Source organism: Catenuloplanes japonicus, from assembly GCF_000717135.1.
In the GTDB taxonomy this organism is placed as follows: domain Bacteria; phylum Actinomycetota; class Actinomycetes; order Mycobacteriales; family Micromonosporaceae; genus Catenuloplanes; species Catenuloplanes japonicus.
In genome coordinates, this window is record NZ_JNXY01000020.1 from 1 (window position 1) to 55,639 (window position 55,639).

Annotated in this window: 55 protein-coding genes and 5 tRNA genes (1 of these 60 cut by a window edge); 33 read left to right on the plus strand and 27 right to left on the minus strand. The window is 72.3% G+C overall.

The annotated features are described in order from the left end of the window. Window positions 1-93 precede the first annotated feature (93 nt). From OP04_RS25820 to OP04_RS25835, 4 genes are read left to right on the plus strand one after another with little or no spacing between them, the layout of a single operon-like run. Window positions 94-507, plus strand: a complete 414-nt coding sequence (locus OP04_RS25820; RefSeq protein WP_033342446.1) for a hypothetical protein — start codon at window positions 94-96, stop codon at window positions 505-507. Beyond that, on the plus strand, window positions 504-1,025 hold the full coding sequence (locus OP04_RS25825; protein ID WP_033342447.1) for a hypothetical protein: 522 nt from the start codon (window positions 504-506) through the stop codon (window positions 1,023-1,025). The genes OP04_RS25820 and OP04_RS25825 overlap by 4 nt, the downstream gene beginning before the upstream one ends. 25 nt (window positions 1,026-1,050) lie before the next feature. Then, the gene (locus OP04_RS25830) at window positions 1,051-1,629 is read left to right on the plus strand and encodes a hypothetical protein (protein ID WP_157240336.1); all 579 of its coding nucleotides are present in this window, start codon (window positions 1,051-1,053) and stop codon (window positions 1,627-1,629) included. A gap of 7 nt (window positions 1,630-1,636) precedes the next feature. Beyond that, the gene (locus tag OP04_RS25835) at window positions 1,637-2,170 is read left to right on the plus strand and encodes a GNAT family N-acetyltransferase (RefSeq protein WP_033342449.1); all 534 of its coding nucleotides are present in this window, start codon (window positions 1,637-1,639) and stop codon (window positions 2,168-2,170) included. Between the two features lie 4 nt (window positions 2,171-2,174). Here OP04_RS25835 and rhaI read toward each other — a convergent pair whose 3' ends face one another. The 6 genes from rhaI to OP04_RS25865 all read right to left on the minus strand — a co-directional run bounded on the left by rhaI (window position 2,175) and on the right by OP04_RS25865 (window position 8,526). Then, on the minus strand, window positions 2,175-3,341 hold the full coding sequence (gene rhaI, locus OP04_RS25840; protein WP_033342450.1) for an L-rhamnose isomerase: 1,167 nt from the start codon (window positions 3,339-3,341) through the stop codon (window positions 2,175-2,177). Between the two features lies 1 nt (window position 3,342). Beyond that, window positions 3,343-3,684, minus strand: a complete 342-nt coding sequence (locus OP04_RS25845; protein ID WP_033342451.1) for an L-rhamnose mutarotase — start codon at window positions 3,682-3,684, stop codon at window positions 3,343-3,345. A gap of 19 nt (window positions 3,685-3,703) precedes the next feature. Beyond that, on the minus strand, window positions 3,704-4,774 hold the full coding sequence (rhaS, locus tag OP04_RS25850) for a rhamnose ABC transporter substrate-binding protein (RefSeq protein WP_033342452.1): 1,071 nt from the start codon (window positions 4,772-4,774) through the stop codon (window positions 3,704-3,706). Window positions 4,775-4,832: 58 nt separating this feature from the next. After that, window positions 4,833-5,828: an ABC transporter permease gene (locus tag OP04_RS25855; RefSeq protein WP_033342453.1), complete on the minus strand. Its 996-nt coding sequence runs from the start codon at window positions 5,826-5,828 to the stop codon at window positions 4,833-4,835. Then, complete coding sequence (locus OP04_RS25860; RefSeq protein ID WP_051799005.1) at window positions 5,821-6,852, minus strand: ABC transporter permease; 1,032 nt, start codon at window positions 6,850-6,852, stop codon at window positions 5,821-5,823. The genes OP04_RS25855 and OP04_RS25860 overlap by 8 nt, the downstream gene beginning before the upstream one ends. A 150-nt stretch (window positions 6,853-7,002) precedes the next feature. Then, entirely contained in the window at window positions 7,003-8,526 is a 1,524-nt protein-coding gene (locus tag OP04_RS25865; RefSeq protein WP_033342454.1) for a sugar ABC transporter ATP-binding protein, read from the minus strand. A 184-nt stretch (window positions 8,527-8,710) separates the two neighbouring features. On the opposite strand from OP04_RS25865, the gene OP04_RS25870 reads away from it, so the two are divergent. The 5 genes from OP04_RS25870 to OP04_RS25890 all read left to right on the plus strand — a co-directional run bounded on the left by OP04_RS25870 (window position 8,711) and on the right by OP04_RS25890 (window position 14,937). Then, window positions 8,711-9,766: a LacI family DNA-binding transcriptional regulator gene (locus tag OP04_RS25870; protein WP_198153979.1), complete on the plus strand. Its 1,056-nt coding sequence runs from the start codon at window positions 8,711-8,713 to the stop codon at window positions 9,764-9,766. A gap of 268 nt (window positions 9,767-10,034) precedes the next feature. Next, on the plus strand, window positions 10,035-12,065 hold the full coding sequence (locus OP04_RS25875; protein ID WP_033342455.1) for a bifunctional rhamnulose-1-phosphate aldolase/short-chain dehydrogenase: 2,031 nt from the start codon (window positions 10,035-10,037) through the stop codon (window positions 12,063-12,065). Then, complete coding sequence (locus OP04_RS25880; protein WP_051799007.1) at window positions 12,062-13,510, plus strand: rhamnulokinase; 1,449 nt, start codon at window positions 12,062-12,064, stop codon at window positions 13,508-13,510. The genes OP04_RS25875 and OP04_RS25880 overlap by 4 nt, the downstream gene beginning before the upstream one ends. Window positions 13,511-13,842: 332 nt before the next feature. Beyond that, entirely contained in the window at window positions 13,843-14,589 is a 747-nt protein-coding gene (locus tag OP04_RS25885) for an SAM-dependent methyltransferase (protein WP_033342456.1), read from the plus strand. A gap of 126 nt (window positions 14,590-14,715) precedes the next feature. Then, on the plus strand, window positions 14,716-14,937 hold the full coding sequence (locus tag OP04_RS25890; RefSeq protein ID WP_033342457.1) for a hypothetical protein: 222 nt from the start codon (window positions 14,716-14,718) through the stop codon (window positions 14,935-14,937). A 67-nt stretch (window positions 14,938-15,004) separates the two neighbouring features. Here the strand turns inward: OP04_RS25890 and OP04_RS25895 are convergent, their stop codons facing one another. Further along, window positions 15,005-15,499, minus strand: coding sequence for a hypothetical protein (locus tag OP04_RS25895; protein ID WP_157240340.1), 495 nt, complete (start codon window positions 15,497-15,499; stop codon window positions 15,005-15,007). A gap of 79 nt (window positions 15,500-15,578) precedes the next feature. Beyond that, window positions 15,579-16,118, minus strand: coding sequence for a histidine phosphatase family protein (locus OP04_RS25900; RefSeq protein ID WP_033342578.1), 540 nt, complete (start codon window positions 16,116-16,118; stop codon window positions 15,579-15,581). Window positions 16,119-16,283: 165 nt separating this feature from the next. Here OP04_RS25900 and OP04_RS25905 point away from each other — a divergent pair, with 165 nt between their 5' ends. The 8 genes from OP04_RS25905 (at window position 16,284) to OP04_RS25940 (ending at window position 20,312) form a co-directional block, all read left to right on the plus strand. Next, window positions 16,284-18,416 (plus strand): ATP-binding protein, encoded by a 2,133-nt coding sequence (locus OP04_RS25905; protein WP_157240342.1) that lies wholly within the window; start codon window positions 16,284-16,286, stop codon window positions 18,414-18,416. A 267-nt stretch (window positions 18,417-18,683) separates the two neighbouring features. Next, window positions 18,684-18,757: transfer RNA gene (locus tag OP04_RS25910), tRNA-Leu, on the plus strand. A gap of 18 nt (window positions 18,758-18,775) precedes the next feature. Next, window positions 18,776-18,850 (plus strand) — tRNA-Leu (locus OP04_RS25915). Window positions 18,851-18,854: 4 nt separating this feature from the next. Next, window positions 18,855-18,927, plus strand: a tRNA-Ala gene (locus OP04_RS25920). A gap of 42 nt (window positions 18,928-18,969) precedes the next feature. Continuing rightward, window positions 18,970-19,053 (plus strand) — tRNA-Tyr (locus OP04_RS25925). A 1-nt stretch (window position 19,054) separates the two neighbouring features. Then, window positions 19,055-19,128 (plus strand) — tRNA-Cys (locus OP04_RS25930). Window positions 19,129-19,164: 36 nt separating this feature from the next. Continuing rightward, on the plus strand, window positions 19,165-19,686 hold the full coding sequence (locus OP04_RS25935; protein ID WP_033342460.1) for a YcxB family protein: 522 nt from the start codon (window positions 19,165-19,167) through the stop codon (window positions 19,684-19,686). A gap of 59 nt (window positions 19,687-19,745) precedes the next feature. Continuing rightward, entirely contained in the window at window positions 19,746-20,312 is a 567-nt protein-coding gene (locus OP04_RS25940; protein ID WP_033342461.1) for a hypothetical protein, read from the plus strand. Between the two features lie 5 nt (window positions 20,313-20,317). Here the strand turns inward: OP04_RS25940 and pflA are convergent, their stop codons facing one another. The 4 genes from pflA to OP04_RS25960 all read right to left on the minus strand — a co-directional run bounded on the left by pflA (window position 20,318) and on the right by OP04_RS25960 (window position 24,698). Further along, window positions 20,318-21,052, minus strand: coding sequence for a pyruvate formate-lyase-activating protein (gene pflA, locus OP04_RS25945; protein ID WP_157240344.1), 735 nt, complete (start codon window positions 21,050-21,052; stop codon window positions 20,318-20,320). After that, complete coding sequence (pflB, locus tag OP04_RS25950) at window positions 21,049-23,325, minus strand: formate C-acetyltransferase (protein WP_051799009.1); 2,277 nt, start codon at window positions 23,323-23,325, stop codon at window positions 21,049-21,051. Before pflB ends, pflA begins: the two co-directional genes overlap by 4 nt. A gap of 666 nt (window positions 23,326-23,991) precedes the next feature. Then, the gene (locus OP04_RS25955) at window positions 23,992-24,384 is read right to left on the minus strand and encodes an ACT domain-containing protein (protein WP_033342581.1); all 393 of its coding nucleotides are present in this window, start codon (window positions 24,382-24,384) and stop codon (window positions 23,992-23,994) included. Further along, the gene (locus OP04_RS25960; RefSeq protein WP_051799011.1) at window positions 24,384-24,698 is read right to left on the minus strand and encodes an antibiotic biosynthesis monooxygenase family protein; all 315 of its coding nucleotides are present in this window, start codon (window positions 24,696-24,698) and stop codon (window positions 24,384-24,386) included. Before OP04_RS25960 ends, OP04_RS25955 begins: the two co-directional genes overlap by 1 nt. Window positions 24,699-24,740: 42 nt before the next feature. Between OP04_RS25960 and OP04_RS25965 the strand changes: the two genes are divergently transcribed. From OP04_RS25965 to OP04_RS25975, 3 genes are read left to right on the plus strand one after another with little or no spacing between them, the layout of a single operon-like run. Beyond that, the gene (locus OP04_RS25965) at window positions 24,741-25,412 is read left to right on the plus strand and encodes an ArsR/SmtB family transcription factor (protein WP_033342462.1); all 672 of its coding nucleotides are present in this window, start codon (window positions 24,741-24,743) and stop codon (window positions 25,410-25,412) included. Window positions 25,413-25,463: 51 nt separating this feature from the next. Then, on the plus strand, window positions 25,464-26,696 hold the full coding sequence (locus OP04_RS25970; RefSeq protein ID WP_033342463.1) for a sensor histidine kinase: 1,233 nt from the start codon (window positions 25,464-25,466) through the stop codon (window positions 26,694-26,696). Then, window positions 26,681-27,358, plus strand: coding sequence for a response regulator transcription factor (locus tag OP04_RS25975; RefSeq protein WP_051799013.1), 678 nt, complete (start codon window positions 26,681-26,683; stop codon window positions 27,356-27,358). Before OP04_RS25970 ends, OP04_RS25975 begins: the two co-directional genes overlap by 16 nt. Window positions 27,359-27,553: 195 nt before the next feature. On the opposite strand, the gene OP04_RS25980 is transcribed toward OP04_RS25975, so the two are convergent. Next, a complete protein-coding gene (locus OP04_RS25980; protein ID WP_033342464.1) occupies window positions 27,554-28,210 on the minus strand; it encodes an HAD family hydrolase in 657 nt (218 codons plus the stop codon). 53 nt (window positions 28,211-28,263) lie between these two features. Here OP04_RS25980 and argG point away from each other — a divergent pair, with 53 nt between their 5' ends. The 4 genes from argG (at window position 28,264) to OP04_RS26000 (ending at window position 33,094) form a co-directional block, all read left to right on the plus strand. Further along, the gene (gene argG, locus OP04_RS25985; RefSeq protein ID WP_033342465.1) at window positions 28,264-29,703 is read left to right on the plus strand and encodes an argininosuccinate synthase; all 1,440 of its coding nucleotides are present in this window, start codon (window positions 28,264-28,266) and stop codon (window positions 29,701-29,703) included. A gap of 99 nt (window positions 29,704-29,802) precedes the next feature. Then, the gene (locus tag OP04_RS25990; protein ID WP_033342466.1) at window positions 29,803-30,318 is read left to right on the plus strand and encodes a SigE family RNA polymerase sigma factor; all 516 of its coding nucleotides are present in this window, start codon (window positions 29,803-29,805) and stop codon (window positions 30,316-30,318) included. Next, window positions 30,315-31,697, plus strand: coding sequence for a hypothetical protein (locus OP04_RS25995; RefSeq protein ID WP_033342467.1), 1,383 nt, complete (start codon window positions 30,315-30,317; stop codon window positions 31,695-31,697). The genes OP04_RS25990 and OP04_RS25995 overlap by 4 nt, the downstream gene beginning before the upstream one ends. 77 nt (window positions 31,698-31,774) lie before the next feature. After that, the gene (locus tag OP04_RS26000) at window positions 31,775-33,094 is read left to right on the plus strand and encodes an MFS transporter (protein WP_051799016.1); all 1,320 of its coding nucleotides are present in this window, start codon (window positions 31,775-31,777) and stop codon (window positions 33,092-33,094) included. A 171-nt stretch (window positions 33,095-33,265) separates the two neighbouring features. On the opposite strand, the gene OP04_RS26005 is transcribed toward OP04_RS26000, so the two are convergent. The 7 genes from OP04_RS26005 to OP04_RS54805 form a co-directional block, all read right to left on the minus strand. Beyond that, entirely contained in the window at window positions 33,266-35,029 is a 1,764-nt protein-coding gene (locus tag OP04_RS26005; protein WP_033342468.1) for a carbohydrate-binding domain-containing protein, read from the minus strand. Window positions 35,030-35,088: 59 nt separating this feature from the next. After that, entirely contained in the window at window positions 35,089-35,826 is a 738-nt protein-coding gene (locus OP04_RS26010) for a polyphosphate polymerase domain-containing protein (protein ID WP_033342469.1), read from the minus strand. After that, window positions 35,823-36,389 carry a DUF4956 domain-containing protein gene (locus OP04_RS26015; protein WP_033342470.1) on the minus strand — a complete coding sequence of 189 codons (567 nt, stop codon included), beginning with the start codon at window positions 36,387-36,389 and terminating at the stop codon, window positions 35,823-35,825. The genes OP04_RS26010 and OP04_RS26015 overlap by 4 nt, the downstream gene beginning before the upstream one ends. 160 nt (window positions 36,390-36,549) lie before the next feature. Then, window positions 36,550-37,083: a hypothetical protein gene (locus OP04_RS26020; RefSeq protein WP_033342471.1), complete on the minus strand. Its 534-nt coding sequence runs from the start codon at window positions 37,081-37,083 to the stop codon at window positions 36,550-36,552. Next, complete coding sequence (locus OP04_RS26025) at window positions 37,076-37,546, minus strand: hypothetical protein (protein WP_033342472.1); 471 nt, start codon at window positions 37,544-37,546, stop codon at window positions 37,076-37,078. Before OP04_RS26025 ends, OP04_RS26020 begins: the two co-directional genes overlap by 8 nt. A gap of 25 nt (window positions 37,547-37,571) precedes the next feature. Then, on the minus strand, window positions 37,572-38,333 hold the full coding sequence (locus OP04_RS26030) for a metallophosphoesterase (RefSeq protein ID WP_033342473.1): 762 nt from the start codon (window positions 38,331-38,333) through the stop codon (window positions 37,572-37,574). A gap of 261 nt (window positions 38,334-38,594) precedes the next feature. Beyond that, window positions 38,595-39,317 (minus strand): YwqG family protein, encoded by a 723-nt coding sequence (locus tag OP04_RS54805; protein ID WP_051799018.1) that lies wholly within the window; start codon window positions 39,315-39,317, stop codon window positions 38,595-38,597. Window positions 39,318-39,398: 81 nt separating this feature from the next. Here OP04_RS54805 and OP04_RS54810 point away from each other — a divergent pair, with 81 nt between their 5' ends. From OP04_RS54810 to OP04_RS26055, 4 genes are all read left to right on the plus strand, one after another. Beyond that, window positions 39,399-40,346, plus strand: coding sequence for a PfkB family carbohydrate kinase (locus tag OP04_RS54810; RefSeq protein WP_051799021.1), 948 nt, complete (start codon window positions 39,399-39,401; stop codon window positions 40,344-40,346). Window positions 40,347-40,379: 33 nt separating this feature from the next. Next, on the plus strand, window positions 40,380-41,354 hold the full coding sequence (locus tag OP04_RS26045) for a helix-turn-helix domain-containing protein (RefSeq protein ID WP_033342474.1): 975 nt from the start codon (window positions 40,380-40,382) through the stop codon (window positions 41,352-41,354). Window positions 41,355-41,692: 338 nt separating this feature from the next. Further along, complete coding sequence (locus OP04_RS26050) at window positions 41,693-42,202, plus strand: RNA polymerase sigma factor (RefSeq protein ID WP_051799022.1); 510 nt, start codon at window positions 41,693-41,695, stop codon at window positions 42,200-42,202. After that, window positions 42,195-43,397 carry a hypothetical protein gene (locus OP04_RS26055; RefSeq protein WP_033342475.1) on the plus strand — a complete coding sequence of 401 codons (1,203 nt, stop codon included), beginning with the start codon at window positions 42,195-42,197 and terminating at the stop codon, window positions 43,395-43,397. The genes OP04_RS26050 and OP04_RS26055 overlap by 8 nt, the downstream gene beginning before the upstream one ends. Before the next feature lie 37 nt (window positions 43,398-43,434). Here the strand turns inward: OP04_RS26055 and OP04_RS26060 are convergent, their stop codons facing one another. Continuing rightward, window positions 43,435-44,529 carry a glycoside hydrolase family 53 protein gene (locus tag OP04_RS26060; protein ID WP_033342476.1) on the minus strand — a complete coding sequence of 365 codons (1,095 nt, stop codon included), beginning with the start codon at window positions 44,527-44,529 and terminating at the stop codon, window positions 43,435-43,437. Window positions 44,530-44,627: 98 nt separating this feature from the next. On the opposite strand from OP04_RS26060, the gene OP04_RS26065 reads away from it, so the two are divergent. Further along, window positions 44,628-45,581: an NAD(P)-dependent oxidoreductase gene (locus OP04_RS26065; RefSeq protein WP_269746706.1), complete on the plus strand. Its 954-nt coding sequence runs from the start codon at window positions 44,628-44,630 to the stop codon at window positions 45,579-45,581. 1 nt (window position 45,582) lies between these two features. Here OP04_RS26065 and OP04_RS26070 read toward each other — a convergent pair whose 3' ends face one another. Further along, complete coding sequence (locus tag OP04_RS26070) at window positions 45,583-46,275, minus strand: TNT domain-containing protein (RefSeq protein WP_157240348.1); 693 nt, start codon at window positions 46,273-46,275, stop codon at window positions 45,583-45,585. A 76-nt stretch (window positions 46,276-46,351) separates the two neighbouring features. Next, a complete protein-coding gene (locus OP04_RS26075; RefSeq protein WP_033342479.1) occupies window positions 46,352-47,302 on the minus strand; it encodes a GlxA family transcriptional regulator in 951 nt (316 codons plus the stop codon). A 176-nt stretch (window positions 47,303-47,478) separates the two neighbouring features. Here OP04_RS26075 and OP04_RS26080 point away from each other — a divergent pair, with 176 nt between their 5' ends. The 3 genes from OP04_RS26080 to OP04_RS26090 all read left to right on the plus strand — a co-directional run bounded on the left by OP04_RS26080 (window position 47,479) and on the right by OP04_RS26090 (window position 49,679). Next, window positions 47,479-48,048, plus strand: coding sequence for a hypothetical protein (locus OP04_RS26080; RefSeq protein ID WP_033342588.1), 570 nt, complete (start codon window positions 47,479-47,481; stop codon window positions 48,046-48,048). Window positions 48,049-48,061: 13 nt separating this feature from the next. Beyond that, window positions 48,062-48,292 (plus strand): DUF3817 domain-containing protein, encoded by a 231-nt coding sequence (locus OP04_RS26085; protein WP_033342480.1) that lies wholly within the window; start codon window positions 48,062-48,064, stop codon window positions 48,290-48,292. Window positions 48,293-48,377: 85 nt separating this feature from the next. Further along, window positions 48,378-49,679, plus strand: coding sequence for an alpha/beta fold hydrolase (locus OP04_RS26090; RefSeq protein ID WP_232323742.1), 1,302 nt, complete (start codon window positions 48,378-48,380; stop codon window positions 49,677-49,679). Window positions 49,680-49,733: 54 nt separating this feature from the next. Here OP04_RS26090 and OP04_RS26095 read toward each other — a convergent pair whose 3' ends face one another. Together OP04_RS26095 and OP04_RS26100 are read right to left on the minus strand one after the other, a co-directional pair. Then, window positions 49,734-51,491: a DEAD/DEAH box helicase family protein gene (locus tag OP04_RS26095; protein ID WP_051799025.1), complete on the minus strand. Its 1,758-nt coding sequence runs from the start codon at window positions 51,489-51,491 to the stop codon at window positions 49,734-49,736. Between the two features lie 148 nt (window positions 51,492-51,639). Beyond that, window positions 51,640-53,400 carry a site-specific DNA-methyltransferase gene (locus OP04_RS26100; RefSeq protein WP_033342482.1) on the minus strand — a complete coding sequence of 587 codons (1,761 nt, stop codon included), beginning with the start codon at window positions 53,398-53,400 and terminating at the stop codon, window positions 51,640-51,642. 111 nt (window positions 53,401-53,511) lie between these two features. Between OP04_RS26100 and OP04_RS26105 the strand changes: the two genes are divergently transcribed. Next, window positions 53,512-54,936, plus strand: coding sequence for an amino acid permease (locus OP04_RS26105; protein WP_033342483.1), 1,425 nt, complete (start codon window positions 53,512-53,514; stop codon window positions 54,934-54,936). Here OP04_RS26105 and OP04_RS26110 read toward each other — a convergent pair. Beyond that, the gene (locus OP04_RS26110; RefSeq protein ID WP_051799027.1) at window positions 54,920-55,147 is read right to left on the minus strand and encodes a hypothetical protein; all 228 of its coding nucleotides are present in this window, start codon (window positions 55,145-55,147) and stop codon (window positions 54,920-54,922) included. The two genes, OP04_RS26105 and OP04_RS26110, sit on opposite strands and share 17 nt — an antisense overlap. Before the next feature lie 76 nt (window positions 55,148-55,223). After that, window positions 55,224-55,639, minus strand: the 3' portion of a protein-coding gene (locus OP04_RS26115) for a class I SAM-dependent methyltransferase (RefSeq protein WP_033342591.1). Its footprint extends 247 nt past the window's final position; only the last 416 of its 663 coding nucleotides appear in the window; its start codon lies off the right edge, out of view — the gene reads right to left on this strand; its stop codon occupies window positions 55,224-55,226.

The following is a 55,639-nucleotide window of genomic DNA, read 5'->3' on the forward strand; positions in this document are numbered from 1 at the left end:
GCGATGGGGAGGCGGGAAAGAGGCGGGGCGGGGCGGCGGCCGTGGGGGATCGGGGCGCATGCGGTGGCGGGGGAGGGCGGATACGCTGCGGCCATGAGTGAGGGCTGGGCCGAGCAGCGGCGTCGTGCGATCGAGGCGCATGCGGCGGCCCGGCAGGCGGTCCGGGACGGGGAGGCGGCGCGGGCGCGGGAGCTGCTGGCCGGGTTCGTACGGGAGGCGCGGGAGCGGGGCCTCGAGGCCGAGGCGCTGACGGCCGTGGCCTACGGCGGTGGCGGTGGGCGGCTGCGGACCGGGCTTCGAGGGTGGTATCTCCGGGTGGACCGGTCGGTGGCGGTCGGTACGGACGGGGAGTTCTATGCGCTCAGCGCGCCGGGCGGGCTGCTGGCGCGGCTGACCGGCGTGACCGTGGCGCCGTCCGAGCCCCGGCTGATCGTGGGCGAGGGCGGCCGGGACGGGGACTCGGTGCCGCTGGCCGAGTTGCTGCGCCGCCGGCTGGGTGACGCATGATCGAGCTCGACGGGACGCCGGAGCCGCAGAAGGAGCCGCGCTGGGGATGGCTCTGGGCGTACCCGCTGGTGGTGGTGTTGATCGCGGCGGTCTGGCTGGGGGTGCGCGGCCGGGCAGAGGAGGAGATGGGGGAGGAGTTCACGGCGCACGTGGCCGTGCAGGACGAGGTGCACGTGGCGGCCGGCGAGGTCCGGCTGCGTGGCGTGGCGACCGTGACGAACGTGGACGACGAGGCCGCGGTGGTGCACGCGGTGCACGCGGAGTGGCCGGGCGTGCGGATCGCGATGAACGAGGAGCGGCCGCACCGGATGAGTCCGGGCGGGACCGCGCCGATGGGCGTGACCATCACGATGACCTGCGTGCACGACGCGCTTGCGGGCGCGGTGGGGCGCGCGGTGGTGGACCGGTCGCCGGGCGGGGACCGGGGCGAGGTGGATCTGCCGATAACGGCGGCGCGGCCGTGGCCGGTGATGCGGCTGAAAGCGTGCGAGGTGCTGGCGCACGATCCCGCCGGCTGAAACCGGGTGGGGGTAGGGTGTGCCGGTGTCGCAGACCATCGAGCTGGACGTGGCAGCGCCGTCCCCGGAGCGCACAGACCAAGGCTGGCTGGCCTATCAGCGTCGGCGGCTCTCCGCGTACCCACTGGTCATGCTCTTGATCGTGTTTTTCGGCGCGGGAGCGGTGGCGGGCGGTGGCGGTGTGTATCTCGCGCTGCGGCCGAGCGCGCCGCAGGAGGCGCCGTCGGCGGAGCCGGAGCTGACGATCTCGCGGGACCCGAAGTTCTTCCAGGTCTCGCGGGCGGGGGCGGAGGCGCGGGCGTACGGCAGGATCGTCGTCTCCAACACCGGCCGGGCCGAGGTGGTGGTGTACGCGGTGTCCGCCGAGGCGAACGGGCTGCGGATGACCACGGTCGAGGAGAAGGCGCGCTGGCTGCAGCCGGGCGGGACGATCGAGATCGACGTGACGATCCTGTTCGACTGCACGTCCGAGTCGCCGGTGCCGGCCTCGACGCGGGTGCTGGTCGAGTCGGCGGACGGGGCGCGCAGCGAGATCGGGTCCACGATGGACCTGGCGGCGGCCGGCTGGCCCGCGACCTACGTGACGTCATGCGAGCCGAAGTAAGGAAACGATGTTCGCGCTGACCGTCGACGACGACCTGCGGCTGACGCTGGCGGAGCCGCACCACGCGGAGCCGATCACGGCGCTGATGCTGCGTAACCAGGACCGGCTGGCGCGATGGCAGCCGTGGGCGGCGTACCGGCCGTCGGTGGAGAGCACCCGGTCGTACATCCGTGGTTGCCTGGACCGGTTCGCGGAGGGGCGCGAGACGTACCTGATGATCGAGCACGACGGGGTGCCGGTCGGCGCGTGCGGCATGCGGCGGGACGCGCAGACGCTGATCGCGGACATCGGCTACTGGCTCGACGCGGACGCGGAGGGGAAGGGCCTGGTCACGCGCGCGGTGACGGCGCTGACCGATGCGGCGTTCGACAGCTACGGCATGCGCCGCGCGGAGATCCGCACGATGGTGACGAACAAGCGGGCGCGTGCGGTCGCGGAACGCTGCGGCTACGACTTCGAGGGCGTGCTGCGGCGGGCCATGCGTTTCCCGGACCGCAACGAGGACGTGGCGCTCTACGGGATCGTAGAGCGCCACGCCTGAGCGGTCAGGCGCCCCAGCCGGCCTGTTCGCCGCCGACCCGGTCCGCGACGATCCTCTCCTGGTAACCGCTGCGCTTGTACGCCGCGACCGGGTTCGGGTCGAGGCCGAGCTCCTCGCGGACCTCGCCGAGCAGCGGCCGGACGTCCGTGTTGTACGCGTCCATCAGGATCGCGTTCGACTCCAGCACGTCGCCCTCGGCCTGCGCCTTGAACAGCGCGTCGCGGTCCACCAGCAGCGCCTTCGCGGTCGCCTCCTGGATGTTCATCACGGACCGGATGATCGCCGGGATCTTCGCCTCGATGTTGTGGCACTGGTCGAGCATGAAGTTGATCCCGTAGGACGGCGAGAGAGCAGAAGCCCGGACGATCTCGTACATGATCCGGAACAGCTGGAACGGGTCGGCCGCGCCGGCCATCAGGTCGTCGTCCGCGTAGAACCGGCTGTTGAAGTCGAACGCGCCGAGCTTCCCCTGCCGGAGCAGGAACGCCACGATGAACTCGATGTTCGTGCCGGGCGCGTGGTGGCCGGTGTCGATGCAGACCGTCGCCTTCGGGCCCAGCTCGATGCAGTGCGCGTAGGACGTGCCCCAGTCCGGCACGTCGGTGGCGTAGAACGCGGGCTCGAAGAGCTTGTACTCCAGCACGATCCGCTGCTCGTCGCTCAGCCGGTCGTAGGCCTCGCGCAGCGACGCCGCCAGCCGGTCCTGGCGGGACCGCAGGTCGTCCTGGCCCGGGTAGTTGAGGCCGTCGGAGAACCACAGTTTCAGGTCGCGCGAGCCGGTCCGGTCCATGATGTCCACGGCTTCGAGCAGGTGGTCCGTGGCCTTGCGGCGGATCGCCGGGTCGGGGTTGGTGACCGAGCCGAGCTTGTAGTCGTCGTCCTGGAAGACGTTCGTGTTGATCGCGCCGAGTCTGACGCCGTTCTCCACGGCGAAGGACGACAGAGCGGAGTAGTCCGCGACCTTGTCCCACGGGATGTGCAGCGCCACGCTCGGTGCGACGCCGGTGAAGCGGTGGACCGTGGCCGCGTCCGCGATCTTCTCCTCGGGCGTGCGCGGCACCCCGGCCTGCGCGAACACCTTGAACCGGGTACCCGAGTTGCCGAACGCCCAGGACGGCGTCTCGATCTGCTGCTCGCGAAGCGCCTGCTTCACCGCGTTCAGGTCAGCCATGTCACTCACTCTTCCGTAGCTGGTCGTCCAGGTTGAACACCTCGGTCAGCAGCACGAACCCCTCGTCCGGCGGCCCGCCGTCGATGCCGGTGAAGAACTGCGACATCTCCGACTGCCAGCGCTTGTTGACCTCGGTCCGTGCCATTGCGGCCTGTGCCGCGGCGAGGTCGTCCGCCTCGACGTATCCGATGAGCAGCCCGTCCGGGCGCAGAAACAGGGAGTAGTTGCGCCAGCCGGTGTCCCGCAGCGCGGCCAGCATGTCCGGCCAGACGGCCCTGTGCCGCGCGACGTACTCGTCGAGACGATCCGGCTTGACGTGCAGCTCAAAGCAGTACCGAGGCACAACTACTCCCTGTAGCGATCTAGAAGTCGAACTGGTCGATGTTCTGCGCGGTGAACTCGGTCGGCGGGCCGAGCACGATCTCGCCGTCCGCGGCGATCGTGTACTCGCCGAGCTTGCCGGCCGTGAACTTCTCGCCGGCCGCGCCGGTGATCTGGCCGGACGCGAGCGCGGCGCCGGCGTAGGCCGCCAGGTAGCCGATGTCGGACGGGACCCACAGCGAGAACTTCGAGACGGTGCCGTCCTTGACGTACTCCCGCATCTGGTTCGGCAGGCCCAGCCCGGTGATCGCGACCTTGCCCTTGAAGTTCGAGGAGGAGACGTAGCGCGCGGCCGCGGCGATACCCACCGTGGTCGGCGAGACGATGACCTTCAGGTTCGGGTACGACTGCAGCAGGCCCTGCGCCTCCTGGAACGACTTCTGGTCGTCGTCGTTGCCGTAGACCGTCTTGACCAGCTTGAGCTTGCTGTTCTCCGGCTTCTGCAGCTCCGCCTCGACGACCTTGATCCAGGCGTTCTGGTTGGTCGCGTTCGGCGTCGCGGAGAGGATCGCGATCTCGCCCTCGCCGCCGGCCAGCTCGTTCGCCATCTTCGCCAGGCTCTCGCCGATGCCCTGCGTGGTGGCCTGGTTGATGAAGACGTCGCGGCAGTCCTTCGACGCGTCCGAGTCGAACGAGACGATCTTGATGCCGGCCTGGCGAGCCTGGTTCAGCGACGGGCAGACCGCGTTCGGGTCGTTCGCCGCGATGCCGATCACGTCCTGCTGCTGCTGGATCAGCGTGTTGATGTAGCTGACCTGGCTGGATGCGGCCGCGTCGTTCGGCCCGACCAGCTTGTACTCGCCCTTGAGCTCGCCGACCGCGACCTCGCCGCCCCCGGCCAGCACGTCCGAGTAGGGGTTGTTCAGCTGCTTCGGCAGGAAGGCGATCTTCAGGCCCTCCTTGAGCGCGGCGTTCGGGTCCGCCTGCGCGGTGGAGGCCGGTCCGGCCCCGCCGGTCTCGTCGCCCTTGCTGGTGCCGCCGCACGCGGCGAGGCCTAGCGTCAGCAGCGACGCGGTGGCCACGGCCAGCGCGCGCGTGGAGTGGATCCTCATGATGTGCGTGCCCTTTCGGTGGGAGGTTTTCGGTGCCACGGGGGTGCCAAATGCAAGATCAAGAGCTCTGCGCGGGTACGGCTGCGCGCAGCCGCCGCTTCTGTAGCGCGTTCCGGGTGCCGGTGATGATGTTGGGGAGTAGCACCGACGCGATGAGCAGCACGCCGGTGACGATGTTCAGCGCCTGGCCGGACACGTCCTGCAGCCGCAGCGCGTTCTGCAGCGCGGCCAGCAGCAGCACGCCGGAGAGCACACCCCACAGGCTGCCCTTGCCGCCGAAGATCGAGACGCCGCCGAGCAGCACGGCCGCCACGACCGCCAGCTCCAGTCCGGCGCCGTTGTCCGCGCGGGCGCTGGAGTACCGCAGCGTCCAGAGCACGCCGGCCAGGCCCGCGACCGCGCCGCTGACCACGTACAGCCAGAACTTCGTGCGGGTCACGTTGATGCCGGAGAAGCGCGCGGCCTGGTCGTTCGCCCCGATCGCGAACAGCGACCGGCCGAACGGCGTCGCGTGCAGCACCACGCCGGCGATCACCGCGAGCACCACCAGGATGATGAGCACGTTCGGGACCGCGCCGCCGATCGTGCCGGTGACCCAGCCCGTGTAGGTCCACGGGAAGTCCGCCACCGCGGCGTCGCCCAGCACCACGAGCGCCAGGCCCCGGTAGAGCGCCAGCGTGCCGATCGTGACCGCCAGCGACGGCAGCCCGAGCCGGTTGATCAGGAAGCCGTTGACGGCGCCGAGCAGCGCGCCGGCCAGCACGCACAGCGGCATGATCGTCTCGATGGTCAGGCCGCGGTTCCACAGGTCGCCCATGATCGCGCTGGTCAGGCCCAGCGTGCTGGCCACGCTCAGGTCGATCTCGCCGGTGATCACGATCATCGTCATCGGCAGCGCGATCAGCGCGATCGGCAGCAGGTCCAGGATCAGGAACGTGAAGTTCGAGCTGTTCCCGAAGTTCTCCACACCGATGCTCGCGCCGATCAGGACCAGGACCGTGACGCCGATGATCGCGCTGTCCCAGCTCGCGAGCCGTCCCCTCAGCTCAGACATGTGAGTCCCTCTTCCTCAGCGACCGGGCGATGCGTACCGCGACCAGCCGGTCCGCGCCGATGGCCAGCACGATCAGCGCGCCGACGATGGCCTGCTGCCAGAACTGGTTGATGTCCAGGACCGCGAGCGCGCTGCCGATGACCGTGAGCAGCAACGCGCCGAGGCCGGCGCCCCAGATCGTGCCGCTGCCGCCGAACACCGCCACGCCGCCGACCACCACGGCCGCGACGACCTGCAGCTCGTAACCGTTGCCGGAGGCCGCGTCGACCGTGCCGAACCGGGACGCGTAGAGCACGCCGCCGAGGCCGGCCAGCGCGCCGCTGATCACGAACGCGACCAGCGTGTTCCGCGCGATCTTGATGCCGGCCAGTCCGGCCGCCTGCGGGCTGGAACCCATCGCGTACAGCTCGCGGCCGATCCGGTAGTTGCGCATCATCACGCCGACGCCGGCGATCACCGCCAGCGCGATGATGACCAGCCACGGCACGCCGAGCAGGTCGCTGTTCGCGAAGCGCAGGAAGTGCCGGGGCACCTCGTCCGCCGTGACCTGCTGGCCGCCGGCCCAGGAGTAGGTGAGGCCGCGGTAGGCGTACATCGTGCCGAGCGTGACCACCAGCGCGGGCACGTTGCCGAAGTGGACCAGCGCGCCGTTGACCACGCCGGCCACCGCGCCGATCCCGAGGCCGAGCGCGAGCGCGGCCACCATCGGCAGGTCCTGGTTGTGCTGCATCACGGTCGCGACCGCGAACGCGCTGAGGCCGAGCACGGAACCGACGCTCAGGTCGATGTGCCGGGTGATCACCACGACCGCCATGCCGGACGCGAGCACCGCCAGGATCGCGGTGTTCAGCAGGATGTCCCTTATGCTCTGCGACGACAGGAACCGGGACTGGTTTATCGCGGTGTAGGCGACCAGCGCCACCAGCGCCAGCACGATGCCCATCTCGCGCTGGCGGAAGACGTACCCGAGGCTGCGTCCTGGCTTTTGATCTTGCTTGTGGATCTCCGTGACCGCGACGCTCATGCCGTCACCTCCGCTGCGCTCCGGCGCCGGCCTGAGTCAGGGCACTGAGCTGCTGATTCGCTCGCAAGCTCGCTCATGCCGTCACCTCCGCTGCGCTCCGGCGCCGGCCTGAGTCAGGGCACTGAGCTCCCGATTCGCTCGCAAGCTCGCTCATGCCGTCACCTTCTGTCCCATCGCCGCGTACATCACGGACTCCTCGGTGGCCTCGGCGCGGGAGAGTTCCGCGACCAGGTGGCCCTCGCGCAGCACCAGCACCCGGTCCGCCATGCCGAGCACCTCGGGCAGCTCGGAGGAGACCATCACCACGGCCATCCCGTCCGCGGCCAGCGACGACATCAGCCGGTGCACCTCGGCCTTGGTGCCGACGTCGATGCCGCGGGTGGGCTCGTCCACGATCAGCAGCTTCGGGCCGGTGGCCAGCCACTTGGCCAGCACGACCTTCTGCTGGTTGCCGCCGGAGAGCGTGCCGACCGCGTCGGAGAGCCTGCCGAATCTGGTCTGCAGCTTCCGCGTCCAGCTCTCGGCCTCGCGCTTCTCCGTGCCGCCGAACAGCAGGCCGAGCCGGGCGAGCGCGCCGGAGCGGGGGAGCGTCACGTTCCGCGCGATCGACAGGTCCATCACCAGGCCCTGCTGACGGCGGTCCTCCGGGACCAGCGCCAGGCCCGCGTTCATCGCGGCGCGCGGGTTGCGGGGCTTGAGCCGCTTGCCGTTGAAGACGACCGTTCCGCTGTCGTACGGGTCGACGCCGAACACGGCCTGCATGACCTCGGAGCGGCCGGAGCCGACCAGCCCGGCCAGCGCCACGATCTCGCCGGCCCGGACCTCGAAGCTGATGTCCCGGAACACACCCTCGCGGCTGAGGCCCTCGACCGTGAGCACCACGTCCCCGGCCGTCACCTCCTGCTTCGGGAAGAGCGCGGAGAGGTCGCGGCCGACCATCCGCCGGATCATGTCGTCGACGGAGAGATCCTCGACCTTCTCGGTGGCGACGTGCCGGCCGTCCCGCATGATCGTCACGCGCTGGCAGAGCGCGGTGATCTCCTCGAACCGGTGCGAGATGAACATGATCGCGGCGCCCTCGTCGCGCAGCGACCGGACGACGGAGAAGAGCCGCTCGACCTCGACGCCGGAGAGCGCGGCGGTCGGCTCGTCCATGATCAGCACGCGGGCCTTCGTGGAGAGCGCCTTCGCGATCTCGACGATCTGCTGGTCCGCGATGGAGAGGCCGCGGGCGGGCCGGTCCGGGTCGATGCGCACGCCGAGCCGGGCGAAGAGCCGCTCGGCCGTGGCCCGCATCGATCTGCGGTCGATCTGGCGCAACCGGGTCAGCGGCGCGTTGCCCATCGCGATGTTCTCCGCGACGGACAGGTCCGGGAAGAGCGTGGGCTCCTGGTAGATCACCGCGATGCCGGCCGCCTTCGCATCCGCGGGGGAGTGGAAGGTCCGGTTCTCGCCGTCGGCCCGCAACGTGCCGGTGTCCGGCCGATGCACGCCGGCCAGCATCTTGACGATCGTGGACTTGCCCGCGCCGTTCTCACCGACCAGCGCGTGGGCCTCGCCGGCGTACAGCGGGAAGGAGACCCCCTGCACCGCGGCCACCGCGCCGAAGGACTTGGAGACGTCCAGCACCTCGAGTAACGCCGGGCCTGACGACGTGCTTCGATCTGTCGTCACGGGCCACCTCCGCCTGTTGTCGGGGTCTGTTGAAATGTTTCAAGACGTGTAGGGCGACGTTAGGTGGCCCCGGTCACACGTGTCAAGCAGCGGAGAGAAATCGTTAGGAAACATGCCGTTCGCACGGATGTGCGTACCGTAAGGTGTCTCTACAACGTTTCAAAGGCGTCAGGAGTGCCCCGTGGTGAGCCAGCAACGTGCCCGGCCGGGCTCCCGCACGCCGTCGGTGAAGGACGTCGCCGCCGCCGCGGACGTCTCGCTCGGCACCGTCTCCAACGTGCTCAATCGTCCCGAGCGCGTCAGCCCCGCCACCCGCGAGCGCGTCGAGCGCGCCATGGCCGACCTCGGCTTCGTGCGCAACGAGTCCGCACGGCAGCTCCGGGCCGGGACCAGCCGCACGCTGGCCTACGTGATGCTCGACGCCACCAACCCGTTCTTCAACGACGTGGCGCAGGGCATCGAGCTCGCCGCCGAGGACGCGGACCTCTCTCTGTTCATCTGCAACAGCAACGGCCGTGCCGAACGGGAGGAGACGCACCTCGACCGCCTGCTCCAGCAGCGCGTCCAGGGCATCCTGATCACCCCGGTCAACGCGGACGCGCCGCACCTCGACGAGATCGCCCGCCGCGGCATCCCGGTCGTGATCGTCGACCGGCACCGCGAGTCCGACGCGTTCTGCTCCGTCGGCGTCGACGACGTGCTCGGCGGCCGGATCGCGGTTGAGCACCTGATCGAGCAGGGGCACTCGCGCGTCGCGTTCGTCGGCGGTCCCGACTCGATCGGCCAGGTCCGCGAGCGGCTGGAGGGCGCGCGCCAGATCTGGGCCGAGTTCGGCCGCAATCCGGAGGATCTGGTGTGGCTGCCGACCGACGCGCTCTCGGTCAGCGAGGGGCGGTCCGCCGGCGAGCGGCTGGCCGGGATAGCCGCGCGGCGTCGTCCGACCGCGGCGTTCTGTGCCAACGATCTGCTGGCGCTGGGGCTGCTCCAGCAGGCCGTCGGTGCCGGCGCGCGCGTGCCGGAGGATCTGGCGATCGTGGGCTTCGACGACATCGAGTTCGCGGCCGCGGCCGCGGTGCCGCTGACGTCGGTCCGGCAGCCGCGCCAGGAGCTGGGCCGCGCCGCCGCGAAACTCCTGCTGGACGAGGCCACGAATCCCCACCACCGCCACGAGCAGGCCACCTTCATCCCGGAGCTGGTCGCCCGCGCCTCGACGGCGAACCGGTCCGCGACGCAGTCCTGAGCCGGCAGGCGGGTGACGCGTCCTGACCGCCGCCGGGCACCGGCCCGCGACGGAGTCCTGAGGACGGTCGATCCGATCTTGACCCGCTGTGGCGTCGCATGGTGCGGTGTCTCTGTGGAGTCGGCCGGTTGCGCGCGGTGGCAACGTTGAACGTTTCATGCGACCGGGCAGGGCTTGACCCGCCGGACGCGCCCGCCGTAACCTGTCCGACATTCATGAAACGTTTCAGGGTAGCCAGTAGTCCCGACCATCCCGCGAGAAGGACACCATGACGAACCCCGCAGTACGTGACCTGCTGGAGCGCAGCAACCGGCTGGGCGCGGACCCGCGCAACACCAACTACGCCGGCGGCAACACCTCGGCGAAGGCGACGGAGACCGATCCGGTGACCGGCGCGCCGACGGACCTGCTCTGGGTGAAGGGGTCCGGCGGCGATCTCGGCACGCTCACCGAGGCCGGGCTCGCGGTGCTGCGGCTGGACCGGCTGCGCGCGCTGGTGGGCGTCTACCCCGGCGTGGAGCGCGAGGACGAGATGGTCGCGGCGTTCGACTACTGCCTGCACGGGCGCGGGGGTGCGGCGCCGTCGATCGACACCGCGATGCACGGGCTGGTGGAGGCGCCGCACGTCGACCACCTGCACCCGGACGCGGGCATCGCGATCGCCACGGCCGCGGACGGGCCCGCGCTGACCAAGGAGATCTTCGGCGACCGGGTCGTCTGGGTGCCGTGGCGGCGGCCGGGCTTCCAGCTCGGGCTGGACATCGCGGCCGTACAGGCGGCGAACCCGCAGGCGATCGGCTGCATCCTCGGCGGCCACGGCATCACCGCGTGGGGCGGCACCGGCGCGGAGTCGGAGCGCAACTCGCTCACCATCATCGAGACCGCGGCCGCCTACATCGAGGCGCACGGGCGGCCGGAGCCGTTCGGCGCGACGGTCACCGAGCCGCTGCCGGAGGAGGAGCGCCACGCCCGCGCGGCCGCGCTGTTCCCGGTGATCCGGGGGCTGGCGTCGACCGATCGCGCGCAGGTCGGCCACTACACGGACGTGCCCGAGGTGCTCGACTTCGTGGGCCGGGCGCGTCTGCACGAGCTGGCGGAGAAGGGGACGTCCTGTCCGGACCACTTCCTCCGTACCAAGGTGAAGCCGTTGGTTTTGGATCTTGGACCCACCGCGGGCATCGAGGAGACCGTCCAGCGGCTGAAGGAGCTGCACGAGGCCTACCGCGAGGACTATCGCGCCTACTACGAGCGCCACGCCACGCCGGACTCCCCGGCGATCCGCGGCGCCGATCCGGCGATCGTGCTGGTGCCGGGCGTGGGCATGTTCTCGTTCGGGGCGAACAAGCAGACCGCGCGCGTCGCCGGCGAGTTCTACGTCAACGCGATCAACGTGATGCGCGGCGCGGAGGCGCTGTCCAGCTACGCGCCGATCGACGAGTCGGAGAAGTTCCGGATCGAGTACTGGGCGCTGGAGGAGGCCAAGCTGCAACGGCTGCCGAAGCCGAAGCCGCTGGCCACGCGCGTGGCGTTCGTGACCGGCGGCGGTTCCGGCATCGGCCGGGCGATCGCGCTGCGGCTCGCGGCCGAGGGCGCCTGCGTGGTGGTCGCGGATCGCAACTTTGAGGGCGCGCAGAACGTCGCGGCGGAGATCGGCGGGACCGACCAGGCGATCGCGGTCGCGGCGGACGTCACGGACGGCGACGCGGTGGCGCGTGCCATCACGCAGGCCACGCTCGCGTTCGGCGGCGTCGACCTGATCGTCAACAACGCCGGCCTCTCCGTCTCCAAGCCGCTGCTGGAGACCACCGAGGCGGACTGGGACCTGCAGCACGACGTGATGGCCAGAGGCTCGTTCCTGGTCTCCCGCGAGGCGGCGAGGGTGCTGGTCGCGCAGGGGATGGGCGGCGACATCGTCTACATCTCGTCGAAGAACTCGCTGTTCGCCGGGCCGAACAACGTGGCCTACGGCGCGGCCAAGGCGGACCAGGCGCACCAGGTCCGGCTGCTCGCGGCCGAGCTGGGCGGCCACGGGATCCGGGTGAACGGCATCAACCCGGACGGCGTGGTCCGCGGCTCCGGCATCTTCGCCGGCGGCTGGGGCGCGAAGCGGGCCGCGGTCTACGGCGTGCCCGAGGAGGAGCTGGGCGCCTACTACGCGCAGCGCACGCTGCTCAAGCGCGAGGTGCTGCCGGAGCACGTGGCGAACGCGGTCTTCGTGCTGACCGCGGGCGAGCTGTCACACACCACCGGGCTGCACATCCCGGTCGACGCCGGCGTCGCGGCCGCCTTCCTCCGATGACCGCGGGCACACCGGCGGCCGTGCGGACCTTCGCCGCCGTCGACCTCGGCGCCTCCTCCGGCCGCGTCGTCCGCGCCACGCTCGCCGGGAACGATCTGCACCTCGACGAGGTGCACCGCTTCCCGAACGAGCCGGTCAGCGTGAACGGCACGCTGCACTGGGACGTCCTCGCGCTCTACCGCGGCGTGCTGGAGGGCCTGCGCAAGGCGGGCCCGGTGGACAGCATCGGCATCGACTCCTGGGCCGTCGACTACGGACTGATCGACGGCACGGGCGCGCTGCTCGGCAACCCGGTCCACTACCGGGACGCGCGCACCACCGGCCTCTGGCGGGACGTGGCCGCGCGGCTCGGCGAGGAGCGGCTCTACGCCACCACCGGCCTGCAGCAGCTGAACTTCAACACGCTCTACCAACTGTCCGCCGCCGCCGGGACGCCGCAGCTCGGCGCCGCCCGGCACGTGCTGATGATCCCGGACCTGATCGCCTACTGGCTGACCGGTCAGATCGGCGCGGAGATCACCAACGCGTCCACCACGCAGCTCTTCGACCTGCGCGAGCGTGCCTGGTCGACCGATTTGATCACGGAGATCGGCCTCGACCGGGCGCTCTTCCCGCCGCTGCGCGAGCCGGGCACGGTGATCGGCCGGGCCCGCGAGCTCGCCGGCGAGCCGGTCGTCGTCGCGGTCGGCTCGCACGACACCGCGTCCGCCGTGGTCGCGGTGCCGGCCGAGGGGGCGGATTTCGCGTACATCTCCTGCGGCACCTGGTCCCTGGTCGGTGTGGAGCTGGACGCGCCGGTGCTCTCCGAGGCGAGTCGCGCGGCGAACTTCACCAACGAGGGCGGTGTCGACGGCACCATCCGCTATCTGCGCAACGTGATGGGCCTCTGGCTGCTCCAGGAGTCCTGTCGCGCGTGGGGCGACCCGGACCTGCCCGCGCTGATCGAGGCCGCCGCGACGGCGGAGCCGTTCCGCTCCGTCATCGACCCGGACCATCCGGACTTCCTGCCGCCCGGTGACATGCCGGCCCGGATCGCCGACTTCTGCCGGCGCACCGGCCAGCCGATCCCCACCGATAAAGCACAATATGTCCGGACAATTCTGGATAGCCTCGCGCTGGCCCATCGCCGCACGGTGGTGGAGGCGTCCGTGCTGTCCGATAAGCGGATCGACGTCGTGCACGTGGTCGGCGGCGGCGCCCGCAACACGCTGCTCTGCCAGCTCACCGCGGACGCCTGCGGCCTGCCGGTGCTGGCCGGCCCGGTCGAGGCGACCGCGCTCGGCAACGTGCTGGTCCAGGCCCGCGCGGCCGGCGCGACCGGCCCGTCCCTGTCCGACCTGCGCGCGCTGCTGCGCGACGCGCAGCCGCTCGTCCGCTACGAGCCCACCGGCGACCAGGCCGCCTGGGACGCCGCCGCCACGCGTCTGGGCTGGGAAAACCCTTAGAAGCATCACATGGTACGGCCCGCGCCGCGGCCCCCTCGAGCTCTGAGCCCGAGGGGGCCGTCCTCGTGCAGTGCGGGCGGCCGCGGGCGGGCCGCGCTCCGGCGAGCCGGTGTCCCCGGGCGTGACCACGCCCGAGGCCGGTGCCGGGTCGTCGCGCCCCGCGGTGCGGTGACCCGGCACCCGGGTGAGGCGCGGTGAAAAGCCGTCGCGGGCGCGGCGGGGCGCGCGTAGCCTGCGGGAAACCTGAGGAATGAGGGAGTGGTGACCTATGACCGTCGTCGGTGCCGGGCCAGTGGAGGAGACCGAGAACCGAGACGTGAGGACACCTGAGAGTGGATATTCCGAACTACTTCGTCGTCCGGGAGAGTAGCCAGCGGGTCATGAACCCGATCGAGCCGTCGCAGCTGGCGACGCTCGGCGCGGCACTGCGACTTCCGTCCGGGACCACGGTCCTGGATCTCGCCTGCGGCAAGGGCGAGCTGCTCTGCACCTGGGCCCGCGACCACGGCATCGTCGGCACCGGCGTGGACATCGGCACCGCGTTCCTGGCCGCCGCGCGTGCGCGGGCGGCCGAGCTGCGCGTCGAGGACCGGGTCGTCTTCGTGCACGGTGACGCCGGGAAGCACGTGGCGGACGCGCCGGTGGACGTGGTCGCCTGCATCGGCGCGACCTGGATCGGCGGTGACACGCCGGGCACGATCCGGCTCATGGAACAGAGCGCCGGCGAGAAGGGGCTGCTGCTGGTCGGCGACGTCTACTGGCGGGCCGACCCGCCGCCGGAGGCCGTGACCGCGCTCTTCGGCGACCTGCACGGCGTGGACTGCCTGTCTCTGCGCGGGCAGGTCGAGCGGTTTCACGAGCTGGGCTACGACGTGGTCGAGATGATCACGGCGGACGAGCGCGGCTGGGATCGTTACGTGGCCGCGAGCTGGATGAACATGCGGCAGTGGCTGGACGCGAATCCGGGCGATCCGCTGGCGCCGGAGATGAGGTCCGACCTGACCCGGTCCCAGCTGCATCATGTGCGCTGGCAGCGGCCGTACCTCGGCTGGGGGATCTTCGCCCTGCAACGTCGCTGAGGGTTTGTGCCGGTGACGGCCGGGGCACTGTCCCACCTGGACGGTGCCCCGATCGTCGGTAACGGAACGTCAAGATCGGTCTGCTAGCGTTCGCGCCGTTCCATAAGCGAAGTGGCTGGAGGATCCATGGCTGTCACCGGTGACCTGAGCAAGATCGTTGACAAGGAGTACCAGGACAAGTCGCTCGAGGAGATCGCGGCCGCGCCGGTCGCGGCCCTCGCCGGCATCAGCGAGAACGGTGCCAAGCACCTGCGCGACGCCCTGGGCATCAAGACGATCGGTGAGCTGGGCCGGAACAAGTACTTCCGCGCCTCCGCCGCGATCGTCGACCTGCTCGACGCCAAGTAGGACGGGCAAGAAGCACCAAAAAACGCAGCGGGGGTACGCGTACCCCCGCTGCGTTTCTGGATTTGATCTAGATCGACTCGTCCAGGGACGCGTTCCAGACCCCGGACGCCTCCTCGTGCGAGTGGACGCCCTCGTGGAAGGCGTCGGCGATCTTGAGGAACTCCTCCCGCTCCACGTTGTCGAAGCCGAGGAACCTCGGGCGGTGCACGGCGAACCCGTCCCTGTCGGTGTGCGGACGGAACGGGACCGCCACCGCCATGGCACACCGCTCCGGGAAGTAGGAGACGGCGCGCACGATCAGCGCGTCGGTGCGCGGCGTGGCGGCCAGGTGGATGAACCCCTCGACGACGAGCGCGGCACGCGTGGCCGCGAACTCGTTGGACTCGAGCGCCTCCTGGCCGGTCAGGGCCGAGATGGTCGGGTCCTCGTCGGTGAACCGGGCCACGGCGCGGTCACCGCCGGCCTGCTCGTACCCCATGAGCGGGACGAGCGGGTCGCCACCGGACACGTTCCAGATGGCGTGTGCTGCGAAGAAACCGGCTAAGCGGGCTGTCTCTTGCATGGCTCGGAAGGATACGGCACCCGGGCTACGCCTCCTGTTGCACGCGTTTGTCAAGATAAGCGGTCGGGTGAGCCGCAGATCACAGGTGGCTGACCTCGTTGAACGCGACCAGCGCGGGCGGACGGCCGTGCCGGTACAGGATCGTGGTGAGCCCGCAGTTGACCGCGTTGAGGCCGAGCCAGCGTGGTTCCGGCGCGTCCAGCGCGTCCCGGACGAACCAGCCCACGGTGAACGCGTGCGTGACGATCAGCTCGTGCGTCTCCGTGTCCGCCGGCCGCGCGTGCTCCCGGAGCGCGGCGCGGGCCAGCGCCTCCCCGGACGTGTACTCCTCGTCCGTGACCCCGGCCAGGAAGTCCTGGAAGACCCGGGGCAGCGCGGCCCGGTCGCCGACCGGCGGGATGTAGTCACCGCAGGCCTCTGACTCGCGCACCGGCACGCCCGGCAGCTCCGCCGCGATGAGCCGCGCGGTCTCCGCCGCGCGCGGCAGCGGCCCGTGGTGCAGTGCCGTGATCGGCAGCGCCGCCAGCCGCTTCCCGGTGGCCGTGGCCTGCCGGCGTCCGGTCCCGGTGAGTACGCCGCCGTCTGCCTCGCCGTGCCGGACCAGGTGGATGTATCTCATCCGACAAGTATGGCGTTCGTCCCTATTGGATGATCTCCCCTACGAACTGTGACGGCCACGACCGGGCAATATAACTCCTGGTATGCGAAAGGACGGGTTTCTGTAACGCCAAGTATCACTTTCCGCAGATTGAACCTGGTGCGCGGTGACTCTACGGTGTGACGAGTGAGTGCTGTGAGAACGTTGGGCACCCTCGGAATCCGCTCCGTCACCGACCGGCTTCGCCTGACCTACCGGCAGACGTTCCTGGGCCGGCAGCCGGAGATCGCGGCCTTCCGTGAGTTGCTGCGCCCGGACAGCCCGCACGTGCTGCTGGTCGCCGAGGGCCCGGCCGGGATCGGCAAGACCGCGCTGCTGCACCGGTTCGCCGAGGAGGCGCGGGCGGCCGGGCGGACCGTGCTGACCGTCGACGGCGGCCGGACCGGAGACGACGGCCCGGACGGCGACGACGCGACCGTGGTGCTGATCGACGACGCGGACCGGATTCCGGACCTGGAGGCGTGGCTGGTCGACGGCCTGCTGCCCCGGCTGCCGGTCGACGCGCGCGTGGTGCTGACCGCGCGCCGCTCGCCGGTGACGCGGTGGAGCGCGGACCCCGGCTGGTCCCAGGCGATTCGCCCGCTGTCGCTGGGCCCGCTCAGCCGTCCGGACGCCGGCTCGCTGCTGCACCGCTTCGGCGTGGCCCCGCACCTGCGCCACGAGATGATCGCGTTCGCCGGTGGGAACCCGTCCGCGCTCACGCTCGCGGCCCGCACCGCCGGGTACTCCACCGTGGACGGCGAGCGCTGGGCACCCCCGGCCGAGCTGCTGGACCGCGTGGTCGAGGCACTGGCCGGGCCGATGCCGTCCGCCACGCACCGGCTCGCGCTGCAGGCCGCGGCGCACTCCGTGGTCATCACCGAAGACCTGCTGCGTGCCGTGACCGGCGACGAGGCGGCCGCGATGTTCGAGTGGCTGCGCACCCGGCCGTTCATGCACGCGTCCCCGTTCGGGCTGGTGCCGAACGGCGCGGTCCGGCACACGGTCGAGGCGCAGCTGGCGATGCGTGACCCGGACGGCCACCGTGCGCTGCACGCGCGCCTCCGTGACTACCTGTTCGCGCGCGCCCGGGTCGCGGCCGGGGACGCGGTGATGCCGGCCATGGTCATGCTCGGCTACCTGCACCGCCGGTTCGGCGCGACCGCGTTCTACGACGCGATCCTCGGCCAGCCGACCGGCCCGGACGACGGCGCGCTCGCGACCAGCGGCGTCTACGAGGACGCGGTCGACCCGGCGGAGCTGCCCGTGCTGCTGGCGCTCAGCGACGAGCCGGAGCTGGTGGCGTACTGGTTCGCGCGACAGCCGTCCGCGTTCCGGGCGTACCGGTGGGAGGAGCCGATCCCGCTGCTGGACACGAACCGCGGCGGGCCGTTCCATCCGCTGGAGCCGCGTCCGCGCCGCGGCCGGCTGATCGGCTTCTCCGCGCTGCTGCGGCTCGGCGCGGAGGACGCGGCCGAGTGCGAGCGCGACCCGGTGCTGGCGGCCGCGTGGGCGTACACGCACACGGCCGCGCCGCTGGGCAACGGCGACGAGCTGGACGTGCTGCGCTTCGTGGCCCGGCCCGCCGCGGGCGCCCCGGCCGCGGAACGCCCGGCCGGCGAGCGGCTGGCCGACCCGCAGGAGCGCCGCCGGGCCGCGGCCGTGCAGGATCTGGCCGTCTACCGGGTGCTCGGGCGGGTCGTGCGGGCGGACGGCCCGGGGTGGTCGTTCCTGGCCACGGACGATCCCGCGACCTGGACCGGCGCGCTGCGCTACTTCGACATGACGTCCACCGGCCTGACCGCGATCACGGGCGGGCGGGAGCGGCAGATCTACGCGCACGACTGGCGGGCCGCGCCGGCGGCGGAGTGGCTGGCCGGCAACTCCACGCGCCCGGTGGAGGCGCTGCCGCCGCGCGTGGAGTCCGGGCTGACCGTGCTGACCCGGGCCGAGTTCGACGCGGAGGTGCGGGCCGCGCTGCGCGTCTGGCGCCGGCCGGAACGGCTGGCCGGGAGCGCGCTGCTGCGCACCGGCCTGGTACGGGAGGCGGCGGACCCGGTCGCGGCGCTCCGGACGACGCTGGCGTCCGCGGTGGAGGCGCTGAGCCGGCAGGCGCGCACGGCCAAGCAGCATCGGGTGCTGACCACCACGTTCCTGAGCGGCGCGCCGACGCAGGAGGCGGCGGCGCGGCGGCTGGGCCTGCCGTTCAGCACCTATCGCCGGCACCTGACGCTGGGCCTGGCGGCGGTCTGCGACCGGCTCTGGCTGGGCGAGGAGTAAGAGCCGCCGGGGGGGGGTGGCTCCGGGAGGTCCGGAGACCAAGGCGAGTTGTAGGGAGACTAGTCATGTCGGGTCAGAAGCTTCTCGCGGCGGCTGCCGCGGCGCGGCTGGACCTGGACTGTCTATATCAGGCCCTCCTTGCCGATCGGGGCGGTTATCTCAGCTGACCAGCGTCAGCGCGAGACCACGCCGCCCCTCCCGACAGCCGGGACCGGGCGGTTTTTTCATGCCCCGGTCAATTCAATTCCCAATTCCTGATATCACCATGCCTTCGTATCCCAATTGGTAGAGGAACGGCGTTGAGGACGCCGGTGTTGCGCGTTCGAATCGCGCCGGAGGCACGCAATTGAATACATCGGGCCCGGGTAGCCCAACTGGCAGGAGGCGCGCCGTTCAGGGCGGCGACAGTGTGCGTTCGAATCGCATCCCGGGCACGGAGGGGTCGTAGCTCATCGGGAAGAGCGCTGCTTTCGCACTGCAGAGGTGGCAGGTTCGAGCCCTGTCGACTCCACGCAACACCCGGTCCGGCGTGCACGCGCCGGACCGGCCCCTCGCGGGCGCGCCGACGTTGGAGAGTCGGGGCCGGCTGTAAACCGGCTGCACTGCGTCTGAGCAGGTTCGAATCCTGCCGCCCGCACGGCCGTGTGTCCGAGTGGTGAGGTACGCGACTGCAAATCGCGGCACGCCGGTTCGAATCCGGTCGCGGCCTCCACAGTGTCCGATTCGCGCGACACCCTACGATCAGGCGGTGCGAATCGAGTTCACGTACGCTCGCCCCCGGGAGTACTTCCGCCAGCAGATGGCGTCGACTGCCCGGCTGGCCGCGATGCCGAGCCTGGTCGGCGCGGTGCTGCTGGCCGTCGCCGGCGCGGTCTGGGCCGTCTCCGCCCTGCTGATGCGGGGCGTCCCCAACGACCTGGCGCTGGGCGGGCTCGCGTTGATCATGATCGCGACCGGCCTGTGCATCCGTGCCCGGGAGCGCTGGGAGGCCGAGACGGTCGTGCCCGCGTCCTGGTGCTCGCCGCGCGACTGGCTCATCACGGACGAGGCCCTGGAGGCCACCACCCCGATCGGCCGGACGTCGTGGAGCTGGGCCGCGATCCGCTACGCGGTGAAGATCCCGGACGCCTACTTCTTCCGCGCCGAGGCCGGCGGCCAGTCCTTCGACGTGCCGCGCAAGCCGCTCACCGAGGAGCAGGAGCGCGTGCTGGTCGACTTCATCACCGAACGCGGGCTGGTCCTCGACGAGCCGATCCGCGCGGGCGGCTGACCCGGGGCGATCCTTTCGGACAGCTGACACCCCTGGCGGCGGCTGGTTACGCTCCGCTGGTGACCCTCACCGTGGCTGACCTCACCGGATACGTCGAGCGTGACCTCGACGCCGACCTGGCCCGCTGGCTTCCCGGCGCATCGGCCGTCTCCGTCCCCGCGGACACCCGTCCGGTCGCGCCGCTCGCCGCCCGGATGAGCCCGGCGGACGCGGCCGCGCTCACCGGCCTGGACCGCCGGGTGCGCACCGGCACGTTCCCGCAGATGCTCGACATGTACGACTGGTCGTACGGCTTCGACTTCGAGGCCAACGACTGCGGCATCCTCGACTCCGACTACGAGACCGAGCTGACCGACGACGACGTGTACGCGCTCGGCGCCGACGGCGACGGCAACTACTACGTGGTGCTGGAGAACGGGCAGGTCGCGGTCTGGTTCCACGAGGAGGAGGTGCTGGAGGCCGGCACCCGCTTCGACAACCTGGACGTGTTCCTCTGGCACGTGGTCCGGTGCGCGGCCGTCCGGGCCGGCGCGCTGACCCGCGCGGACGTCGAGGACGACTTCCGCGCGCTGGCCCAGGACGGCGCGCTCGCCGAGCCGTTCGGCCTGCTGCACCGCCTCAAGTAGAAGGCTCACGTGACGGTCAGGCCGCGCGCGCGGAAGATGTCGCGCGCGGCCTCCACCGCCTCCTCGGCCGGCGGCACCGTGTCCCGCAACGGGAACTCCAGGCCGATCGCCTCGTACTTGTGCTGCCCGAGCCGGTGGAACGGCAGCACCTCCACCCGCTCGACCGTGGGCAGCTCCGCGACGTAGTCCGCGATGCCGGCCACGTTCGCCGGGTCGTCGGTCAGGCCCGGGACCAGCACGAACCGTACCCACATCGGTTTGTGCAGGGTCGCGAGGCGACGGCCGAAGCGCAGCGTGGGGGCGACCTCGCCGGTCCCGGTCACCCGCCGATAGGTGGCCGGATCCCGGGACTTCACGTCCAGCAGCACCAGGTCGACCGCGTCCAGCAGCGCGTCCGAGGCGCGGTCGCCGTAGAAGCCGGACGTGTCCAGCGCGGTGTGCAGGCCGCGCATCCTCGCGGCGTGCAGGAACGCCTCCGCGAACCGGGCCTGCTGCAACGGCTCGCCGCCGCTCAGCGTCACGCCGCCGCCGCTGACCTTGATGAACCGCTCGTACCGCGCGACCTGGGACATCAGGTCGTCCACGGTCATCAGCGTGCCGCTGCGCCGGTACCAGGTGTCGGGGGAGTGGCAGTACCGGCAGCGGAGCGGGCAGCCGGCCAGGAACGCCACGAAACGCGTGCCCGGACCGTCCACGCCGATCGACGTGTCGAACGAGTGGACGGCCCCCTCGATCCTCACAGCTTCCCGTGGAACGTCCGGGAGATCACGTCGTGCTGCTGCTCCCGCGTCAGCCGCACGAAGTTCACCGCGTAACCGGACACCCGCACGGTGAGCTGCGGATACTTCTCCGGGTGCTCCATCGCGTCCTCGAGCGTCGCGCGGTCCAGCACGTTGACGTTCATGTGGAAGCCGCCGGTCCCGGTGTACCCGTCCAGCACGCCGGCCAGGTCCCTGATCCGGTCCTCGCGCGTGTGGCCGAGCCCGTCCGGCGTGACCGTGCAGGTCAGCGAGATCCCGTCGCGCGCGGACGCGTAGGGCAGCTTGGCCACCGAGAGCGCGGCCGCGACCAGCCCGTGCCTGTCCCGGCCGTTCATCGGGTTCGCACCCGGCGCGAACGGCTGCCCGGCGCGGCGGCCGTCCGGCGTGTTGCCGGTGTGCTTGCCGTAGACCACATTGGACGTGATCGTCAGCACGCTCATGGTCGGCTCCGCGCCCCGGTAGGCCGGCTGCCGCCGGATCCGTGACATGAACGTCTCGACCAGCCAGGTGGCCATCGCGTCCACCCGGTCGTCGTTGTTGCCGAAGCTCGGGTAGTCGCCCACGATCTCGTAGTCGACGGCGAGGCCGGTCTCGTCCCGGATCGGCTTCACCGTCGCGAACCGGATCGCGGACAGGCTGTCGACGGCCACGCTCAGGCCCGCGATGCCGGTCGCCAGGAAGCGGTGGACGGGGTAGTCGTGCAGCGCCATCTCCAGGCGCTCGTAGGAGTATTTGTCGTGCATGGCGTGGATGACGTTGAGCGCGTCGACGTAGGTCTCCGCCAGCCAGTCGAGCGTGCGCTCATAGGCCGTGACCACCTCGCCGAAGTCGAGGACATCTGATTTAACGGGATTTGTCGCCGGTGCCACCTGTTCGCCGGATATCTCGTCCCGGCCGCCGTTGATCGCGTAGAGCAGCGCCTTCGCCACGTTCGCCCGCGCGCCGAAGAACTGCATCTGCTTGCCGACCCGCATGCCGGACACGCAGCAGGCGATCGCGGCATCCTCGCCGTACTCCCGGCGCAGCGCGTCGTCGTTCTCGTACTGGATCGCGCTCGTGTCCAGGCTCACCTGCGCGCAGAACCGCTTGAAGCCCTCGGGCAGCCGTGCCGACCAGAGCACGGTCAGGTTCGGCTCCGGCGCCGGGCCCAGGTTGTAGAGCGTCTGCAGGTAGCGGAAACTGGTCCGGGTCACCAGCGGGCGACCGTCCGCGCCGAGACCGCCGAGGCTCTCCGTCACCCAGGTCGGGTCGCCGGAGAAGAGCGCGTCGTACTCCGGCGTCCGCAGGAACCGCACGATCCGCAGCTTGATCACGAAGTCGTCGACCAGCTCCTGCGCCTCGATCTCGGTCAGCGTGCCCTCGTCCAGATCCCGCTGCAGGAAGACGTCCACGAACGTGGCGGTCCGGCCCAGCGACATCGCGGCACCGTTCTGCTCCTTCGTCGCGGCCAGGTAGGCGAAGTACAGCCACTGGATCGCCTCGCGCCCGCTCGTCGCCGGCCCGGAGATGTCGTGACCGTAGCCCGCGGCCATCTCCTTCAGCTCACGCAGCGCGCGGATCTGCTCGGCCAGCTCCTCACGGTCCCGGATCACGTTCTCCGTCGAGCGGGCCGCGTCCAGGTCCAGTTTGGTCCGCTGCCGCGCCGCGATCAGGAAGTCCACGCCGTAGAGCGCCACCCGCCGGTAGTCGCCGATGATCCGCCCACGACCGTAGGCGTCCGGGAGCCCGGTGATGATGTGCGACCGCCGGGCCTGCAGCACCGCCTGCGGGTAGGCGTCGAAGACGGCCTCGTTGTGCGTCTTGCGGTACGTCCCGAACGTCTCCTTCACGCGCGGGTCCAGCGCGTAGCCGTAGGCCTTGAGCCCGTTCTCCACCATCCGGAGGCCGCCGTTCGGCATGATCGCGCGGCGCAGCGGGGCGTCCGTCTGCAGGCCCACGATCAGCTCGTTGTCGCGGTCGATGTAACCGGGGCGATGGCTGGTGATCGTCGACGGGGTGCGCGCGTCGACGTCGTAGATCCCGCGCTCGCGCTCCGCCGGGAACATCGCCTGCAGCGTCGCCCAGACGTCCAGCGTGCGGCAGGTGGCGCCGGTCAGGAAGTGGTGATCGCCCTCGTAGGGCGTGTAGTTCTCCCGGATGAACCCGGCCACGTCGATCGCCGCACGCCAGCCACCGTCAGAAAAGCCCCGCCAGGGCTCGCGCTCCGCCACCCCTGGCCGCGCCTCCGCCCGTGCCTGCACCTGTGCCGTCATCACCGGCCTCCCTTCCATCGTCACCTGCCAGCGTCGTCGTGCCCGCTGCGCACGGACAGGGCCGGAGGTCCCGGCCCTCAGGGCCCCGCGGGATCATCGGGCCGAGCCAGATCAAGATCTAATTCATGTCCCGCTTCCGGCGTGGTCCGGCAGCGTTGCTCCCGCGGGCAAACCTCGCGCCGGGCTCCGCTGGCGCTCCGCACGACGCGAGGAGCCGGTTGCGTCGTGGTCCGGCAGACCTGTGCGGGTTACGGCGATCGGCTACTTCCGGGCCTTCCGCGCTCTCTGCGCTCTCTGCGCTCTCCGCGTCCGAAATTTCGGCGTATTGGTTGCTTTAGGCGGGCTGGTGCTGTTCTGCTTCCGGCAGGAGCGCTGGGGCTCCGATGCAGGGGAACGAGCGTCAGCTGCAGATGCCTCGGTGGCTGGGGTTCGTGCGGCCTGTCTGCCCCATGGGCGCTTGCGCATATAGGGCAAAATGCCTGTCCGGGCTGCGGCGGGAGAGCGCCCAAGATCCTTGCGTACGCCACCGCTGTTATTCGGCCGGAATAACAGCGGTGGCGTACGCAAGGATCTTGAGTCCTGAATATTGGAATACTTCCCTTGGTATGCGGGATGAGGGCGGGGCGTGGTGCTGGCGGCTGTGCGGGAACGGGAGAGGACCGGGCGCTAGTTCGTGGTCGTCGAGGTTTGCTGGTGGGCTGTCCAGGTGGCGGAGACGGTGGCGCCTGCTTCGGGGTTGTCGACCAGGAGGATCAGGTTTCCGGTGTGGTCGCTGTAGAGGGCATCGATGCGGATGCCGGCGTCGGCCATCAGACGGGTGAGCGCGCCGACCTGGCCGGGCGTCTCCTGGTCCAGGCGCTGCACGAGCGGCTTGCGGACGGCGATGATCCGGTCCGGGCCGAGCGCCCGCAGCGCTGCCTCGGGGTCCGCGACCAGGAAGTGTGCCACCGGGCCGAAGGCGCCGCCGCCCTCGATGCTGACGCCGGCGGCGCCCAGGGCCTCGCCGATCTCGGCCAGCGCGCCGACGTGGTCCGCCACGCGGATGGTCAGGTCGAACATCACGCCTCCAGGCCGTAGTCGCGGACGACCTCGGCCATCCGGAGGCGGTATCCGGCGAAGAAGCGGTCCCGGCCCAGTTCCTGGGCGCGGCGATGGTCCTGGTTCCGGCGCCAGGCGGCGACCGAGGCCTCGTCCTCGAAGGCGGCGATCGCGACGTACCGGTGAGGGTCGGAAACGCTCTGGAATTTCTCGATCTTCTCCAGGCCGCGGATGGTGGGCAGGAGCGCGCGCAGGCGGTCGGACTCGGCCAGGTACTCGCGGTGGGCGGCGGGATCACCGGGGTCGAACCAGAACTCGAAGATCATGGCAATCATGGCTCGACCGTACGGCCACGATATTTGCGCTACGGTCGAAATATGGATGCGGACGTGGCGGCGGTGGCGGGGCTCTTCGCGGACCGGACGCGTGCGTCCGTGATCGCGGCGCTGCTGGACGGCCGGGCGCTGACCGCGGGTGAGCTGGCCCGCGCCTGCGACGTCACGGCGGCCACGATCAGCGCTCACCTGCGGCGTCTGCTGGAGGCGGACCTGGTGGCCGTCGAGGCGCAGGGGCGGCATCGTTACTACCGGCTGGCGGATGAGCGTGCGGGGCGGGCGTTCGAGGCGCTGGCGGTCCTGGCGCCGGTGCGGCCGGTGCGCTCGCTGCGCCAGTCTCGCGTGGCGGCCTCGCTGCGTGCGGCCCGCACCTGTTACGACCACCTTGCCGGGCACGCGGGTGTCCGGCTGGCCGAGGCGTTCGTCTCCCGCGGGATCCTCGGGCCGGACGGCTTTCCCCTGCTCGACCCGGACACGCTGACCTCGTTCGGGGTGGACGTGGGCGCGGCGGGCCGGTCCCGGCGTTCGTTCGCGCATCCCTGCCTGGACTGGAGCGAGCGCCGCCACCACCTGGCCGGCGCGCTCGGCGCGGCCGTGCTGACCAGGCTGGTGGAGCTGGAGTGGCTGATCCGCGACCGGTCCAGCCGCGCGGTCCGGGTGACCGATGCCGGACGCGAGGGCCTGCGCACCCGCTTCGGATGCGAACTGGGGTAGAGCCTGCACTAGCGACGGGACGGGATCGCGCCGGTAGCGTCAAACGGTGTGATGGTGCGGACGGCGTGGCAGGCGGTGACGCTGCGGCCACTGGCGTTTCTGGCGTCGTGGTGGCCGTGGCGGGCGCTCGCCTACCTGCTGAGCGGGGTGCTGCTCGGGGCGGTCACGATGACGGGGCTGCTCGTGCTGGTCGTGGGCGGCGCGCTCAGCGCGATCCTGCTGGTCGGGTTCGTCGCGCTGCCCGCGTTCGTGCTGTCCGGTGTGGTGGTGGCCCGGTTCGAGCGCTGGCGGCTGCGGCTGGTCGACGCGGACGTGCCGGTCAACCCGCACCGGCCGGTGGGGAACTGGCGGAAGTGGCCGCTCGCCCGGCTCCGGGAGCAGGCGACCTGGCGCGAGTTCGGTTACACGATGCTCAGCGTGGCGGGGCTGTGGTGGATCGACCTGGGCATGCTCGGGGTCACGCTCGGCGTGCCGGGCGTGGCGATCAGCTCGCCGTGGTGGGTGACGGACGAGGCCGGCTGGTGGACCGCGGTGCCGGTGCTGATCGGGCTGGTCATGACGCCGGTCGCGGCCTATCCGATGACCTGCTGGGCGGCGGCCCGGGGCGCGCTCACCCGGGCGGTGCTGGCGCCGCGTGACACGGAGATCGGCGAGCGGCTGCGGGACGTGTCCGCGTCCCGGGCGCGGCTGCTCAGCGCGTTCGAGGTGGAGCGGCGGCGCATCGAGCGGGATCTGCACGACGGCGCCCAGCAGCGGCTGGTCGCGCTGACCATGAACCTCGGGCTGGCCCGGCTGGATCTGGAGCCGGGTTCGGCCGCGGACGCGCGCGTCGCGGAGGCGCACGGGCAGGCGAAGCAGGCGCTGGCCGACCTGCGCGAGCTCATTCGCGGCGTGCACCCGCACGTGCTCACGGACCGGGGGCTGGAGGCGGCGGTCCGGGACGTGGCCGGGCGCTCGCCGGTGCCGGTCGAGGTGGACGTGGCGCTGCCCGGCCGGTTGCCGAACGCGGTGGAGGAGACCGCCTACTACGCGGCCTGCGAGGCGCTGGCGAACGTGGCCCGGCACAGCGGCGCGGCCCGCGCCACGGTGCACGCGCGGCTGCGGGAGGATGTGCTGGTGCTGGAGGTACGTGACGACGGCCGGGGCGGGGCCGCACCGGGCGCCGGGTCCGGGCTGATCGGGCTGGCCGACCGGGTGGCGGTCGGCGACGGGCGGCTGCGGCTGTCCTCACCCGCGGGCGGGCCCACGCTGGTCCGGGTGGAACTTCCGTGCGTGCCCCACTGACCGGTGCGCGGAAGCCGGAAGGCGCACTGACCGTGGTGCTGGCCGAGGACGGCGCGTTGCTGCGGGCCGGCCTGATCGGGGTGCTGGAACGGTTCGGGCACACCGTGGTCGCGGAGGCCTCGGACGCGCCCGGCCTGGTCGAGGCCGTCACCGCGCACCGGCCGGACGTCGTGGTCACGGACGTGCGCATGCCGCCCGGCTTCTCCGACGAGGGACTGCGCGCCGCGCTCCGGCTGCGCGCGGCCACGCCCGGCCTGCCGGTGCTGGTGCTCAGTCAGTACGTCGAGCGGACCTACGCGTCCGAGCTGCTGGAGTCCGCGGCCGGCGGCGTCGGCTACCTGCTCAAGGAGCGGGTGGGGGACGTGCGCGACTTCGAGGACGCGCTGCGGCGGGTCGCGGCCGGCGGCACGGTCATCGACCCGGAGGTGGTCCGTCAGCTGCTCGGGCACGGCCGCGCGCCGATCCGGCGGCTCACGCCGCGTGAGCGGGAGGTGCTCGGGCTGATGGCGGAGGGCCGGTCCAACGCCGCGATCGCCCGCGCGCTGGTCGTCTCCGAGGCGGCCGTGGCCAAGCACATCGCGAACATCTTCACGAAGCTGGATCTGCCGCCGGCCCCGGACGACCACCGGCGCGTGCTGGCGGTGCTCGCCTACCTGGCCTGAGGCCGGCAGGAAACAGAAGATCAAGAACCCACGGGGGTACGCCCTGCGCGCGACCGGCCCGTCCGGCTTCTCCGGGCCGTAGGCGGCGCCGAGGACCGCGGTGATTCGCGCGCTTGCCCGATCGTCGGGCGCCGGGCCCCGCGGCCGGATCGTCGGTCACGGAGCGGGACGGCTACGCGGCGGGCGTACCCACGGCTATTTGATTTTGATCATCAGATCGTCGAGCGTGAGGTCGGCCGCGCTGGTCAGCAGCAGGTCGGCGGCGCCGAACCGGGCGTGGTCGGCGTGCGGGTTCGGGACCGCCACACAGCGCAGACCGGCGGCCTGTGCGGCGGCGACGCCGTGCGGCGTGTCCTCGAACGCGAGCGCGGAGGCCGGGCCGAGGCCGAGCTTGCGCAGCGCCAGCAGGTAGACCGCGGGGTCGGGCTTGTGCGCGGGCACCTCGTCGCCGGTCGCCAGCACCTCGAAGCGGTCGCGCAGGCCGGCCTGGTCCAGCAGTGCGCCGACGTGCGGCAGCGGGGAACTGCTGGCCACGGCCAGGCGCAGGTGCAGCGCGGCGGCCCGGTCCAGCCAGGCCCGCACGCCGGGCGCGGGGACGAGCGCGGCGTTGAGCGCGAGCCGGTGCTCCTGGCGGCGCCGGTGGCTGACCTCGCGGTCGTAGTGCGCGCCGACCGCGGCGGCCAGCGCGGCGTAGCGGGACTCGCTGACGTCGCCGCCGTGGTCCGCGAAGAAGCCCGCCGGGTCCAGCTTCAGCCCGTGCCGCTGCCACTCGGCGCGCCAGCTGTCCAGCAGCGTGGTCTCCGTGTCCATCAGCAGGCCGTCGAAGTCGAAGATCAACGCACGGATCGTCACGGTCTCAGTATCCCAGTTGCATGATCATACGTGTGTCTGCATATAATTCCGGTGTGTCCAAGGTGCTTACGTCATTGCCCGCCGGCGAACGCGTCGGAATCGCCTTCTCCGGTGGTCTCGACACCTCCGTAGCGGTCGCGTGGATGCGCGAGAAGGGTGCCGTGCCCTGCACGTACACGGCCGACATCGGTCAGTACGACGAGCCCGACATCGCCTCCGTGCCCGGCCGCGCCGGTGAGTACGGCGCCGAGATCGCCCGCCTCGTCGACTGCCGCGCCGCGCTGGTCGAGGAGGGCCTCGCCGCGCTCGCCTGTGGCGCGTTCCACATCCGCTCCGGCGGGCGGGCGTACTTCAACACCACCCCGCTCGGCCGCGCCGTGACCGGCACCATGCTGGTCCGCGCCATGCTCGACGACGGCGTCCAGATCTGGGGCGACGGCTCCACGTTCAAGGGCAACGACATCGAGCGTTTCTATCGGTACGGGCTGCTGGCCAATCCGTCGCTGCGCATCTACAAGCCGTGGCTCGACGCCGCGTTCGTCGACGAGCTCGGCGGCCGGCACGAGATGTCCGAGTGGCTGCAGGCGCGCGACCTGCCGTACCGGCACAGCACCGAGAAGGCCTACTCCACGGACGCGAACATCTGGGGCGCGACCCATGAGGCCAAGTCGCTGGAGCACCTGGACGTCGGCCTGGAGCTGGTCGAGCCGATCATGGGCGTCAAGTTCTGGGACCCGTCCGTCGAGATCCTGCCGGAGGACGTGACGGTCCGCTTCGAGCAGGGCCGCCCGGTCGCGATCAACGGCAAGACGTTCGGCTCCGACGTCGACCTGGTGCTGGAGGCGAACGCGGTCGGCGGCCGCCACGGCCTCGGCATGAGCGACCAGATCGAGAACCGGATCATCGAGGCGAAGAGCCGCGGCATCTACGAGGCGCCCGGCATGGCGCTGCTGCACATCGTCTACGAGCGGCTGGTCAACGCGATCCACAACGAGGACACGCTGGCGACCTACCACAATGAGGGCCGCAAGCTCGGCCGGCTGCTCTACGAGGGCCGCTGGCTGGACCCGCAGGCGCTGATGAGCCGCGAGTCGATCCAGCGCTGGGTCGGCGCGGCCGTCACCGGCGAGGTCACGCTGCGGCTCCGTCGCGGTGAGGACTACTCGATCCTCAGCACCACCGGCCCGGAGTTCAGCTACCACCCCGACAAGCTCTCCATGGAGCGTACGGAGAACGCCGCGTTCGGCCCGCTCGACCGCATCGGCCAGCTCACCATGCGCAACCTCGACATCGCGGACTCGCGCGCCCGGCTGGAGCAGTACGCGCGGATCGGCATCGTCGGCGGCGCCCAGGTCATCGCGGCCCAGCCGTCCACCACCACGCTGATCGGCACCATGCCGGCCGGCGGCGCGGACGCGATCGCGGCCAGCCCGACGCCGCCCGCCGACGACCAGCTGCTGGACGCGGCGGCGATGGAGTTCGGCACCGACTGATCGTCGTGCGCAGAAGCCGGTCGCGGGAGGTTTCCGCGGCCGGCTTCTTCGTGTTCTGCTCTCAACCATCGGACGGGCTGGGGGCGTTTGCCGTGTGTGATGTCAACTGACGACGGGTTCCGGGAGTTCGTCCGGGCGCAGTGGGGGCCGCTGACGCGGACCGCCTACCTGCTCACCGGCGACCGGAACCACGCGGAGGACCTGGTCCAGACCGCGCTGGAGAAGACGCACCGCAAGTGGCGGCGGGTGTCCCGGATGGATGCGCCGGTCGCGTACGTGCGCAAGGCGATGGTCAACACCGCGATCTCCTGGCGGCGCCGGCGCGGCAACGGCGAGATACCCCAGCAGCCTCCGGAGGAGCGGATGGCGGACGGGGACCCGTACCGGCAGGTGCTCGAACGGCAACAGCTGATGGCCGCGCTCCGCACGCTGCCGCCGAGGATGCGGGCCGCGCTGGTGCTGCGCTACTTCGAGGACCTCACCGAGACGGACACGGCCGCGGCCATGGGCTGCTCGGTCGGCACCGTGAAGAGCCAGGTGTCGCGCGGCCTGCAACGCCTGCGCGCGCAGCTCGAGACGCCCCTTCCCGCCGTGCTACAGGAGAGCCGCGCATGAATATCGAGACCACACTGCGTGACCGGCTGGCCGGCTCCGCCGCCGCGCTGGACCTGCCCGAGGACCCGTGGCCGGCGTTCGCCGGGCGGGAGAAGCGGCATCGCCGTACCCGGCGCGCCCGCGTCGGCGTGGTGGCGGCCGGCCTGGTCGTGCTGGCCCTGCTGCAGTTCGGCGGCGTGCCGATGCCCGGCTGGGCGCCCGGCATCGCGATCGCGGCCAGCAACGGCGCGCTGCTGGACAGCCCGCTCCGGGGCTCGCTGGCCGGCGACACCGCCTGGCTGGACGGCATGCGCGACGCGATCCAGGACATGCCGGAACAGCGCGAGAACTGGATGGTCGCGGACCGGAGCAAGATCAAATTTCTGTACGCCGGCGACCTCGGCGACGTCCGCCTCGCGCTCGCCCACGTGCCGTTGCGCTGGGGGTTCCTGACCGACCCGCAGCTCGCCTGGTACGAGGGGCCGGCCGGCGCCGAGCCGCGCCGGATGACGCAGATCTCGAACGTCGCCGGCACCGAGCAGGCCGCCACCGCGGCGATGGCCGCCGCGGACCGGCCCGGCTACGCGATCGTGGTCGGCCCGTCCGGCACCACCGCGGCGATCAGCGACGGCTTCACCTACGGCGCGGACGGCCGCGTGCACCACCGGCCGCCGATCACCGGCGTTCCGGGCAGCGGCGTCGTGGAGATGGTGCTGCCGCCCGCGCCGCAGAGCCCGATACTGACCATGACGATCACCAAGGACGGCAGCCGCTTCCAGGTCGGCGGCGTCGGCATGGGCTGGTCCGGCCCCTCACCGGACTTCGCGGGGTACGAGACGCTGGCCGCGGACGCGCTCGGCGACCGGCCGTTCGACCGGTCCGCGTTCGGCCGCTGGGTGCAGAGCGAGGCGAACGCCAGCGGCATGGCGCTCGGCGAGTTCCAGCTCGGCGTGCGCTGGACCGGCATGATCAACGGCCAGGAGGCCGCGCTGTTCACGCTGCAGCGGCCGGGCGAGGGCGTGCTCGCGTTCGCGGCGCACGGCGGGCAGAACGGCTTCCGCGAGGACCTGCGGCTGCTGCTCCCCGCGGACGGCGCGGACCGGCGGCCGATCGGCTGGTGGCTGCGCGCCGAGGGCGAGGACGACGCCACGGACCGGGTGATCCTGATCGGGCCGCGCGGCGCGGCCACGATCGCGGTGACGGTGGCGGGGCGTGCGCCGGTCTCGGTCCCGCTGGACGCGGCCGGGTTCGGCGAGACCCGGATCCCACCGGGAACCGCGGCGACGATGACGGCGTACGCGGCGGACGGCACGGCGATCGGCTCGTCACCGGTGTCACCGCTCGTCGACGAGTCCGGCAGCATCGTCGGCGACCGGCCGGAGACCCGGGTCGTTTCCTGAGCGGCGAGTCATGCCGGGCGCGCGGTGCGTGCCCGGCATGCGCGGTATCGATGAAGGGAGGGCGGAGGGAGGCCGCGGTGGGGGAGCGGATTCCGTGGCGGACCTGGCGGCTCGGGCTGGTGGTGTCGGGCGGGGCGTTTCTGAGTGGGCTGGACGCGGCGGTCGTCGGGCTCGGGCTGGAGCCGTTGACGGCGGAGTTCGGGGGTGGTCCGGCGCGGGCGCAGTGGGTCGCCACCGGGTACCTGCTGGCGTTCGCGGCGGTGCTGCCCGCGTGCGGCTGGCTGATGCGGCGCGTCGGGGCGGAACGGTTGTGGCTCGGGGGTCTGGCCGCGTTCATGGTCGCGTCCGCGGGGTGTGCGCTGGCAGGGAGCATGGAGTGGCTGATCGGGCTACGGGTGCTGCAAGGGGGCGCGGGCGGGCTGCTGCTGCCGGCCGGACAGTCGATCATCGGGCGGATGGTCGGGCCGCTGCGGCTCGGCCGGGTGATGGGGACGCTGGGGCTCGTGGTCACGCTCGGCCCGGTGCTCGGGCCGGTCGCCGGCGGGCTGCTGATCGACGCGGCCGGATGGCGCTGGATCTTCCTGGTCAATCTGCCGTTCGGGCTGCCGCTGCTCTGGTCGGCCGCGCGCCTGCTGCCCCGCGAGCGCGGGAGCCGGGCCGCGGCCGGCGCGCTCGACGTGCCCGGACTGCTGCTGCTCGCGACCGGACTGCCGCTGATCATTCATGCGTGCGCGGTGCGGCGGGTGGTTCCGCTGATCGCCGGGCTGACCGCGCTGGCGGTGTGCGGATGGCTCGCGTTCCGGGGCAACCGCCGGCCGATCCTGGACCTGAGGATCTTCATGCTTCGGCGGTACGCTGCCGCGTCCGTCGTCGTGGCCTTCTCCGGTGCGGCGCTGTTCGGTGCGCAGATCGTGCTTCCGCTGTACTTCCAGGCCGGCCGCGGGGCGTCGCCGTCCGGGACCGGGCTGCTGTTGATCCCGGCCGGGCTGGCGACCGTGGCCGGGTTGCCGATCGCGGGGCGGCTCGTGGACCGCCACGGCGCCGGGCCGGTCGTGGTGGCGGGGGCGGTGCTCACCGGCGTACCCACGACGGCGTTTGCTCTTGATCTTGATGGGGTGACGCTGCAGGCGCTGCTGGTGCTGCGGGGCGCGGCGACGGCGCTGGTGATGGTGGCGGGCACGACCGGCGCGTATGCGGCAGTGTCGCCCGCGCAGCTGCCGGACGGGACCACGCAGGTCAGCATCCTGTCCAGAGTGGGCGGCGCGGCCGGGGCGGCGGTGTGCGCGGTGTCGGTCGCGAGCGGCTTCCCGGTGACGTTCGCGCTGCTCGCGGCCGCGTCGGTCGGCTGCCTGATCGCCGGCACCTGGCTGACCGCGGAGGAGCGCCGGGGCGCCTGACCGCGGCGGCCTGCGGTGCGACGGCCCGGCACGGGCCGGTCAGCCGGCGCAGGAGGGGGCCGCAGCGACCCCGGCGGGGGCAGGGGGCGCTGCGGCCGGTAAGGAAGGGCGCTATCCGGGGGAGGATCGCGTGTCCTCCGGGTACCCGCCGGAGGGCGTCATAAACGGCGGTCAGCCGAACGTGGGACGCCCGCCGGACTGCGTGCCCGCGACCGCGGTGGCGACCTGCGTGCCGGAGAGCGTGCCGCCGGTGTAGAGGCCGCCGCCGACCGCGGTGCCGGAGACGGTGCCGCCGGTCCGGACCGCGTAGGTGGTGCCGCGGGTGATCTGCGACGACGAGAAGACCACGCTCTGGAAAGCCTTCGTGGACTGGAACACCGCGATCTGCGTGCCGGACGTGGTGGCCAGGTGCACGATCGTCCCGGCCGCCTGCGACGCGCCGAACGTGACCTGCACCCAGCCCTGGCCCGAGCTGGGCAGCGTGCTGGTGGTGGAGCTGATGCCGGCCGAGAGCAGCACACCGCCGGTGATGGTCAGCGCGCCGTTGGAGTCCAGGCCGCCCTCGCCGCCGCCGCGGGTGGGCGAGCCGGCGACCACGACCGTGCCGCCGCCGATGGTGAGCGCGCCGTTGGAGTCGAGGCCGTCCGTGCCGCCGCTGACCGTGACCGTGCCGCCGGTGACGGAGATGAGCGCGTTCGGGCTGTTCTGCATCTCGCCGGTGGTGGGGTCGGACGCGTTCACGGCGTCGTCGGACGCGGTGGCGGAGACGGTGCCGCCGGAGAGGTAGACCTTCAGGCCCTCGATCCCCTCGTACGACTTGGTGACGTTCACCGTGCCCGCGCTGATCCGCACGTCGGTCTCCGCGTGCACGCCGTCGTCGCCGGTCGCGACCGTGGCGGTGCCGCCGTCGATCGTGACGCCGGCGTCGGAGTGGATGCCGTCGTCGGACGCGTCGATCGTGGTCCGGCCCTCGCTGATCACGGCGAGCACGCCGGCCTTGAGGCCCTTGGTGGACGCGGTGCCGGGCGTGACGCCGCTGCCGCCGCCGGACTTCGCGGTGACCACGCCGCCGGTGACGATCACGTCGGTCTCGCCGTTGATCGCGTCGCCGGCCGTGGACGTGGAGGAGACCGTGCCGGCGCCGATGTAGACGTACCCCCGGGTGGTGTCCTCGTCGTTGTTGGCGGTGACGCCGTCGCCGGCCGAGGTGGCGGTGATCGTGCCGCCCGCGACGTAGACGTAGTCCCGGCCGCGGATGCCGTCGTCCTTCGCGGTCACGGTGATCGTGCCGGAGTCGATGTAGAGGCCGTCCTTGCTGGCGATCCCGTCGTACGCGTTGCCGGTCACGGCCAGCGTCCCGGTGCCGGTGATCGTGGTGTCGGCGGCGGAGAAGAGCGCCGCGTTCGGCTCGTCCACGCCGGAGGGGTAGCTGTAGGTGGTCGCGTCGCTGAGCCGGTTCGTGCTGCCGGCCTGGAGCACGACCATGACCTCGTCGGCCGCGATCACGTTGACGGCGGAGGACGTGCTGTTCGCGACCGTGACGCCGTTGAGGATCAGCCGGACGATGCCGGTGCCGGTGCTGTTGACCGCGATCTGGCCGTTGGTGAGCGACCCGGAGAAACGGTACGTGCCGGCCGCGTTCACCGTGACCGTGCCGCCGGAGACGGTCACGTTCGGGCTGGTCGTGGTGGCGGAGGCACCGGTGAGCGAGACGGCGGCGACGTCGGACTCGTTCCAGGCGTGGTCGGCGGCGCTGTCGTGGTGGGCCTGGTTCGCGGCGAGCGCGGTGGCGGCGGCCGGGCCGGCGGCCAGCACCTGCGGCGCGGCGTCGACCGAGGCTGCCGAGGCCGTGGGCATGGTGGCGGCGACTGCCCAGACGCCGAGCGTGGCGACGGCGGCGAGCGCAGAGACTCTGGGGAGCGTGGAGCGTGGCATGCGGGGTCCTTGTCGTGATGGAGGGGGTTCCTGCCCGGGGCAGGGAAGGGCGTGGTGCTCTATGGGTTGGTGCGTTGGCTGAAGTGCCGCCGCAGCGTCCGCCGCCACGGTCCGGCCGGCAGCTCCGGTCGCAGCGCGGCCAGCCCGGTCGCGTACTTCGAGATCGACACCGGCCGGTGCCCGTGCGCCCACAGCAGCCGGTCCACCTGGCACGCGGCCGACCCGGTCTTCGTCTCCACGACCGCGACCCCGGGCAGCCGGAGCCCGCGCCCGTCCGGCGCCTCCCAGCGCAGATCCGTGTCGATCGTCGCGCGCGAGTCGCCGGCCGGGTTGAGCAGCGTGCACCGCCGGTAGCGGGTGACCAGCGTCGGCGCGAGCGTCAGCCCGCGGTCGCCGAGCACGCCGGTGACGAACGACCAGCCGGGCGCGACCGTGGCGTGGTCGCCCGGGTGGTACGGCAGGCGGTTCTTGACCGTGCCGCCGCGCCCGCCCTCGGTCTTCACCTCGAGCCAGCAGAGCGCGGACTCCACGTACAACCGTGTCCTGATCTTGAATCTGCGCCGCCGCCGGTGTGCCGCGAGCCGGAAGCTGGCCAGGTCGGGCGTGTCGAAGTAGACGGACTCGTAGCGGAACGCGCGGGCGCCGTCGATCTCCAGCACGCGGGTGCGCGGGTCGAGCCGGGGGAGCAGCGCCATCGCGTCCGGCAGCGGCAGCATGTACTTGCGGTCGACGCGGGTCTGCAGCGCGGCCTTCTCCAGCAGCTCCGGCAGCCCGACCGCCTCCAGCGTGTCGATCACCGGAACACCCGGACCGGGGCGTGCGCGTGCGAGTAGCGGACCTCGACCACGGTGGTCTCGTTGACCAGGTCGATCCGCTCGACGGTGGCGGAGTGCACGCGCGCGCCGAGCACCCGTTCCAGGTGCCCGATCAGCGCGGTCCGGTCGACGATCGCGCTGTCCAGCACCATCACCTGCCGCTGGTAGCCGCGCAGCAGCCGGGGATGGTCGCCGACGTACATGACCACCAGGATCAGCGCCATCAGCGACGGTCCGATCCAGAACGGGCCGCCGCTGAGCGGGCCGAGGATGCCGAGCGCGAGCGCGGAGAAGTAGTACGCCACCTCGTGCTGGTCCAGCTCGGTGGAGCGCAGCCGGATGATCGACAGGACGCCGAAGAGGCCGAGCCCGAGGCCCGCGCCGACGCTGCTGGAGCTCAGCGACCCGGCCACGGCCAGCACGCCCACGTTGACGCCGAGGTACGCGACGACGAGGTCCCGGCGCCGGTGGCGTGGGAAGTAGAGCCCGAAGACCAGCAGGGTCACCGCGACCAGGTCGATCGCGAACAGCACGAGCCGGGACATGGGGTAACGTCCTTCCGAGGTGTCCAGCCGGGGTCCTGGGGGTGAACGGGGCCCGACATACCGATTACGTATTCATCGGTATCGATGGACAGGGTAAGCCTCGAATCGGGACGGCCAACCTCAGAATTACCTCAGAATCTGGAACGATTCGAGAAACCGATTACCGGGGTGAGCAGGCCACGGACACCGCGTCGTCCCACGCCGAGCCCTTCAGTCCGAGCGGCAGCTGCGTCTCGCGCGCCACGTCGTCGACCGTCCGCACCCACACGTCCAGCTGCAGCGGCGTCAGCGGCACACCCGGGTTGCAGTCGACCACCGCCACCGCCTGCATGCCGGACGCGACGCCCGGATCGATGCGCCGCCGCCGATCGATGCCGGTCAGCGTGATCCCCGCCCCCGCGCCCTGAAACGTCCGGATCTCCACCGGCAACGGCCCCGCGTTGATCAGCGTGATCACGCCGGTGACCTGCGCGTGCAGCAGATTTCCGCCGGTCTCGCCGGGCCGCCCGGGAACCACGGCCAGCGCCACCGTCGCCTCGTCCAGCGCCCGCCGCTGCGCCCGCGCCCGATCGTGCCCCCACGCCGCACCCCCGGCAGCCGCCACGGCCAGCGCGATCACCGCGAGCACGACCCGGGCCCGCGGCGGTCGTGGCGCGGCGGTCTCGGGCGCGTCCAGATCGATGAACTCAGTCATGATGTTCGGCGCGTGAGATCTCGCCGAACGCGAACGCCAGGTACTCCGCGAACGGCCGCGTCCCCAACAGGCTCGCGATCAGCAGCGCGCTGTGCCGGGCCTGCGCCGTCGCCTTCGGCGGCGCGTCCTCACCCTCCGGGTCGTAGACGCCCAGCGCGCCGGCCAGCAGCACCAGCACCACCTGCGGATCCACCTCCGCCTGCCAGGTCATCGCCTCGCGCACGCAGTGGGCCAGCACCGCGCGGACGTCGTCACTGTCCACACCGTCCTGGTGCGACGCCTCCACCAGCAGCCGCGTCACCGCGCCGAGCACCAGCCCGGACCGCTCCTGATCCTGCGCCGCCAGCGCCTCCACCGCCTCGTCGAACGCCTCCGCGTCCTTCGCACGCGCGGCCTCGACCGCGCCGGAGGCGGCGACCGCGATGCCACGGGCGGTCGGGGGAAGGTGGCGCCACTCGTTCATGAAGGGAGCCTAACCAGCCGCCCGCCTAGGTGAGCAGAGTGGCGTTGCGCAGATAGAGCGGAGACCACTCCGGCGCGCCCCGCCGCCCGTGCTTCGGATCCACCCCGATGAACGTCGTCCGGTTGATCACGGTGGTCGTGTGCCGCGCGGCCCAGTCCACCGAGGTCCGCTGCCGGATCCGCTCGCCGCACCGCCACGCCCGCGCCTCGAAGTCCACGATCGTGTCGTGACCGTGCACCTGCCCGAACGGCGGGAACGCCGGATCCCCCAGCCAGCCCTCGTAGAGCTCCGGCCCGGCGTCCGCCCACAGCGGCCCGGTGAAGCTCCGCAGCAGCGCGTCCGGCCGGGTGTTCAGCAGCTCCGCCGTGGTCGCCGCGGTCACCGGCGACCCCAGCTCCCGCCACGATCCCACGGTCAGTCCCGCGTGCGTGACCAGCAGCTCCTCGCCCTGCGCGGTCCGTACCGCGGCCGCCACCCGCATCCGGTCCCGCAGCCACCAGTCGTTCAGCAGCGCCGACTCCGCCGCCGCGAGCGGCTCCGGCGTGAACGGATCGACCACGCCCAGATACTGCGCCTCGTGATTGCCGATCAACTGGATCCAGCGCTCCGGCGCCTCCGCCAGCCGCTCCCCGACCAGCTTCAGCACGCCCGGACTGTCCGGCCCCCGATCCACCAGATCCCCGACCTGAATCACGGCGGCCTCCGGATCCTCGACCAGCGCCGGCAGCACGGCGGCCAGCTGATCCGCGCAGCCACCCACATCTCCGACGATCACTACCGTAGTCATTCGACCCCTCCCCGTAGCGTCCGCCAAACCTACCCACCTCCCCTCTCGTCCAGCCCTCCCCCCGACGCGACCGGGGGACAAGCCCCAGGCCGGGACCGACCTCGGGCCCCTCACGCGGGAATCGCGGGGAGGCATCGGGCGGCGGGAATCGCGTGGAGGGAGCCGGGCGGTGGCAGCCGCGGAGGGATGGTGAGTGGCGGTGAGGGCGAGCGTGGGGTCTCGGCCGGTGGGCGGGGTGGTGATGGCGGAGGCGGGGTGGGGTCAGCCGAGCCAGTCGGGGATGAAGCGGGTGAGGTGGAAGCGGCGGGCGGGGAGGTCGGGGGTGTCGAGGACGGCGGAGAGGTGCCACCAGTCGGCGCCGCCGAAGGCGTCGTCCACGAGGGAGGACGGGAGGAAGAGCTGGGCGATCAGGGTCTCGGTGGCCGGGGACTGGACGGGGTGGCCGACGCCGCTGGTGGCCACGTCGCCGTGGCCGCCGATCGTGAAGAGCGTGTCGTCGTCGGTGGAGAGGGCGTCGGTGGCCTCGGTGAACGCCTCTTCGACGTCGTCGGGCAGGTCGAGGCCGGGGTCCTGGGGGACGCTCCAGCCGGTGCGCGCGTGCAGCGGGAACGGGGGGAAGACGTGGTGGTCGTGGTCGGTGCGGTCCTGGACGGCGGTGCCGGCGGGGATGTGCAGGAGCGTGCTCTCGTCGGGGCACATGTCCATCTCGGAGAAGAGGATCAGCGTGCCGTCGGCGGGGAGGCCGAGGTCGTGGCTGCCGGCGGGGAGTGCGGCCAGGTCGACGGTGACGAGGTGTACCTGGCCGTCGGGCCAGGCCACGTCTTCCGGGAGCGCGGGACGGCCGCCGAAACGGCCGGCGATCGGGCCGTCGCCGTCGCGGGTCAGCTCCGTACGGGGGCGGGAGTGCTGGAGCCACCGGTCGATCAGGTCGTCGGGCAGGCCCTGCTCGCGGGCGGCTTCGCGAAACACGTGTCGCTGGTCCATAGCCGCTCATCCTGCACGATTCGGTCAACCGTCGGCCGGGGCGCGCACCTCGGCCGGCAGCGGCGCCGTTATGGTCGGGCCGTGAGCGGGGTCTTCGTGGGGCTGTGCACGCTGGACGTGATTCAGTCGGTGGCGCGGGTGCCGGGGGAGAACGAGAAGGTCACGGCGTTGCGGCAGACCGTGGCGGCGGGCGGGCCGGCTACGAACGCGGCGGTGACGTTCGCGCACCTCGGCGGGGAGGCCGTGCTCTGGACCGGGATCGGACGGCATCCGCTGACGGCGGGGATCAGGGCGGATCTCGATGCGTGCGGGGTACGGGTGCACGATCTGGCGGCGGCGCAGGACGGGCCGCCGGCGGTGTCGAGCATCCTGGTCACGGCCGGCACCGGGGCACGGGCCGTGATCTCGACGAATGCGGGGAGCGCGCACCTCGTACCCCCGAATGATTTTGATCTTGATGGGGTCACGGCGCTGCAGGTGGACGGGCACCACCCGGCGCTGGCGGAGGTGGCGCTGCGGGCGGCGCGGCGGCACGGGATTCCCACCGTGATGGATGCGGGCAGTTGGAAGCACGGGACCGCGCGCCTGCTGCCGCTGATCGACGTGGTGGCGTGCTCGGCCGATTTCAGGGTGCCCGGCGGCGGGCCGGTCGAGGAGGGCCTGGACGTGCCGTGGATCGTCATCACCGCAGGTGGCGAGCCGATTCGCTGGTGGGGGCCGGGCGGTGCGAGCGGCGAGGTCGCGGTCGAGCAGACGTCCGTGGTGGACACGCTGGGCGCGGGCGACGTCTTCCACGGCGCGCTGACCCACGCGATCGCGACCCTGCCGGGAACGACCCTGCCGGGAACGGGCTTGCCGGGAGCGCCGGGACGGATGCCGCGGGAAGGGGCCGGGCCCGCGCTGCTCACGCCGGACAATTTTCCGGCACTCCTGGCGCGTGCCGCGCACACGGCGTCACGAGCGTGCGCGCATTTCGGCACCCGCACCTGGATGCACCATACAGATACATGGATGACCGGGGCGGTATGACCGGATTGCGCGGGGCCTTCGTAGAGTGTGGTCATGGAGGACGGGGCGCTGCTTGATCCGGTGCAGGACCGCGTCTACCGGGTGCTGATCAGGCTGGCATCGGCCGGCGTGGACGAGGTGGCCCGGCTGGCCGAGGTCCGGCCGGACGACGCGGCCCGCGCGCTGCACGCGTTGCGCGATCAGGGGCTGGCGGCGGAGCGCGCGGGCGAGACCACGGTCTTCGTCCCGTTGGCGCCGGATGTCGCGCTCGGTGACCGGCTGCTGCGACGCCAGGCCGCGCTGGAGGACGCCCGGCGGGCGGTCGCGGCGCTGTCCGAGGAGTTCCGGGACACGGCGCGGCGGCGGGACGCGGACCGGCTGGTGGAGATCGTGCACGGGCGCACCGCGCTGCGCGACCGGCTGCGGACCGTGCAGGCGGAGGCGCGCGAGGAGATCCTCTGGTTCTGCCGGGCGAATCCGCTGGCCATGCCCGGTACGGAGAACACGGAGGAGCCGGGCGCGCTCAGCCGGGGCGTGCGGTACCGGGCGATCTACGAGCGCGGCCTGCTCACCGACCCGGGCGAGCTGACCGGCATCACCGAGAGCGTGCGGCTCGGCGAGGAGGCACGCACGCTGCCCGCGCTGCCGGTCCGGCTGGCCATAGCGGACCGTCGCACCGCGATCTGCCCGCTGGTCCCGGACGGCGAGCGCGGCTTCGTGGAGCCGACCGCGGCGCTGGTCCGCCGCAGCGAGCTGCTGGACGCGCTGCTGGCGCTCTTCGAGTCGCACTGGGAGCGGGCGACGCCGCTGCGCCTGTCCGGCGGCGTGATCGAGGAGTCGGACGCGGACGTGTCCGAGAAGCATCTGCTGTCGCTGTTCGTGGCGGGGCTGCCGGACAAGTCGATCGCGTCGCAGCTGGGCGTCAGCCGCCGTACCGTGCAGCGCCGCCTGGACCGTCTGATGTCGATCGCCGGCGTGGACACCCGGACCGGGCTGGCGTTCCAGGCGGCGAGACGAGGCTGGCTCTAGCTCTTCGCCGCGGGACACCCGCAGTAGCAGGGTGTGCCGGGGGCGGGCCGGTACCAGGTACGTGCGGCCCACGGCCGGCGCGGCGCGAACGAGCGTCGCGGGAGCGGCGGTTCCACCGGGCGCACAGGCGGGGGCGTCCAGGGGGCGTCCTCGTCGCCGCTGAAGGGGGTCACCGCGCTCACCTCTCTCTGTCGATAACAGTCTGTAAGCGGTAGGCCGGAGTCGCCCACCGCACGGGCTGCCGCAGAGGCGACATGGCGAGATTTGGACAGTGCAGCAATCCCGCCGGGTGACGCGTGTTCTCTGTGACACGTCCCCATCCCGACAGGAGCGCGCCCATGGTCGACCATCCGCCCGAGGAGTTCGCGGAGCTGTACCGCGGGCACTTCCACCGGCTGGCCGTGCAGCTCTACGCGTACCTCGGCGACCACGCGGAGGCGCAGGACCTGACGCAGGAGGCGTTCTGCCGCGCGCTGGAACGCTGGCAGAGCATCCGCGGGTACGAGGAGCCCGTCGCCTGGGTCCGCCGGGTCGCGTGGAACCTCGCCTCGAGCCGGCTGCGCCGCGTGCGGATCGCGTTCCGGCACCTGGCCGGTCAGCGCGAACAGTACGTGGCCGGCCCGGAGCCGGACCACGTCGACCTGGTCCGCGCGCTGGCCTCGCTTCCCGACCGGCAGCGCCGCGCGGTGGTCCTGCACTACCTGGGCGGGCTGAGCACCGCGGAGATCGCGCAGCAGGAGGGCGTGGCCGAGGGCACGGTCCGTTCCTGGCTGACCCGCGGCCGGACCGCGCTGTCCGCCCGCCTCGACAACCCGATCCTGATGCTGCCGGAGGTGCGCCATGGCTGATCACCTGGAGGACGTGTTCGCCCGTTTCGAGGCCGCGGTCGCGCCGACGTTCCGGCCGGCGCCGGTCGGCGAGCTGACCCGGCGGCGAGGGCGCCGGGCGTGGACCGGCATGGTGGCCGGCGCGCTGGTGCTGCTGGTGGGCGCCCCGGTCGGCGCGCTGACGCTGGCCGGATCGTCGTCGGACGCGGCGCCGGGGCCGCTGGAGCGGGACATCGGCCAGATCCCGCTCCCGGACTGGGAGCTGCGCGCGCCGGCGCAGTTCGGCTATGCGAACGGCACGATCTGGGCCTACGCGGACGGGGGCTGCGGCGAGGACGTCTGCGTCGACTCCCAGCTGGCGTCCTCCGTGGACCTCGGGCTGACCTGGCAGATCCGGCGCGGCGGCGACGGCTACACGCACGCGACGCTGTTCGTCTCCCCCCGCGGCAACGTCTTCCTGCGGGAGGCGGGCGCGGAGTCGATCGCGCAGGTGCTGCCGGAGACCGGCGCGAGCATCCTGACACCTGCGGTGCCCGGCCCGCCCGAGCTGCTGCTGGAGCTCGGTGGCGACCTGATCCTGGAGTGCCCGGGTCAGGAGACCTACGGCGGTCAGGAGGCGCTGGCCTGCGACCGGCCCGAGGTGACGGACCTGACCTCGATCGTCAAGCCGGAGGTGCCGGCGGGCATGGGCCGGCTCACGCAGCTGATCCGGGACGGCGCGGGCCGCACCTGGCTGCTGGGCCGGGACCCGGACTCCCGCCGGTACCGGGTCAGCTCCTCGGCGGACGGCGGCCGCACGTGGGACACGCCGGTGGAGCGGGAGAGCCCGGCCGACGACCTCCGGCTGACCGTCTCCGCGATCGACGGCGACGCCTGGGTGGTGACCGCCGCCCCGGTGCGCGTCTGGAGGCTGACCCACGACGGCGGGACGCTGACCGTGAAGGACGGCGAGGGGGCCACGGGTGCGTGGTCCTCCACGGCGACGGCGTCGATGCTCCGGGCCGTCGGCGAGGGCGCGCTCATCGCCGCGACGCCGGCGGACGGCTCGTGGCTCCTCGAGCCGGGCCTGGGACAGCTGCCGCTGGAGCCGGCGTTCGCGACGGTGAGCATGCGGACGTTCCCGGACGGCGCCGTGATCCTCCGGAACGGGATCGGTCACGTGGGTGTCGGCGTCGGGCGCGGCTGGAACCGCAGCTGGGCCTGGCCGGTGCCGTGACGAGGACGGGCGGGGTCCAGCGGCCCCGCCCGTCGCCTCAGCTGATCCAGCGCACCTGCGAGTTGAACACGCCGGTCCAGTTGAAGACCGCCATGTTGTCCCAGCCGTCGCCGGAACCGCTGATGTTGTACGGGTCCCAGCCGTTGCCGGGCACGGCGTACCAGGTGGGCTCCCAGTAGAAGACGCCGATCGCGCCGCCGGCCTTGGCCGCGTTCTGCACCGCGGTGAACGCGGCGCCCTGTCCGGCCCACGTCGCGGCGTAGCCGGAGCAGGCGGTGGTGATGCTGTTGCCGGTGCTGTCCGCGTTGCCCGTCGTGAACGGCGCGGCCGTCTCGGCCAGGATCACCGGCTTGCCGTAGCGGGAGAGCGTGTCCGCGATGACCGTGGTCAGGTTGGACAGCGTGCCGTGCCAGTTGCAGTAGTACGAGAGCGCGGTCACGTCCCAGGTCACGCCCGCGGCCCGGATGCCGTCGTAGAACCAGCGCGCATGATCGAGACTGTCCGAGTTGGCGGTGTGGATGATCACCTGCGTGCCGCTGTTACAGGCTTTTACCGCGTTATATCCGGATTTGAGCAAGGTCGCCAGCGGCCCGAAGTTGTTGTTCACCACCTTGCCGTCGTTCCACAGCATCCCGACGTTGATCTCGTTGCCGATCTGGATGCTGTCCGGCGTGGTGCCCTGCGCCTTCAGGCTGTTGCACAGGCCGTACGTGTGGTTGTAGACGTCCGTGGCGAGCGCGCTCAGCCCGTGGCTCGCCCACGCCGCGGGCTTCGTCTGCACGCCCGGGTCGGCCCACGTGTCCGAGTAGTGGAAGTCGACGAGCAGCTTGAAGCCCTTCGCCTTCACGGTCTTCGCGTAGGCCAGCACCTTCGCCGCGTTGTTGTAGCCACTGGCCGGGTTCACCCAGACCCGCAGCCGGAGGTAGTTGACGCCCGCGCCGGACAGGATGTCGAGCGGGTCGGCCTGGGTCCCGGCCGCGGTGTAGTACTTCGCGCCGAGGTCGGCGGCGCGCTGGAGCGTGGAGACGTCGGCGCCGCGCATGGAGAGCGTGCTGGCCTGGGCCGGGGCGGCGATCAGGCTCGCACCGAGGACGCCGGTGAGCAGCGCGCCGAGGACGGTTCGCAGAGACATGAGGTTCTGCCTTCCTCATGATGACGGTTGTCGATGAATACTGTGAGCGCTCACAGTAGACCGTTCTGCAGAAATTCAAAAGCCCTCGACGGTACGCTGTGAGCGCTCACAGCCAGAGTGGCATCACGTACCCTCGCCATCGCACATCGCACAACCCGAAGGTGAGGTCCGGAATGGACGTCGGTTTCATCGGACTCGGCGGCATGGGCCGGCCCATGGCCGCCAACCTGATCAAGGCCGGCCACGCCGTGCGTGTCTGGAACCGGTCCCCGGAGCCGGTCGCGGCCGCCGTCGAGGACGGCGCCGTCGCGGCCGCGTCCGTCGCGGAGGTCTGGCAGGCCGACGTGGTCGTCTCGATGCTGGCCGACGACGCCTCGGTCCGCGCGGTCCTGCTCGACGAGGCGCTGCTGTCCCGCGCCGCCGCGACCGTGCACGTCAACATGGCCACGGTGTCGGTCGGGCTGGCCACGGCGGCGGCCGCGCTGCACGCCGCGCACGGGATCGGCTACGTCTCCGCGCCCGTGCTCGGCCGCACCGAGGTCGCCGCGGCCGGAAACCTGAACATCCTGGCGTCCGGCCCCGCGGAGCTGCTGGACCGGGTGTCCCCGCTGCTCGCGGCGATGGGCCGCCGGACCTGGCCGCTCGGCGACGGCCCGGAGCAGGCCGTGGTCGCGAAGATCTCGGCGAATTTCATGATCGCGTCCGCGATCGAGGCGCTGGGCGAGGCGTCCGCGCTGGCCGAGGCGCACGGCGTGGATCCGGGCGCGCTGGTCGACGTGCTGACGAACAGCATCTTCCCGGGCCCGGTCTACAGCGCCTACGGCACGATGATCCGCAACGACCGCTACGCGCCGGCCGGTTTCCGCCTGCCGCTCGGCCTCAAGGACGTCACGCTGGGCCTGACCGCCGGCTTCGACGCCCGCGTCCCGATGCCGTTCGCCGGCATCCTGCGCGACCACTTCCTGGACGCGATCGCGCACGGCGACGCGGACCTCGACTGGGGCGCGGTCGCCAAGGTCTCCCGCCGCCGCGCCGCGCTCCCGCGCGACTGACCTACCGGCCGGGTTCCTCCTCGACCAGGTAGCCGTTCTCCAGCAGCCAGCTGACCGAGGGGCGGTCGCCGGCCCCGGGGAGGAAACGGGCGTGCAGCCGGTACTTCAGGCCGAGGCCGGGCTGGCCGAACCAGGGCGCCACCGGCCCGGCCTCGACCGTGAACGCGCGCAGCACGCAGTACACGTGATAGTTGCTCGCCGGTGCGCCGCCCGGTGTGTTCAGACTCTGCGGCGGCAGCGCGCGTTGCAGGTAGAGCGTGTCGACCGGCGCCAGGTCACGGCCGCTCGGGAGGCCGAACCGGTCGATCCTGGCCCCCTCGACCATGGTCTGCTCGTAGCGCACCGCGACGCCGCGCAGGATCAGGAAGCCGTCCTCCGGCGGCTGGACCCAGCCCTGCGCCGTGCGGTACCGGTCCGTGAACGCGTCCCGGTCCAGCCCGCCGAAGCGTTGATATCCGGTCATCAGCGAGCCGGTCGGCGCGTCCGACGGCAGTTGCTCCGGCCCGAGCTCGCCGCGGTCGGCGTAGAACGAGCCCGTCGGCGTGGCTCGCGGTGGGATGCCCGGCCGGCACGTGCTGGAGTCCGCGGCGGACGCAGGGGCGGGCGGGGTGGCGACGGTGACGAGCGCGGCCGTGACGACCGCGGTGGCGAGCGAGCGGAACTTCACCGTGTACCCCCAGAGGAATCGATCCACACAGGAGCATTCTGCGTGTACGAAAGCCGCCTATTACCGTTATCCGGGAATATCGCCCGGGTGGTCCGGGAGCCCGTTAGCGTTGGTGGGCGCGGAACGCGGACCGGTACGCGGCCGGGCTGGTCCCCACGGTCCGCCGGAAGCGCTCCCGGAACGCGGTCGGTGAGCCGAAACCGACCTGCCCCGCGATCCGGTCCACCGGGTGCCCGGTCGTCTCCAGCAGGTGCTGTGCCCGCCGCACCCGCGCCCGCAGCAGCCACTGCAGCGGCGTGCTGCCCAGCTGCTCCCGGAAGTGTCGGTTCAGCGTGCGCGTGCTCATCCCGGCCTGCCGCGCCATGTCGTCCAGGGTCAGCTCACGATGCGCGTGCTCCTCCAGCCAGCGCAGCAGCGGCTCCAGCTCCGAGCCGCGCGGCGTGACCGGCAGCGGCTGCACGATGAACTGCGCCTGCCCGCCCTCGCGCTCCAGCGGCATCACGGAGAGCCGGGCCGCGTCCGCCGCCACCGCGGAGCCGTGATCGCGCCGGATCAGGTGCAGGCACAGGTCCAGGCCCGCGGCCGCGCCCGCGGAGGTCAGCACGCCGCCCTCGTCGACGTAGAGCACGTCGGCGTCCACCTCGATCTCCGGGTGCCGCGCGGCCAGCAGCCCGGTCGCCAGCCAGTGCGTGGTCGCGCGCCGCCCGTCCAGCAGCCCGGTCTGCGCGAGCACGAGCGCGCCGGAGCAGATCGACGCGATCCGGGTCCCGCGCGCGGCGGCGGCGCGCAACGCGTCCAGCGCCTCGGCCGGCACCGGCGCGTGCGGGTCCGCGACGCCGGGCACGATGATCGTGTCCGCCGTGGCCAGGTCGGCCAGGCCGTGCCGCGCGCGCAGCGTGAACGCGCCGGCCTCGACCTCCTCGGTCAGGGCACAGACCAGCACACGGTACGGCGTGCGCCCGTCCGGCAGACGCGTCCGCCCGAAGACCTCCAGCGGCGTCGCGAGATCGAACGCCACCACCCCGTCCAGCGCCAGCACGGCCACGGTCTGCATGGCGAGAATTCAACCACTCGCCGACGCGGCCCGGACACTCCCACCGCAGGTGCGCCGCGCCTGATTCATGTCTTTCCAGCAAGAAGAACGAACAAGAGGGCACCTGGCGAGAATCAGTTGGCATGTGGCATTTCAGCCACTGCCGCGCGGCGCGGAAGGCGCCTACCGTCGTCGCGGTGACGAAGCTCCTCCTCGCCGTGCACGTGCTCGCGGCGATCATCGCTATCGGCCCGATCACGGTGGCGGCCAGCATGTTCCCGGCCGTGATGCGCCGCGCGCTCGCCGACCCGCCGGACCCGCAGGCGGCCTCCTGGGCGCGGCTGCTGCACCGGATCTGCCGCGTCTACGCGGCCGTCGGCGTCGCCGTGCCGGTCTTCGGCATCGCCACCGCCAGCAGCCTGGGCGTGCTGACCGACGCCTGGCTGCTGACCTCGATGGCGCTCACCGCCGCGGCCGCGCTCCTGCTCATCCTCGCCGTCCTGCCCCGCCAGCAGGCCCTGACCGAGGCGCTGGCCGAATCCACGACGCCGGCCGGAGTCACCGCGGCCGGTTCCACGACGCCGGCCGGGGCCGCGACGCGCGCCGGGTCCGCAGCGCCGGTCGAGACCACCGCACCGGCCGCGCCCGGCGCGCCGCTCGGGCGGGCGATTCCGCGACTGGCCATGTTCACCGGCCTGTTCAACCTGCTGTGGGCGATCGTCACGGTGCTGATGATCGTGCGCCCCGGCTCGACGACGGGCGCGTGAGCACGTGACACGTATGCTCCGGATCGCCGCCGCGGTCGAGGCGCTGTCGCTGCTGGTGCTGCTGACCAACCTGGCCACCGTGCACCTGGACGGCGTCGCGTCGCTGACCGGGCCGATCCACGGCTGCGCCTACCTCTTCGTGATCATCGCGGCGTTCCGGCTGCCCGGCCTGTCCCGGGCCGCGCGACTGTCCTCACTCGTACCCGGGATCGGCGGTCTTCTGGTCCTAAGGGGATCCCCCTAACGCGAAGCGGGGGAAAACCCGATTCCCGGCCGATCATCGACGGAGCACGATTGGCCGCATGCGAAGGCTCCTCTCCGTACCACTGATGGCTCTGTTGCTCGTCGGTCTTGCCGTTACCCCCGCACGGGCGGAGACGGCGCGGCAGATCGACTGGCACCCGTGCGACGCGGTCTCCGGCGCGGAGTGCGGCGACCTGGTGCTGCCGGTCGACTGGAGCCGGCCGCGCGGTGAGACGTTCGTGCTGCCGGTGGCGCGCCGGATCGCCACGGACCGGGAGCACCGGATCGGGTCGCTGGTGTTCGGGCCCGGCGGGCCGGGGGACTCCGGCGTGCAGCGGATCATCGACCACAACCGGTTCAGCACGGAGCTGTTCGCGCGGTTCGACGTGGTCAGCTTCGACCCGCGCGGCGTGGGCGCGTGCGACACCTCGGCCGTGGGCGCGCGACCTCCGGTGATCATGGAGAGCCCGGCCGCGTTCGCGCAGATGAAGGGCTACAACGCACGGCTGCGGGACGCGTGCCGGGACGTGCCGGTGTACCGGCACGCGGATACCGCGAGCGCGGCGCGGGACCTGGACGCGCTGCGTGCCGCGCTCGGCGACCGGCAGCTCACGTTCCACGGCAGCTCGTACGGCTCGCTGCTCGCCCAGCGGTACGCGGAGCTGTTCCCGGGCCGGGTGCGCGCGATCGTCGCGGAGAGCGTGGTCGACCACGACCTGGACACGCGCGGCTTCGTGCGGACCCAGGCGGCCAACGGGCAGCAGATCTTCGACCGCTGGGTGACCTGGTGCGACACCACCGTGAGCTGCGCGCTGCACGGTCAGGACGTGCGCGCGGTCTGGCACTCGCTGCCGGCCGGCTTCGACCGGGACGTGCGCGCGTTCCGGGCCTTCTACCAGGGGGATTTCGCCGGGCTGGCCACCACGGTCGCGGCGCTGGCACGGGGTGAGACCGTGCCGCCGCCCGCGCTGCCGCCGATGGCGACGCAGGTGTTCTGCGCGGACTGGTCGCTGCCGGTCCGGTCCTGGGCCGCGTACGACGGATTGCTGCGCGAGGCCCGCCGGATCGCGCCGGACCTGCTGCCGGTCGCGGCCGTGCTCGGCATCGCGTCCTGCCTCGGCGCGCCGGTGCCGGTGCGGAACCCGCAGCACCCGGTGTCCGTGCACGGCCTGGACCGGCCGATGCTGCTGATCAACGCCCGGTACGACCCGGCCAGCGCGTACGCGTGGGCCACACGGGTGGCCGGGCAGCTCGGGGCCGAGGGGGTGCTGGTCACGTACGCGGGGGTGCAGCACGGGACCTACTCCCGGCCGTGCGTGGGGGCGCTGGTGGACCGCTACCTGGTCGACCTGGCCGTGCCGGCCCGGGGGACGAGCTGCCCGGAGTAATGGGGGAGGTGCGGGGGTGCGGCTGCCGGCCGTACCCCCGCACCTTTGGCGGTTCTAGAACGACGTGCCGGAAGCACGGTTGACCCGGTGATAGGTGGCCGCGATGAGTGCGGCGAGGACGTCGGCGGCCCGTTCGGCGGTGGCGGTGTCCCATGGGAGGCCGTCGGGCGTGCGGGAGGAGCCGGGCAGGCCGCCGGGAGAGGCGGATGAGGCGGCCACGCCGGACAGATAGGCGGCAGCCAGCCGGTCGGCCTCGGCCATCTCGGTGCGGACGGCCTCGACCAGCGGCAACGCGAGAATCCGGGCGGCGAGATCGCGCACGGCGACCTCGCGGGCGCCTGTTTCCCAGGCGCCTGCTTCCAGGGCGCCTGCTTCCCGGGCCGCCTCGTCCGGCACCGCTGCCAGCGAGAACCGCGTCGCCGGCAGCGTGAACGGCGGCACCGGTGGCTCGTCGGCACCGGCCGGCACGACCTCCACCGGCTCCCGCGCCGCCGCGAGCGCCCGCGCGTACCCGCTTATCCGCAACAGCGGCGCCGCCCCGATCGTCAGCGTCACGCCGTCCCCGTCACCGTCCGGCGCGGTCCGCCCGGCCGACCCGGGCGCCAGCGCCTCCCGCAGCGCGTCCGTGCTCTCCAGCAGCGTCCGATACGACTCGTGCGTTAGCACGTCGATCGAGTCGACCGCCGCCACCCCGGCCCGGCGCCCGTAGGCCAGCCGCAAGCCGCGGCCGAGGATCTGTTCGGTGAGCGTCTCCGAGGCGAGCGCGCGCAGCGCCAGGATCACGCCGACGTTCGGCACGTCCCACCCCGAGTTGAGCTTGTCGACCGCGACCACGGCGCGTACCGGTGACGAGGGCTCGTCCACCCGCGCCAGCGCGCGCAGCGCGTCGTCGCCGGACCGCGACGTCACCAGCAGCACCCGTCCCGCGCCCGGCAGCAGGCCGGCCAGCTCGTCCGCGACCTCCCCCGCCTCGTCGATCGCCCGGCACACCACGAAGATCAAGGGCGTCACCGGGGGTACGCCGTGCGCCCGTGCCCAGGCCAGCCACGCGCTCTCCTTCGCTGCCCGGAGCCGGCACGCGTCCCGCAACCGTGCCTCCCGGTCCTGGCCGGGCGCGGACGCGCCGACCAGCACCGGCACCGCCACCAGCCCGTCCGTGATCGCGGACGCGAGCGGATAGCGGAACACCACTCGTGCCCGGTCGGCCCGGTCCGGCGTGGCCGTGAAGCCGATCAGCGCGCGCGGCGCCAGGTCCCGCACGGCCGCGGCGAACGCGCGCGCGGCCTGCCGGTAGACGTGGTGCTCGTCCGCGATCACCACCAGGTCGGAGGTCTCCGCGAGCCGCTGGTAGAGCCCGGCGCCCAGCGCCTCGTCGGGCGCGCGCAGCCGCCGGCTGGCCGAGGCGCCGGGCCGGATGAGCTGCTGCACGGTGAAGACGTAGAGCGTGAGTGCGTCCGGCGGCGGGGCCGGCCCGCGCGCACGCCCGGTCACGATCACCGGCGTCCACTCGCCGCCGGGCACGTACCGGGGATGGCCGGGCGTGAAGTTGCCGACCGTCTTCTCGTGCACCGCGGTCCCGGGCGTGACGATCAGGATGTTACGGACACCGCGCTCGGCCAGGTATGCGACGAGCGCGGCGCTCACGTAGGACTTGCCGACGCCGGTCGCCAGCTCGCAGACCGCCTCGCCGCCGTCGCCCGGTGCCACCGCGCGTGCGGCGGCGGCCAGCGCGCCCGCGTTCGGCGCCCGGAGGTCCATCGCGGCCGCGATCTGGGCGACCAGATCCGGGTCGTAGGGCAGCCAGTCCGTCACCGGGACACCCGCGCGCGCGACGCCCGCCGGCCACGGCTTGCCGGCACCACGGGGTCGCGTGGCGCGTGGCGCGCGTCGGCGGAGCACGCGGGGTGGCGTGGCCTGCGGCGCGCGCCGGCGGGGAGGACGGCGTTGCCGCGGCGGCCGGTCACCGCAGTACCCGGTGGTGGCGGAGGAGGTCGTCCGGTGCCTTGAGTGCGCGGGAGCCGGGGCGCAGGCCGCGGAGCAGCGCGGCCGTGCCGGGGAGCACGGCGCGGCCGACGATCGTGACGGTCTCGTCCGGGTGCAGGGCCGCGACCGCGGCGGCGGCGAGCCGGTCGTCGATCACGCCGTCCGCGACCGCGAGGCGGGTGCGGCCGCGCACGCCGGTGAACGGCCCGCGCGGCGCGATCCGGAAGCCGAGCTGGGCCGCGACGAACTCGGGGGACAACCGCTCCAGCAGCACGCGGTCGCCGGCCAGCTCGTAACGCGCGGGGGAGACCGCCAGGGTGCGGAAGCCGCTGCCGCCACGCCACTCCCGTACCACCGTGTGATCGATCTTCGAAGCGGCGGACAGGCGGCGCTGCAGCGTGCCGACCGCCTCGTCACCGACGTCGGCGAGCAGTCCGGCGCCGGCCAGCGCGGCCACGGTGCGCCGCGCCGCCGCCACGTCGGACGCGGCGATGCCGTCCGGCAGCGGCTCCACCGGCGTGGCCACCGTGTCCCGCGTGACGCCGCCCGGGTCCGTGCCGTCGACCACCATCCGCAGCCGGGGCAGCGTGAAGCCGGCGACCGTGGCCGCGCTCCGCTCGACCGCGACCCAGCGGCGGCCGAGCTTGTGCGCCACGGCCGCGGTGGTGCCGGAGCCGGCGAAACCGTCCACCACCAGGTCGCCGGGGTGGGTGGCGATCTCGATGATGCGGCGCAGCAGCGGTTCCGGCTTGGGGGTGGCGAACGGTTCGGTGCCGGGGAAGAGGCGGCGCAGGTGGTCGCGCTTGGCGTCCTGGTTCGTGCCGACCTCGTCCGCGGGCCACCAGGTGCGCGGGACCAGCCCGGCCTGGACCTCGTGCCGGTACCGCTTGATCACCGGGAGGCTGTCGCCGCCGCGGCCGAACCAGACGCGGCCGTCCGCGCGCGCGGACGCCAGCGTGGCGGGGCTGAACCGCCAGTACGACCCGGCGGGTGGCCGGACCACGCGGCCGGACGGCAGCTCGACCGCGAACCGGTTGCGTTCGGTGCCGCTCTTCGCGGTGCCGTTGTCGCCCTGCAGCCAGGGGCCGCGCGGGTCGCCGTCCGGGTTGCGGTACCGCCCGTCGACGAGCGCGGTGCGCGGCAGCAGGTTCCGGACCGTGCGCCAGCCGGGGCCGGCCGGCGCGTACACGTGGATGTAGTCGTGCGCGGAGGACAGGTCGGTGTCGTTGCGGCGGCCGCGGTCCTTCTCCCAGACGACCGTGCCGATGAAGCAGGACCGGCCGAAGATCTCGTCCAGCAGCACCTTGCAGTACGCGCTCTCCGCGTCGTCCAGGTGCACCCAGAGCGAGCCGTCCGGGGCCAGCAGCTCGCGGGCCAGCAGGAGCCGCTCGCGCATCATGGCCAGCCAGATCGAATGGTCGAGGCCGTCGTCGTACTGTGCGAAGGTCTGGCCGGTGTTGAACGGCGGATCGAGGTAGACGAGCTTGGCCGCGCCGCGGTAGGCCGGCGCCCACTCGGGGATGCGGGTCAGCGCCCGCAACGCGTCCCGGCAGTCGCCCTGGATGAGCAGGTTGTCGCGTGGCCCGCCGGTGACCTCGCCGACGCGACCGGTCTCGGCCAGCAGCCGGACCTCGGCGAGCCGCGGATCATCGCGGTCCACCCAGGAATATCCCGCCTTTTCGTCGCAGAACAGCGCCCGGTCCTGATGGACCCAGGAAAGGCTCAGACGACCGCTCACAAATTGTTTACCCTAGCCGTTCCGGTGACATCTTTTTGCCCGGAAACGCGCGATCGCGCAACAGATGAATGGCAGGTCCATGATCCGTGCAGCGCGGGTAAGGAGTTGACCATGGTCGATTCCTCAGGTTTGCGCGGCAGGCTCTTCGCCACCCGGGACGTGCGCTCGCTGGTGGCCGACACCGAGGTGGAGGGCCAGGCGCTGAAACGCGCGGTCGGCCCGATCCAGCTGACCGCGCTCGGCGTCGGCGGCATCATCGGCACCGGCATCTTCGTGGTGATCGGCGAGGGTGCGTTGCTCGCCGGGCCGGGCGTGATCCTCGCGTTCGTGCTGGCCGCGCTCGCCTGCCTGTTCTCCGCGCTGTCCTACGCGGAGCTGGCCTCGTCGATGCCGGTCTCCGGCAGCGCCTACACGTACAGCTACGCCACGCTCGGCGAACTGGTCGCCTGGATCATCGGCTGGGACCTGATCCTGGAGTACGGCGTCTCGGTCGCCGCGATCGCGGTCGGCTGGGGCGGCAACCTCAACGCGTTCCTGGACGCCGCGTTCGGCTACGCGCTGCCCACCGCGATCTCCGAGTCCCCGCCGGACGGCACGGTCAACCTGCCCGCCGTGCTGATCGTCCTGCTGATCACCGGCCTGCTCGCGCTCGGCGTGCGGGAGAGCGCGCGGGCGAACCTGGTGATGGTCGTGGTCAAGCTGGCCGTGCTGATCTTCTTCATCGTGGTGGCCTGCACCGCGATCAACTCCGGCAACTTCACGCCGTTGCTCCCGCACGGTGGCGACGGCGTGGTCAGCGCGGCCGCGATCATCTTCTTCGCGTTCATCGGCTTCGACGCGGTCACCTGCGGCAGCGAGGAGGCGCGCAACCCGGCGCGGGACCTGCCGATCGCGATCCTCGGCTCACTGATCATCTGCACGGTCTTCTACGTGCTGGTCTCGGTCGGCGCGGTCGGCATCGCGGGCGCGGACACGCTCTCCGGCAGCGACGCGCCGCTGGCCGCCGCGCTGAAGGACGGCGCCGGCATCACCTGGGCGGCCGCGATCCTGGCGTTCGGCGCGCTGGTCGCGATCACCAGCGTGGTGCTGGTGATCCTCTACGGCCAGACCCGGATCTTCTTCAGCATGTGCCGGGACGGCCTGCTGCCGCGCCGGCTGGCCACGCTGCACCCGCGCTTCGGCACGCCGGTGCTGCTCACGGTCGGGCTCGGGCTGCTGATCTCGGTGCTGGCCGCACTGGTGCCGCTGGGCGAGATCGTCCGGCTCACCAACATCGGCACGCTGTTCGCGTTCGTGCTGGTCAACATCGGGGTGCTGGTGCTGCGCCGGACCCGGCCGGACATGCCTCGGCCGTACCGGGTGCCGTTCGCGCCGGTGCTGCCGCTGCTCGGGATCGCGTTCGCGGTGTACCTGATGAGCGACCTGCCGGCAAGCACCTGGCTGCGCTTCGTGCTCTGGCTGCTGGCCGGCATCGTGATCTACGCGCTCTACGGCTACCGGCACTCGCGGCTGCGGGAGGTCAACCGGCCCTCCTGATGCCGCCGACCCGGGCCAGCACCTCGCGCTCCTTGATCTCCCGTCCGTCGTCGCCGAGCTGCACGCCGCGCAACTGGACCCAGTCCCGGCGCGGCGTGCCGGAGCCGATCGCGGTTATCCGCAGCGTGAGCGTGCCGAGCCCGTAGCAGTAGTCGGGCTCGGGGATCTGGACGGTGTCGCCGATACGAAGGGGCGCCGATGGGCCGGTCACCGCAGCCAGGCTCCTTTGACGGGGGTTCGTGTGGATACAGCGCCAACGAGCCACCCCCGGCCGGGGTTCCTGACGCCTAAACGGGGGTCGCGGGGCGCAGCACGGTCGCGCGCTTGGTGTCCGCGTTCTCCAGCGCGCCGACCATCGGCACGTCGTAGCCGGCGACCACGGTGAGGCGCTCGTGCGGCAGATAGGCCCGCCCGGGGTCCCCGGCCAGCACCTCCGTGCCGGCGGCGGCCGCGCGCTCCAGGAACGCGAGCATGCGCGCGGACATCTCCTTGCTGTAGAAGACGTCGCCGGCCAGCAGCACGTCCACGTCCGGGCTAGCCGGTCCGGTCAGCAGATCCTCGCCGTTCGGCGTCACCGTTCCAGGTACGCCGTTCGCCCGTGCGTTGAGCGTGACGGCGGCGACCGCGTACGGGTCGATGTCGTTCGCGATCACGTGCCGGGCACCCGCCAGCGCGGCCGCGATCGCGACCAGCCCGGAACCCG

Excerpts from the sequence above, each read along its gene's own strand:
- OP04_RS25995 (WP_033342467.1), top strand. The coding sequence starts at position 30,315 with ATGAATATCGAGACCACACTGCGTGACCGGCTGGCCGGCTCCGCCGCC.
- OP04_RS25875 (WP_033342455.1), top strand. The coding sequence starts at position 10,035 with ATGACGAACCCCGCAGTACGTGACCTGCTGGAGCGCAGCAACCGGCTG.
- OP04_RS25880 (WP_051799007.1), top strand. The coding sequence starts at position 12,062 with ATGACCGCGGGCACACCGGCGGCCGTGCGGACCTTCGCCGCCGTCGAC.
- OP04_RS25820 (WP_033342446.1), top strand. The coding sequence starts at position 94 with ATGAGTGAGGGCTGGGCCGAGCAGCGGCGTCGTGCGATCGAGGCGCAT.
- OP04_RS26015 (WP_033342470.1), bottom strand. The coding sequence starts at position 36,389 with ATGTCCCGGCTCGTGCTGTTCGCGATCGACCTGGTCGCGGTGACCCTG.
- OP04_RS25835 (WP_033342449.1), top strand. The coding sequence starts at position 1,637 with ATGTTCGCGCTGACCGTCGACGACGACCTGCGGCTGACGCTGGCGGAG.
- OP04_RS25855 (WP_033342453.1), bottom strand. The coding sequence starts at position 5,828 with ATGTCTGAGCTGAGGGGACGGCTCGCGAGCTGGGACAGCGCGATCATC.
- OP04_RS26090 (WP_232323742.1), top strand. The coding sequence starts at position 48,378 with ATGGCTCTGTTGCTCGTCGGTCTTGCCGTTACCCCCGCACGGGCGGAG.
- OP04_RS26060 (WP_033342476.1), bottom strand. The coding sequence starts at position 44,529 with ATGTCTCTGCGAACCGTCCTCGGCGCGCTGCTCACCGGCGTCCTCGGT.
- OP04_RS25890 (WP_033342457.1), top strand. The coding sequence starts at position 14,716 with ATGGCTGTCACCGGTGACCTGAGCAAGATCGTTGACAAGGAGTACCAG.
- OP04_RS54805 (WP_051799018.1), bottom strand. The coding sequence starts at position 39,317 with ATGGACCAGCGACACGTGTTTCGCGAAGCCGCCCGCGAGCAGGGCCTG.
- pflB (WP_051799009.1), bottom strand. The coding sequence starts at position 23,325 with ATGACGGCACAGGTGCAGGCACGGGCGGAGGCGCGGCCAGGGGTGGCG.
- OP04_RS25895 (WP_157240340.1), bottom strand. The coding sequence starts at position 15,499 with ATGCAAGAGACAGCCCGCTTAGCCGGTTTCTTCGCAGCACACGCCATC.
- OP04_RS26005 (WP_033342468.1), bottom strand. The coding sequence starts at position 35,029 with ATGCCACGCTCCACGCTCCCCAGAGTCTCTGCGCTCGCCGCCGTCGCC.
- OP04_RS26075 (WP_033342479.1), bottom strand. The coding sequence starts at position 47,302 with ATGCAGACCGTGGCCGTGCTGGCGCTGGACGGGGTGGTGGCGTTCGAT.
- OP04_RS25960 (WP_051799011.1), bottom strand. The coding sequence starts at position 24,698 with ATGATTGCCATGATCTTCGAGTTCTGGTTCGACCCCGGTGATCCCGCC.
- OP04_RS26045 (WP_033342474.1), top strand. The coding sequence starts at position 40,380 with ATGGAGGACGGGGCGCTGCTTGATCCGGTGCAGGACCGCGTCTACCGG.
- OP04_RS25860 (WP_051799005.1), bottom strand. The coding sequence starts at position 6,852 with ATGAGCGTCGCGGTCACGGAGATCCACAAGCAAGATCAAAAGCCAGGA.
- OP04_RS26105 (WP_033342483.1), top strand. The coding sequence starts at position 53,512 with ATGGTCGATTCCTCAGGTTTGCGCGGCAGGCTCTTCGCCACCCGGGAC.
- OP04_RS26050 (WP_051799022.1), top strand. The coding sequence starts at position 41,693 with ATGGTCGACCATCCGCCCGAGGAGTTCGCGGAGCTGTACCGCGGGCAC.
- OP04_RS26025 (WP_033342472.1), bottom strand. The coding sequence starts at position 37,546 with ATGAACGAGTGGCGCCACCTTCCCCCGACCGCCCGTGGCATCGCGGTC.
- OP04_RS26030 (WP_033342473.1), bottom strand. The coding sequence starts at position 38,333 with ATGACTACGGTAGTGATCGTCGGAGATGTGGGTGGCTGCGCGGATCAG.
- OP04_RS25990 (WP_033342466.1), top strand. The coding sequence starts at position 29,803 with ATGTCAACTGACGACGGGTTCCGGGAGTTCGTCCGGGCGCAGTGGGGG.
- OP04_RS25970 (WP_033342463.1), top strand. The coding sequence starts at position 25,464 with ATGGTGCGGACGGCGTGGCAGGCGGTGACGCTGCGGCCACTGGCGTTT.
- OP04_RS26020 (WP_033342471.1), bottom strand. The coding sequence starts at position 37,083 with ATGACTGAGTTCATCGATCTGGACGCGCCCGAGACCGCCGCGCCACGA.
- OP04_RS25900 (WP_033342578.1), bottom strand. The coding sequence starts at position 16,118 with ATGAGATACATCCACCTGGTCCGGCACGGCGAGGCAGACGGCGGCGTA.
- OP04_RS25955 (WP_033342581.1), bottom strand. The coding sequence starts at position 24,384 with ATGTTCGACCTGACCATCCGCGTGGCGGACCACGTCGGCGCGCTGGCC.
- OP04_RS26085 (WP_033342480.1), top strand. The coding sequence starts at position 48,062 with ATGCTCCGGATCGCCGCCGCGGTCGAGGCGCTGTCGCTGCTGGTGCTG.
- rhaS (WP_033342452.1), bottom strand. The coding sequence starts at position 4,774 with ATGAGGATCCACTCCACGCGCGCGCTGGCCGTGGCCACCGCGTCGCTG.
- OP04_RS25965 (WP_033342462.1), top strand. The coding sequence starts at position 24,741 with ATGGATGCGGACGTGGCGGCGGTGGCGGGGCTCTTCGCGGACCGGACG.
- OP04_RS26055 (WP_033342475.1), top strand. The coding sequence starts at position 42,195 with ATGGCTGATCACCTGGAGGACGTGTTCGCCCGTTTCGAGGCCGCGGTC.
- OP04_RS25825 (WP_033342447.1), top strand. The coding sequence starts at position 504 with ATGATCGAGCTCGACGGGACGCCGGAGCCGCAGAAGGAGCCGCGCTGG.
- rhaI (WP_033342450.1), bottom strand. The coding sequence starts at position 3,341 with ATGGCTGACCTGAACGCGGTGAAGCAGGCGCTTCGCGAGCAGCAGATC.